Source organism: Streptomyces sp. CC208A (assembly GCF_030010625.1).
Classification (GTDB): domain Bacteria; phylum Actinomycetota; class Actinomycetes; order Streptomycetales; family Streptomycetaceae; genus Streptomyces.
Genome location: NZ_JASCXN010000030.1, coordinates 57,672 through 103,219 on the forward strand (window position 1 = coordinate 57,672; position 45,548 = coordinate 103,219).

Annotated in this window: 36 protein-coding genes and 2 tRNA genes (1 of these 38 only partly in view); 27 read left to right on the plus strand and 11 right to left on the minus strand. The window is 69.8% G+C overall.

The genetic code is table 11. The annotated features are described in order from the left end of the window. A protein-coding gene (locus QK442_RS27510) for a serine hydrolase domain-containing protein (protein ID WP_282696773.1) crosses the window boundary here: on the plus strand, positions 1–361 show its end. The gene continues 800 nt to the left of window position 1, outside the view; only the last 361 of its 1,161 coding nucleotides appear in the window; the start codon falls outside the window, past its left edge; its stop codon occupies positions 359–361. A 1-nt stretch (position 362) separates the two neighbouring features. Here QK442_RS27510 and QK442_RS27515 read toward each other — a convergent pair whose 3' ends face one another. From QK442_RS27515 to QK442_RS27530, 4 genes are all read right to left on the minus strand, one after another. Beyond that, positions 363–1,382, minus strand: a complete 1,020-nt coding sequence (locus QK442_RS27515; protein WP_282696774.1) for a hypothetical protein — start codon at positions 1,380–1,382, stop codon at positions 363–365. A 140-nt stretch (positions 1,383–1,522) separates the two neighbouring features. Next, entirely contained in the window at positions 1,523–4,069 is a 2,547-nt protein-coding gene (gene pepN / locus QK442_RS27520) for an aminopeptidase N (protein ID WP_282696775.1), read from the minus strand. Positions 4,070–4,274: 205 nt separating this feature from the next. After that, positions 4,275–4,922 carry a superoxide dismutase gene (locus QK442_RS27525; protein ID WP_282696776.1) on the minus strand — a complete coding sequence of 216 codons (648 nt, stop codon included), beginning with the start codon at positions 4,920–4,922 and terminating at the stop codon, positions 4,275–4,277. A gap of 183 nt (positions 4,923–5,105) precedes the next feature. Continuing rightward, entirely contained in the window at positions 5,106–6,524 is a 1,419-nt protein-coding gene (locus QK442_RS27530) for an amino acid permease (protein WP_282696777.1), read from the minus strand. Positions 6,525–6,963: 439 nt separating this feature from the next. Between QK442_RS27530 and QK442_RS27535 the strand changes: the two genes are divergently transcribed. The 5 genes from QK442_RS27535 (at position 6,964) to QK442_RS27555 (ending at position 10,684) form a co-directional block, all read left to right on the plus strand. After that, positions 6,964–7,596, plus strand: coding sequence for a biotin transporter BioY (locus QK442_RS27535; RefSeq protein ID WP_282696778.1), 633 nt, complete (start codon positions 6,964–6,966; stop codon positions 7,594–7,596). A 137-nt stretch (positions 7,597–7,733) separates the two neighbouring features. Beyond that, the gene (locus QK442_RS27540; protein WP_282696779.1) at positions 7,734–8,222 is read left to right on the plus strand and encodes a ribose-5-phosphate isomerase; all 489 of its coding nucleotides are present in this window, start codon (positions 7,734–7,736) and stop codon (positions 8,220–8,222) included. A gap of 79 nt (positions 8,223–8,301) precedes the next feature. Then, complete coding sequence (locus tag QK442_RS27545; RefSeq protein WP_282696780.1) at positions 8,302–9,111, plus strand: DNA-formamidopyrimidine glycosylase family protein; 810 nt, start codon at positions 8,302–8,304, stop codon at positions 9,109–9,111. Between the two features lie 93 nt (positions 9,112–9,204). Then, positions 9,205–10,350 carry a PP2C family protein-serine/threonine phosphatase gene (locus QK442_RS27550; protein ID WP_282696781.1) on the plus strand — a complete coding sequence of 382 codons (1,146 nt, stop codon included), beginning with the start codon at positions 9,205–9,207 and terminating at the stop codon, positions 10,348–10,350. 139 nt (positions 10,351–10,489) lie between these two features. Then, entirely contained in the window at positions 10,490–10,684 is a 195-nt protein-coding gene (locus tag QK442_RS27555) for a hypothetical protein (protein WP_282696782.1), read from the plus strand. A 113-nt stretch (positions 10,685–10,797) separates the two neighbouring features. On the opposite strand, the gene QK442_RS27560 is transcribed toward QK442_RS27555, so the two are convergent. Next, a tRNA-Gly gene (locus QK442_RS27560) sits at positions 10,798–10,868 on the minus strand. A gap of 143 nt (positions 10,869–11,011) precedes the next feature. Here QK442_RS27560 and QK442_RS27565 point away from each other — a divergent pair. The 5 genes from QK442_RS27565 (at position 11,012) to clpX (ending at position 15,703) form a co-directional block, all read left to right on the plus strand. After that, positions 11,012–11,088: transfer RNA gene (locus QK442_RS27565), tRNA-Pro, on the plus strand. 176 nt (positions 11,089–11,264) lie between these two features. Further along, positions 11,265–12,659 (plus strand): trigger factor, encoded by a 1,395-nt coding sequence (tig, locus tag QK442_RS27570; RefSeq protein WP_282696783.1) that lies wholly within the window; start codon positions 11,265–11,267, stop codon positions 12,657–12,659. Between the two features lie 262 nt (positions 12,660–12,921). Beyond that, complete coding sequence (locus QK442_RS27575) at positions 12,922–13,539, plus strand: ATP-dependent Clp protease proteolytic subunit (RefSeq protein WP_282696784.1); 618 nt, start codon at positions 12,922–12,924, stop codon at positions 13,537–13,539. A 61-nt stretch (positions 13,540–13,600) separates the two neighbouring features. Beyond that, on the plus strand, positions 13,601–14,263 hold the full coding sequence (locus QK442_RS27580; protein WP_282696785.1) for an ATP-dependent Clp protease proteolytic subunit: 663 nt from the start codon (positions 13,601–13,603) through the stop codon (positions 14,261–14,263). Positions 14,264–14,419: 156 nt separating this feature from the next. Continuing rightward, the gene (gene clpX / locus QK442_RS27585; protein ID WP_030494070.1) at positions 14,420–15,703 is read left to right on the plus strand and encodes an ATP-dependent Clp protease ATP-binding subunit ClpX; all 1,284 of its coding nucleotides are present in this window, start codon (positions 14,420–14,422) and stop codon (positions 15,701–15,703) included. Positions 15,704–15,773: 70 nt separating this feature from the next. On the opposite strand, the gene QK442_RS27590 is transcribed toward clpX, so the two are convergent. Further along, a complete protein-coding gene (locus QK442_RS27590) occupies positions 15,774–16,709 on the minus strand; it encodes a hypothetical protein (RefSeq protein ID WP_282696786.1) in 936 nt (311 codons plus the stop codon). A gap of 138 nt (positions 16,710–16,847) precedes the next feature. Here QK442_RS27590 and QK442_RS27595 point away from each other — a divergent pair, with 138 nt between their 5' ends. From QK442_RS27595 to QK442_RS27665, 15 genes are all read left to right on the plus strand, one after another. After that, entirely contained in the window at positions 16,848–19,469 is a 2,622-nt protein-coding gene (locus tag QK442_RS27595; RefSeq protein ID WP_282696787.1) for a valine--tRNA ligase, read from the plus strand. Positions 19,470–19,594: 125 nt separating this feature from the next. Next, on the plus strand, positions 19,595–21,115 hold the full coding sequence (locus QK442_RS27600; RefSeq protein ID WP_282696788.1) for a folylpolyglutamate synthase/dihydrofolate synthase family protein: 1,521 nt from the start codon (positions 19,595–19,597) through the stop codon (positions 21,113–21,115). A 6-nt stretch (positions 21,116–21,121) separates the two neighbouring features. Continuing rightward, entirely contained in the window at positions 21,122–21,487 is a 366-nt protein-coding gene (locus QK442_RS27605; RefSeq protein ID WP_282696789.1) for a DUF4233 domain-containing protein, read from the plus strand. A 64-nt stretch (positions 21,488–21,551) separates the two neighbouring features. Beyond that, positions 21,552–21,965 (plus strand): nucleoside-diphosphate kinase, encoded by a 414-nt coding sequence (gene ndk / locus QK442_RS27610; RefSeq protein ID WP_282696790.1) that lies wholly within the window; start codon positions 21,552–21,554, stop codon positions 21,963–21,965. A gap of 254 nt (positions 21,966–22,219) precedes the next feature. Beyond that, positions 22,220–23,239, plus strand: a complete 1,020-nt coding sequence (locus QK442_RS27615; RefSeq protein ID WP_019886273.1) for a rod shape-determining protein — start codon at positions 22,220–22,222, stop codon at positions 23,237–23,239. Between the two features lie 76 nt (positions 23,240–23,315). After that, positions 23,316–24,398 (plus strand): rod shape-determining protein MreC, encoded by a 1,083-nt coding sequence (gene mreC, locus QK442_RS27620; RefSeq protein ID WP_282696791.1) that lies wholly within the window; start codon positions 23,316–23,318, stop codon positions 24,396–24,398. Beyond that, positions 24,395–25,066, plus strand: coding sequence for a rod shape-determining protein MreD (mreD, locus tag QK442_RS27625; protein ID WP_282696792.1), 672 nt, complete (start codon positions 24,395–24,397; stop codon positions 25,064–25,066). Before mreC ends, mreD begins: the two co-directional genes overlap by 4 nt. A gap of 19 nt (positions 25,067–25,085) precedes the next feature. Beyond that, a complete protein-coding gene (gene mrdA / locus QK442_RS27630; RefSeq protein ID WP_282696793.1) occupies positions 25,086–27,287 on the plus strand; it encodes a penicillin-binding protein 2 in 2,202 nt (733 codons plus the stop codon). A 4-nt stretch (positions 27,288–27,291) separates the two neighbouring features. After that, positions 27,292–28,491 (plus strand): rod shape-determining protein RodA, encoded by a 1,200-nt coding sequence (gene rodA, locus QK442_RS27635; RefSeq protein WP_282696794.1) that lies wholly within the window; start codon positions 27,292–27,294, stop codon positions 28,489–28,491. A gap of 32 nt (positions 28,492–28,523) precedes the next feature. Then, on the plus strand, positions 28,524–30,065 hold the full coding sequence (locus QK442_RS27640) for a CYTH and CHAD domain-containing protein (RefSeq protein WP_282696795.1): 1,542 nt from the start codon (positions 28,524–28,526) through the stop codon (positions 30,063–30,065). A gap of 52 nt (positions 30,066–30,117) precedes the next feature. Beyond that, a complete protein-coding gene (locus QK442_RS27645; protein WP_282696796.1) occupies positions 30,118–32,046 on the plus strand; it encodes a TIGR03960 family B12-binding radical SAM protein in 1,929 nt (642 codons plus the stop codon). Positions 32,047–32,048: 2 nt separating this feature from the next. Next, positions 32,049–32,237 (plus strand): hypothetical protein, encoded by a 189-nt coding sequence (locus QK442_RS27650; protein WP_282696797.1) that lies wholly within the window; start codon positions 32,049–32,051, stop codon positions 32,235–32,237. Between the two features lie 167 nt (positions 32,238–32,404). Beyond that, on the plus strand, positions 32,405–32,614 hold the full coding sequence (locus QK442_RS27655; RefSeq protein ID WP_071274331.1) for a hypothetical protein: 210 nt from the start codon (positions 32,405–32,407) through the stop codon (positions 32,612–32,614). Further along, positions 32,598–33,095, plus strand: a complete 498-nt coding sequence (locus QK442_RS27660) for a DUF6879 family protein (RefSeq protein WP_282696798.1) — start codon at positions 32,598–32,600, stop codon at positions 33,093–33,095. The genes QK442_RS27655 and QK442_RS27660 overlap by 17 nt, the downstream gene beginning before the upstream one ends. Then, positions 33,092–33,925, plus strand: a complete 834-nt coding sequence (locus tag QK442_RS27665; protein ID WP_282696799.1) for a helix-turn-helix transcriptional regulator — start codon at positions 33,092–33,094, stop codon at positions 33,923–33,925. The genes QK442_RS27660 and QK442_RS27665 overlap by 4 nt, the downstream gene beginning before the upstream one ends. Positions 33,926–34,668: 743 nt before the next feature. On the opposite strand, the gene QK442_RS27670 is transcribed toward QK442_RS27665, so the two are convergent. The 5 genes from QK442_RS27670 to QK442_RS27690 all read right to left on the minus strand — a co-directional run bounded on the left by QK442_RS27670 (position 34,669) and on the right by QK442_RS27690 (position 41,573). Next, complete coding sequence (locus QK442_RS27670) at positions 34,669–35,253, minus strand: recombinase family protein (RefSeq protein ID WP_071274343.1); 585 nt, start codon at positions 35,251–35,253, stop codon at positions 34,669–34,671. A gap of 798 nt (positions 35,254–36,051) precedes the next feature. Beyond that, entirely contained in the window at positions 36,052–36,549 is a 498-nt protein-coding gene (locus QK442_RS27675; protein ID WP_282696800.1) for a hypothetical protein, read from the minus strand. Positions 36,550–36,744: 195 nt separating this feature from the next. Continuing rightward, the gene (locus QK442_RS27680; RefSeq protein ID WP_254792984.1) at positions 36,745–37,095 is read right to left on the minus strand and encodes a hypothetical protein; all 351 of its coding nucleotides are present in this window, start codon (positions 37,093–37,095) and stop codon (positions 36,745–36,747) included. A gap of 409 nt (positions 37,096–37,504) precedes the next feature. Beyond that, positions 37,505–39,079 (minus strand): recombinase family protein, encoded by a 1,575-nt coding sequence (locus tag QK442_RS27685; RefSeq protein ID WP_282696801.1) that lies wholly within the window; start codon positions 39,077–39,079, stop codon positions 37,505–37,507. 193 nt (positions 39,080–39,272) lie between these two features. Further along, a complete protein-coding gene (locus QK442_RS27690; protein ID WP_282696802.1) occupies positions 39,273–41,573 on the minus strand; it encodes a bifunctional glycosyltransferase family 2 protein/CDP-glycerol:glycerophosphate glycerophosphotransferase in 2,301 nt (766 codons plus the stop codon). A gap of 356 nt (positions 41,574–41,929) precedes the next feature. On the opposite strand from QK442_RS27690, the gene QK442_RS27695 reads away from it, so the two are divergent. Beyond that, complete coding sequence (locus QK442_RS27695; protein WP_282696803.1) at positions 41,930–45,517, plus strand: bifunctional glycosyltransferase/CDP-glycerol:glycerophosphate glycerophosphotransferase; 3,588 nt, start codon at positions 41,930–41,932, stop codon at positions 45,515–45,517. Positions 45,518–45,548: the final 31 nt, after the last annotated feature.

Here is a 45,548-nt window from a genome sequence, read left to right on the forward strand (position 1 = left end):
CCCCTCCCTGGCCGCCGCGGCCGGCGAGATGATCTCCGACTCCCGCGACCTCCAGACCTTCTACCGGGCCCTCCTCAAGGGCCGGCTCCTCCCCAGGGCCGAGATGCGCGAACTGACCGCCACCGTGGAGGTCTCGCCCGAATACCCCGACTACGGCTACGGACTCGGCCTGATGAAGCAGAAGCTGAGCTGCGGCAAGGAGGTCTGGGGCCACGGCGGCGGCATCCACGGCTCGGGCTCGGAGGCGTACACCACCCGCGACGGCCGCCACACCCTCGCCGCCAACCTCAACGCCGACTGGACCGGCGACACCCAGGCGATCGTCGAGGCCGAGTTCTGCGGCACCCTCCCGAAGGGATAGCTCACCGGGGCAGGACGACGACATAGGCGGCGGGCTGCCGTTCCGACGCGGCCATCAGCGCCGTACGGACCACGGTGGCCTGCTGCTCCATCGACTCCCGCAGCTTGCGCGGGGTCAGGTGGACCACCGTGATCCCCAGCCGCTCCAGGTGCTCCCGCTTGCGGGTGTACTCGGACCACAGCGCGTCCTCGTCCTGCCGGGGCGCCCGGGTGTCCAGCTCCACCGCCACCGCCTGGTCGGGCCAGTAGGCGTCCACCCCGCCCAGGTGCGGGCCGCCCGGCAGCCGCAGGTCCACGTTCCACAGCGGGTCCGGCAGCGCGAAGTCCCGCACCATCTCGTACAGCCGCTCCTCCGACAGGGCCCGCCCCTCCACCAGGAGCGAGTCCACCGCGTCCACCACGTGCGGCCGGGTGAGGAGCCGTGACCGGCTCAACTCGCGCACGAGGACCGGAGGTTCGCAGTGACCGCCGCGTACCGCCTCGGTCAGCAGCCGTCGTACCGTCTCGGCGTCGTGAAGCCCCGAGACGGCGTCGGCCAGCGCCCGGGCCACCGGCGCCACCGGCAGCCCGGTCAGCTCCACCGGCTCCGGCGACTCCGGGGCCCGCACCACCCGCACGAAACCGGTCGACCGCAGCCGCCGGGTCCGTCCCACCAGGACGTCGATCCGGTCCAGGGAGGTCAGCGGGGGAGCGGAGGAGAAACCGTGCAGGGTGAGCCCGGCGAGGCCGGTGATCATCGGGCCCGGGCCGTGCGGCGACCCTCCGCCGTCCCGGCGGGCGTAGAGCAGCGCGGCCCGCAGCCGGTCGTCGCCGGTCGGCGCACCGGGACGGAGCAGGAAGACGCCGGGCAGCAGCTGCTGCCAGTCGCCGCCGGCCGCCGACCGTCCGGCGACCTCGGCGGCGGGCACGCCCATGGCCCTCAACTGCTGGGTGGACGCGAGCCGTTGCGTGATGCCCGCCGTGATGCCCGAGGGGGCGGAGAGGTGACGGGGGCGGGGGGTGATGGGGGTGTTGTGGTTCATGCCGGGGGTCTTCCGCTCCCCGGCCCGGCCCTAACGGCCTGTTACAAGGTGGTTGCTCAAACCGGACAACACCGCACTAAAGTACGCGCGTTCGACTGCCGAGAGGGGCCCGCTCCCCGCGGGCCCCTCTCGGCGTGAGGTCAGCCCTCTAGCGCGTCGCACTCCTGCGCCCGCAGCGCCCGCGCCAGGTCGTCGCGGGACTCCAGGACGAGCCGGCGCAGGGCGGGCGCCGCGTCCGCGTGCTCCGCCAGCCAGGCGTCGGTCGCCGCCAGCGTCTCCGGACGGTCCTGGTACGCCGGGAAGAGACCGCGCACCACGTCCATGCCGATCTGGATCGACCGCTCGGCCCAGATCCGCTCGATCACCGCGAAGTACTTCTCCGCGTACGGCGCGGTCAGCTCCCGCTGCGAGGACGGGGCGAAACCGGCGATCGTGGCGCCGACCAGCGCGTTCGACAGCGCGTCCGACTCGACGACCTGCGCCCACGCCTGCGCCTTGACCGCGGCCGAGGGCCGCGAGGCGAGCAGCCGCACCTGGTGGCGCTTGCCGCTGGCGGTGTCGTCCCGGGCCAGCTCCTCGCCGATCCGCGCCTCGTCGGCCCGCCCGTACTCGGCGAGCGGCGAGAGCAGCGCCCAGCGCAGCTCCTGGTCGACGTCGAGGCCGTCGATCCGCGCGGTGCCGGCGAGCAGCCCCTCCAGGAGCTGGAGGTCGGCGTCGGAGGAGGCCGTCGCCGCGAAGAAGCGGGCCCAGGTCAGCTGGTGCTCGCTGCCCGGCGCGGCGAGCCGCAGCTCGCGCAGCCCGCCCTCGGCGAGCAGCCGCCCGCCCTCCTCGCGCCACGCCGGGGCCGCGTAGTGGGTGACCGCGGTCCGCGCCCAGGCGTGCACCATCTGGAGGACGCCGATGTCGGTCTCGCGGCCCGCGAAGGCGAGCACGGCGGAGACGAAGTCACGGGCCGGCATCAGCCCGTCCCGGGTCAGGTTCCACAGCGCCGACCAGCACAGCGCGCGGGCCAGGGGGTCGGTGATGTCGCCGAGGTGGGCGCGGAGGGTGTCGAGCGAGCCCTCGTCGAAGCGGACCTTGCAGTAGGTGAGGTCGTCGTCGTTGACAAGTACCAGCTCCGGCCTCTCGCTGCCGGCCAGCGCCTCGACGACGGTACGGACACCGGCGACGTCCGTCTCGGTGCGCGCGTACCGCGTCAGCTGCCCGTCGGTGAGCCGGTAGAGGCCCACGGCGATCCGGTGCGGGCGCAGCTCCTCGCCCTCCTGGAGGACGGCGAGCTCGGTGATCCGGCCCTCGGAGTCGTAGGTGACCTCGGGGGCGAGCACGTTGACGCCGGAGGTCTGCAGCCAGGACTTCGACCAGCTCTTCATGTCCCGGCCCGAGGTCTCCTCCAGGACGGACAGGAGGTCGCTCAGGCGGGTGTTGCCGTAGGCATGGCGCTGGAAGTAGCGGCGGGCGCCCTCCAGGAAGGCGTCCCGGCCCGCGTAGGCGACGAGCTGCTTGAGGACGGAGGCGCCCTTGGCGTACGTGATGCCGTCGAAGTTCAGCTTGGCGTCCTCCAGGTCACGGATGTCGGCCGTGACCGGGTGGGTGGAGGGCAGCTGGTCGGCGCGGTAGGCCCACGCCTTGCGGTTGTTGGCGAAGGTGACCCAGCTGTCGGTGAAGCGGGTGGCCTCGGCGAGCGAGAAGGAGCCCATGAAGTCGGCGAAGGACTCCTTCAGCCACAGGTCGTCCCACCAGACCATGGTGACCAGGTCGCCGAACCACATGTGGGCCATCTCGTGCAGGACCGTGTTGGCACGCCGCTCGTACGCCGCCCGGGTGACCTTGCCCCGGTAGATGTACTCCTCCGTGAAGGTGACCATGCCCGGGTTCTCCATGGCGCCGAGGTTGTACTCGGGCACGAACGCCTGGTCGTACTTGCCGAAGGGGTACGGGAAGCCGAAGTTGTCGTGGAAGAAGTCGAAGCCCTGCTTGGTGATCAGGAAGACGTCGTCCGCGTCGAAGTGCTTCGCGAGCCCCTTGCGGCACATCGCGCCGAGCGGGATCTCGACGTCCCCGCGCCGGTAGGTGTCGGTGACGTAGTGGTACGGACCGGCCACCACGCAGGTGATGTACGTGGAGATCGGCTTCGTCTCGGCGAACCGCCACACCCCGTCGGCGCCCTGCTCCCCGGCGCCGTTGCTCCACACCGTCCACCCCTCGGGCGCGGTCACCTCGAAGCGGTACGGGGCCTTGAGGTCGGGCTGCTCGAAGTTGGCGTAGACCCGGCGGGCGTCGGCCGGCTCGTACTGGGTGTACAGGTACACCTCGCCGTCCTCGGGGTCGACGAAGCGGTGCATGCCCTCGCCGGTGCGGCTGTACGCGCACTGCGCGTCGACGACCAGCACGTTCTCGTCGGCCAGGCCGTCCAGGGCGATCCGGGCGCCGTCGAAGACGGCCGCCGGGTCCAGGGCGCGCCCGTTGAGGGTGACGGAGGTGACCGACGGCGCGAGCAGGTCCACGAAGGTCGCGTCGCCCTCGCCCGTGCGGCGGAAGCGGATCGTCGTCACCGAGCGGAAGGTGCGTACCGCCTCCGCGGACTCCCCGACCGCCGAGCGCAGGTCGAGGGCGACCTCGTAGCCGTCGACGGACAGCAGCGCGGCCCGCTCGCGGGCCTCGTCGCGGGACAGGTTCTCACCGGGCACGGTCACTCCTTCGTGGCGTGTTCGAAACAGCACCGATCCTCCCATGCGGGGCCGGAGACCCCGCGCTTTGCCCCTCCGGCCGGACGGACCCACGGAAGAACCCCCGTGATTCGGGTCATCACGGGGGTTCTTCTTCTTTCCGCCTGCGGGTGAAGGTTGAGAAGACGATCACGAGCAGGACGACAGGGGGGAGGCGCGCAGGCCGTCAGAAGGAGATCAGCGGAACGCTCGCCTTCGCGGCCAGGTAGCGCTTGTTCACGTCCTGCCAGTTGACGACCTGCCACATGGCGTCGATGAAGTCGACCTTCTGGTTCTTGTACTGGAGGTAGAAGGCGTGCTCCCAGGCGTCGAAGACCAGGACCGGGATCGAGCCCTGGCCGACGTTGCCCTGGTGGTCGTAGACCTGCTCGACGATCAGCCGGCCGCTGACCGGCTCGTAGGCGAGGACGCCCCAGCCGGAGCCCTGGGTGGTCGCGGCGGCCTTGGTCAGCTGGGTCCTGAACCGGGCGAAGGAGCCGAAGGACTCGGTGATCGCGTCGGCGAGCTCGCCCACCCCGTCGGCCGCGAGCGGCTCACCGCCGCCCTCGCCGCCCTTCGGGGAGGCCATGTTGTTCCAGTAGATGGAGTGGAGGATGTGGCCGGAGAGATGGAACGCCAGGTTCTTCTCCAGGCCGTTGATGCTTCCCCACTGCTCCTTGTCGCGCGCCTCCTCCAGCTGCTCCAGGGTGTCGTTCGCGCCCTTGACGTAGGCGGCGTGGTGCTTGTCGTGGTGCAGCTCGATGATCTGCGGGTTGATCACCGGTTCCAGCGCCGCGTAGTCGTACGGCAGCTCCGGAAGTGTGTAGATCGCCATGTGTGCCGAGCCCTTCGAGCGACTGCTTATTGCAACCTCTATGCAGGTGCAGGCTAACAGCACTTGCGGTGAAAGTTGATCAGTCCTCGGACCTAGGACCCCGCGCCCCGGAAACGCCGATCGCCCCGCCGGGCGGACCCGGCGGGGCGATCGGGAGAGAAGAGGGGGAAAGGGAGAAGGGGCTCAGACCTTCGCGACCCGCTTCTCGCGCGCCCTCTGGAGGGCGAAGCCCGCCGCGGCGAGGGCCAGCGTCAGCGCGCCCGTCGCGTAGAGCTGCACCCGGGTGCCCTCCTCGCGGGCCATCAGGAAGAAGATCGCGCCCATGCCCAGCAGCGCCACCCACGTCAGGTACGGGAAGAACCACATCCGCACGACCAGCTTCTCCGGCGCCTCCCGCTGGATGCGGCGGCGCAGCACCAGCTGGGAGACGGCGATGAAGAACCAGACGACCAGGATGATCGCGCCGATCGTGTTGAGCAGCCAGACGAACGCCTTGTCCGGCGACCAGTAGCTCAGCAGCACGCAGCCGAAGCCGACCACCGAGGAGGCCAGGACGGCCGGGCGGGGCACGCCCCCGAAGGTGCGGCCGAGCGCCTTCGGGCCCTGCTCGCGGGCGACCAGCGAGCGGGCCATGCGGGAGGCGCCGTAGATGTTGGCGTTCATCGCGGAGAGCAGGGCGACCAGCACGACCACGTTCATGATCTGGCCGGCCCCCGGGATGCCCAGGTGGTTCAGGGCGGCGACGTACGGGCCCTTCTCGACGACCGCCGGGTCGTTCCACGGGACGAGGGTGACGATGACCGCCATCGAGCCGATGTAGAAGAGCGCGATCCGCCACATCGCCGTACGGACCGCCTTGGCGACCCCCTTCACGGGGTGCTCGGACTCGGCCGCGGCGATGGTGACCGTCTCCAGGCCGCCGTACGCGAAGACGGAGGCGAGCAGGCCGACGATCAGGCCCTCGGAGCCGTGCGGGAAGAAGCCGCCGTCGCCGGTGAGGTTCGCGGTGCCGGGGGCGGCGGTGCCGGGCAGGAGGCCGGCGATGGCGAGGGCGCCGATGCCGAGGAAGAGGACGATCGCGCCGACCTTGAGCGCGGCGAACCAGAATTCGAACTCGCCGAAGTTCTTCACCGCCGCCAGGTTGGTGCCGCAGAAGACCAGCATGAAGAGCGCCACCCAGGCCCACTCGGGGGTGCCCGGCAGCCAACCCGTCATGATCTTCGCCGCGCCGATGGCCTCCAGTCCGACGGCCACGCAGAGCAGGAGCCAGAAGGCCCAGCCCGCGGTGAAGCCGGCCCACGGGCCGAAGGCGCGCTCGGCGTGGACGGAGAAGGAACCGGAGGCCGGGTTCGCCGCCGACATCTCGCCGAGCATCCGCATCACCAGCATGACGAGCACGCCGGAGATCGCGTACGCGACGACGATCGAGGGCCCGGCCGCGGCGATGCCGGTACCGGAGCCGACGAAGAGACCGGCGCCGATGACGCCACCCAGGGCGATCATCGACAGGTGGCGCTGCTTGAGACCGGGGGAGAGACCCTCGCCGGGAGCGGCGGCGCCGCCTCGGCGGTCGGCCTGCGCGGGCGCGGTGGTCCGAGACATGGGCAACCCTGTTCATAGGCTGAGGCGGGGGAGGAAAGCCACAGTCTGGGCGGGCGCACCGCTCAGAAGGAACACGTGTCCGCTATGCGGTCACCCCCTTCACGCAAGGTGAAGTTTCCGCTCCGTTTCGTCGTGGCCGACCGGGCGCGATCCCGGGCGGGGGAGCGGGGCCCGCACTCCGACAGAAGCTGCCCTTGAGAGGCGGCGCTTTATGGGGACCCCACAGTCTCGCCACTGATGGCCTCCTGGTGCAAAAAGGGCGCCACGCGCACACTCCCAAGTGACAAGCGTCACGTGGCGCCTCGGAGCCGTATCCGCTCTTTGTCGGGATCCGATGAAGCTCCGGCCCGAGGCTTTGTCGGCGGCTGACGGTGAGCGCGCGTTCACTCCTGGCATAGCGTCAACCCGTCCCCGACACCCTCACCCCCGCGGAGTACCGATGAGCACCGCCGCCGCCCCCGCCCGCGCCCTCCGCCCGGGCCTCGTCCTGGCCGACCTCCTCCCCTCCCCCAAGCTCTCGGCTTCGCTCGAGCAGGGAGGTGCCCCCAGCCGCGCCCGCGACATCGCCCTCGTCGTCGGCGGCGCCGCCCTCACCGGCCTGGCCGCGCAGATCGCCGTCCCGGTCCCCGGCTCCCCGGTCCCGGTCTCCGGCCAGACCTTCGCCGCCCTGCTCGTCGGCACCGCCCTCGGCGCCCGCCGCGGCTTCCTCTCCCTCGGCCTGTACGCCGTCGCCGGCATGGCGGGCGTCCCGTGGTTCGCCCAGGGCTCCTCGGGCTGGGCGATGCCCTCCTTCGGCTACATCCTCGGCATGCTGCTCGCCGCCACCGTCGTCGGCGCCCTCGCCCGCCGTGGCGCCGACCGCTCGGTCCTGCGCACCGCCGGCACCATGGCGCTCGGCTCCGCGATCATCTACGCGGTCGGCGTCCCCTACCTGGCCCTCGCCACCGGCATGACCTTCGGCCAGGCGGTCGCCGCGGGCCTGACCCCCTTCCTCATCGGCGACGCCCTCAAGGCCGCCCTCGCCATGGGCGCCCTCCCCACCGCCTGGAAGCTCGTCGGCCGCAAGGGCTGACACCCCGGGACCCGTACGGCCGAGGGCCCGCCGCTCCGACAGGAACGGCGGGCCCTTCCCCGTACCGCCTCCGACGGGGGCGGCACACGGAGCCCCGCTGACACCCGCCCCGTCCCGGCCGTGCCACACTCAAGGCCATGCGCGTCTACATCGGTTCCGACCACGCCGGCTACGAACTCAAGACCCACCTCGTGGAGTGGCTCAAGGCCCACGGCCACGAGCCCGTCGACTGCGGCCCCCACATCTACGACGCCCTCGACGACTACCCGCCGTTCTGCCTGCGCGCCGCCGAGAAGACGGCCGCCGACGCGGACGCCCTGGGCATCGTCATCGGCGGCTCCGGCAACGGCGAGCAGATCGCCGCCAACAAGGTCAAGGGCGTCCGTGCCGCCCTCGCCTGGAGCGAGCAGACCGCCGCCCTCGGCCGCGAGCACAACAACGCCAACGTCGTCGCCGTCGGCGCCCGCATGCACAGCCAGGAAGAGGCGACCAAGTTCGTCGAGATCTTCCTCAACACCCCGTACTCCGGCGACGAGCGCCACACCCGCCGCATCGAGATGCTGAGCACGTACGAGACCACCGGCGAGCTCCCCCCGATCCCGGCCCACCACCCGCAGCAGGGCTGAGCCGACCCGCCCGCCCGACCGTGCCGCCGGCCGAGCCCGGCGGCACGGTCATGCCGTCCCTTCACCCAGGAGAACCGCCGTGCCCGAGGGGCATACGATCCATCGCCTCGCCCAGGACCACCTGGAGCGCTTCGGCGGCCGGCCCGTACGCGCGAGCAGCCCGCAGGGCAAGTTCTCCGACAGCGCGGCCCTCCTCGACGGCCGGGTCCTCGACGGGGCCGACGCCCACGGCAAGCACCTCTTCCTCGGCTTCCGGGACACCGGCTGGGTCCACATCCACCTCGGCCTCTTCGGCAAGCTCGGCTTCGGCACGACCCCGGCGCCGCCCCCGACGGACACCGTCCGCCTGCGCCTCGTCGGCGAGGACCACTACGCCGACCTCCGCGGCCCCACCACCTGCGCCCTCCTCACCGAACCCGAGAAGCAGGCGATACACGACCGCCTCGGCCCGGACCCGCTGCGCGCCGGGGACGACCCCGACCGGGCCTGGCGCCGGATCGCGAGGTCCCGCACGACGATCGCCGCCCTCCTCATGGACCAGAAGGTCATCGCCGGCGTCGGCAACGTCTACCGCGCCGAGGTCCTCTTCCGCCACGGCATCGACCCGTACCGCGCGGGCAGGGACCTGACGGCGGGGGAGTGGACCGCGCTCTGGGACGACCTGGTGGAACTGATGCGCGAGGGCGTCCGCCTCAACCGCATCGACACCGTCCGCCCCGAACACACCCCCGAGGCCATGGGCCGCCCGCCCCGCGTCGACGACCACGGCGGCGAGGTCTACGTCTACCGCCGCGCGAACCTGCCCTGCCACCTCTGCGGCACGGAGATCCGCACGGCCGACCTGGCGGCCCGCAACCTCTTCTGGTGCCCGACCTGCCAGCGGCGCTGACCACGGCACCGCACCCGCCCGGGGCGATTTCACGCACCTTGTCACCGGGGTACCCCTGCACGGACACAGCCGGGGTGGATAGGGTCCAGGCCAATGGGTGACCGCACGGGAGTGAACACGTACGCGGCCCGGCTGCGCAGGCGCGCCCACCGGGCCCGCGTCGCGCTGCGCAGGACCGGGGTCGACTACTTCCGCGGCGGCGCCTCCGACCGCCTCGCCCTCGCCGGGCTGCTCCTGACCGTCCCGGCCATCGTCGGCGGCACCGTCCTCGACTCCGTCTGGTGCTCGCCCGCCGCCCTCGTCCTGCCGATCGTGGCCGGCGGCCTGCTGCTGCGGCCCGCCAGCCTCCTCGGCCTGTACGCGGCGGCCGCCGGCGGCCTGATCGTCGAGTCCGTGGTCCTCGGCCCGTACGCCGAGGGGCCCGCGCGCGTCACCCCGGGCACCGTCCTGGTGGTCGCCGCCTGCGGCCTCTTCGGCCTGCTCATCGCCCAGTTCCGGGCCCGCGTCGGGGTGCCCTGGCGGCGCGGCGGCACCATGCTCTTCGACCTGCGGGAACGGCTCCGGGTGCAGAGCGCGCTGCCCCGGCTGCCGCGCGGCTGGCACCGCGAGATGGCGCTCCGCCCGGCCGGCGGCCAGTCCTTCTCCGGCGACTTCGTCGTCGCCGCCCGCACCCACGGCGGCCGCACCCTGGAGGTCGTCCTCACCGACGTCTCCGGCAAGGGCATGGACGCGGCCTCCCGCTCCCTGCTGCTCTCCGGTGCCTTCGGCGGCCTCCTCGGCTCCCTCCCGCCGCACGGCTTCCTGCCCGCCGCCAACGGCTACCTGCTCCGGCAGAACTGGGACGAGGGCTTCGCCACCTCCATCCACCTCGTCCTCGACCTGGACTCCGGCGACTACGAGCTCTTCTCCGCCGGCCACCTGCCCGCCCTCCAGCTCCACTCCGGCACCGGCCGCTGGGAGGAGAAGGACGGCGAAGGACCCCTCCTCGGCGTCTACGACGGCGCCGAGTTCCACCCGGTCAAGGGCACCCTGCACCCCGGCGACGTCCTGATGCTCTTCACCGACGGCCTCGTGGAGGCCGCCGACCGCGACCTCGCCGAAGGCATCGACCGCCTCACCGGCGAGGCCGACCGCTGTGTCGCCGGCGGCTTCGAGGGCGTCGCCTGGCACCTCATCGAGGCCGTCGCCAAGGACGTCAACGACGACCGGGCCCTCCTCCTCATCTCCCGCCCGTCCTGACCCTCCGCCGCTGTGCGGTACCCCACGATTCGTCACCCCCCGGCGGGGGCAGGGAGGTTGGTGGCACGATGGAGGCACGGGGGGTGTCCGGAAGCGCCCTCCGCCGGCTAGGCGGAACCGACCGAGGGTGTGATCAGTTGTGGCCATTTCGCTGTCTGTGGTGTTGCTGTTGGCGATCGTCCTGGTGGTGCTGATCCGCGGCGGCAGCCTCAAGGGCGGCCCCGCCGTCGTCGCCGTCCTCTTCGGCTTCTTTCTCGCCTCCACCGGCATGGCCGACGACATCCAGCGCTTCCTGGACTCGATAACCCAGACGATCGCGGCCATCAAGTTCTGAGGAATCCGGGGAACCGAGGGGAATCGAGGGGGGATCGGGGGGGATCGGGGGAGCCCGGAAACGGCTCCGGGCCCGGTCCCTCGACGAGGAACCGGGCCCGGAGCCGTACACAGAGCGGGCGACGGGAATCGAACCCGCGTAGCTAGTTTGGAAGACTAGGGCTCTACCATTGAGCTACGCCCGCACGGAACGCGCCGCGGGTCGGAGCGACCACGGCACGGACAGCATCGTAGCCGGTCCGGAGCCGTCCGTGCACACCCCGGAGCACGTCCCGGAAAGAGGGGGCGTCACAGCGTCCCCGTACATGTACCCTACGTGTCGCACCGACGGGGTGTGGCGCAGCTTGGTAGCGCGTCCGCTTTGGGAGCGGAAGGCCGTGGGTTCAAATCCCGCCACCCCGACCATCATGATCCTCCGCGGCTTCGGCCTGGCGGGTTCTTGATCACGTTGTGGGCGCCGTCCCACGTGCGGTTACTATGCAAGCTGCGTGCCCGTGTGTCTTTCTGACCGGGCCCATCGGCCGGAACCGCCCCGTGCGGCTCCGCCGGAATCCAGGAATCAGCCACAAGGAGACCGAACCGTGAAGAGCGCCGTGGAGACCCTGAACCCGACCCGGGTTCGGCTCACTGTCGAGGTGCCCTTCGAGGAGCTCAAGGACAGCCTCGACGCGGCGTACAAGAAGATCAACCAGCAGGTCACGGTCAAGGGCTTCCGCAAGGGCAAGATCCCCGCGCGCGTCATCGACCAGCGTTTCGGCCGCGGCGCGGTGCTGGAGGAGGCCGTCAACGACGCGCTCCCGAAGCTCTACACCGAGGCTGTGAACGAGGCCGAGGTCAACCCGCTGGGCCAGCCCGAGGTGGACATCACGGAGCTGAAGGACGGCGAGCTGCTGGCCTTCACCGCCGAGGTCGACGTCCGCCCGACGATCGAGATCCCGGACTACTCCGGCATCGAGGTCGAGGTCGACGCGGTCGAGGTCACCGACGAGGACGTCGAGAAGTCCGTGGAGCAGCTGCGCGAGCGCTTCGCCTCCACGAACCCGGTCGAGCGCGCCGCCGCCGAGGGTGACGTCGTCACCGTCGACCTGGAGGCCAAGGTCGACGGCGAGGTGCTGCCCGACGGCGTCGCCAAGGGCGTCTCGTACACCATCGGCTCCGGCGAGCTGCTCGACGGCATCGACGCCGCCGTCACCGGCCTGGAGGCCGGTGGCGAGGCCACCTTCACCTCCGAGCTGAAGGGCGGCTCCGCCGCGGGCAAGGAGGCCGAGGTCACCGTCAAGGTCACCGCCGTCGCCGCCCGTGAGCTCCCCGAGCTCGACGACGAGTTCGCGCAGATGGCGTCGGAGTTCGACACCCTCGACGAGCTCAAGGCCGACAGCCGCAAGCGCCTCGAGAACATGAAGCAGTTCGACCAGGCCACCCAGGCCCAGGAGCGCGTCCTGGAGAAGTTCCTGGAGCTGGCGGAGATCCCCGTCCCCGAGAAGCTCCTCGAGGACGAGATCAACACCCGCAAGCACAACCTGGAGCACCACCAGCTCGGCCAGATGGGCCTGACCCTGGAGAAGTACCTGGAGCTCCAGGGCAAGACGGTCGAGGAGTTCGAGGCCGAGACCAAGGAGCAGGCGGTCAAGGGCATCAAGACCCAGTTCCTCCTCGACGAGCTCGTCTCCAAGGAGCAGCTCAACGTCGAGCAGGACGAGCTCACCGAGCACCTGATGCGCCGTGCCGCCTCCTCCGGCATGTCCCCCGACCAGTTCGCCCAGGCCGTCGTCCAGGGCGGCCAGGTGCCGATGCTGGTCGGCGAGGTCGCCCGCGGCAAGGCCCTCGCGGTCGTCGTCGAGGCCGCCAAGGTCGTCGACACCAAGGGTGAGATCGTGGACCTCTCCGACGACGAGGACGAGGTCGAGGCCGCCGCCGAGACGGTCGAGGCCGTCACCGGCGAGGCCGAGGTCGCCGAGGGCTCCGAGCAGAAGTAAGCCCCACCCCGGCTGGCGCCGAGGCCCGCGCCTCGCGCCGCCCACCGAGCCACGGGCCCGGCCGCACCGCAGTGCGGCCGGGCCCGTGGACGTACGCGGACCTTTTCATGCGCCGCCAACTACCTTGCGCTCCCAGCGAACAGTTCGGGAACCGGGATGGCGTTGTCCCACCTGCGCGTTAGGGTCCATGGATACGGGGGCAGTGCCCTCAGAACGAGACGCTGAGACGGCCCGGGGCCGTCGGAGACGAGCAGGTGGATACGTGACGAATCTGAAGCCTTACGCCGCGGGTGAGCCGTCCATCGGTGGCGGCCTCGGCGACCATGTCTACAACCGGCTGCTCGGCGAGCGCATCATCTTCCTCGGCCAGCAGGTCGACGACGAGATCGCCAACAAGATCACCGCGCAGATGCTCCTCCTGGCCGCCGACCCGGAGAAGGACATCTACCTCTACATCAACAGCCCCGGCGGTTCGGTGACGGCCGGCATGGCGATCTACGACACCATGCAGTACATCCCGAACGACGTCGTCACCATCGGCATGGGCATGGCCGCCTCCATGGGCCAGTTCCTGCTCACCGGCGGCACCGCCGGCAAGCGCTTCGCCCTGCCGAACACCGACGTCCTGATGCACCAGGGCTCCGCCGGCATCGGCGGCACCGCCTCGGACATCAAGATCCAGGCCGAGTACCTCCTCCGGACGAAGAAGCGCATGGCCGAGATCACCGCGCACCACTCCGGCCAGACCGTCGAGACGATCATCCGCGACGGTGACCGCGACCGCTGGTTCACCGCGCAGGAGGCCAAGGAGTACGGCCTCATCGACGACATCATCACGCACGCCGCGGGCGTTCCCGGCGGCGGCGGCACGGGCGCCTGAGCCCGGCACCGCCGAAGAGCCCCAGCCCCCGCCGAACGCCACCAGGACGGTGAACACCCACATGCAGAACAACCTCTCCCCGAGCGGCCTGTACACCGGCGCGCCGATGGACAACCGCTACGTCGTCCCGCGCTTCGTCGAGCGCACCTCGCAGGGCGTGCGCGAGTACGACCCGTACGCGAAGCTCTTCGAGGAGCGCGTGATCTTCCTCGGCGTGCAGATCGACGACGCCTCCGCCAACGACGTCATGGCGCAGCTGCTGTGCCTGGAGTCGATGGACCCGGACCGCGACATCTCCATCTACATCAACAGCCCCGGCGGCTCCTTCACCGCCCTCACGGCCATCTACGACACGATGCAGTTCGTGAAGCCGGACATCCAGACGGTCTGCATGGGCCAGGCGGCCTCCGCCGCGGCCGTGCTGCTCGCCGCCGGCACCCCCGGCAAGCGGATGGCCCTGCCCAACGCCCGCGTGCTGATCCACCAGCCCTCCGGCGGCACCGGCCGCGAGCAGCTCTCCGACCTGGAGATCGCGGCCAACGAGATCCTGCGCATGCGCAGCCAGCTGGAGGAGATGCTGGCCAAGCACTCCTCGACGCCGATCGAGAAGATCCGCGACGACATCGAGCGCGACAAGATCCTGACGGCCGAGGACGCCCTCGCGTACGGCCTGATCGACCAGATCGTCTCGACCCGCAAGAGCACGACCGCCGCGGCACACTGACGCCCGACCTTCCCCTGGCACGGTACGCGTGGCCGAATCGCGACCATGTGAACCGTGCCAAGGGGGGCCCGAACGGGGGGCCCGGCAAGGTACCGTCGAATATGAGGCACCAGGAGTCGCTGAACCAAGCGCTCCCAGGCGAAGGGGAAGCACCTCGTGGCACGCATCGGTGATGGCGGCGATCTGCTCAAGTGCTCGTTCTGCGGAAAGAGCCAGAAGCAGGTGAAGAAGCTCATCGCGGGACCCGGTGTGTACATCTGCGACGAGTGCATCGACCTCTGCAACGAGATCATCGAAGAGGAACTCGCGGAGACGAGCGAGGTGCGCTGGGAGGAACTCCCCAAGCCCCGCGAGATCTACGAGTTCCTGGAGGGCTACGTCGTCGGCCAGGAGCCGGCGAAGAAGGCGCTCTCCGTCGCCGTGTACAACCACTACAAGCGCGTCCAGGCCGGCGAGAACGGCGGCGCGCAGGGCCGTGACGACGCCATCGAACTGGCCAAGTCCAACATCCTGCTGCTCGGCCCCACCGGCTCCGGCAAGACGCTCCTGGCCCAGACGCTGGCCCGGATGCTCAACGTCCCGTTCGCCATCGCCGACGCGACGGCGCTGACCGAGGCCGGCTACGTCGGCGAGGACGTCGAGAACATCCTGCTCAAGCTGATCCAGGCCGCGGACTACGACGTCAAGAAGGCCGAGACCGGCATCATCTACATCGACGAGATCGACAAGGTCGCCCGTAAGAGCGAAAACCCGTCGATCACCCGCGATGTGAGCGGCGAGGGCGTGCAGCAGGCCCTCCTGAAGATCCTGGAAGGCACCACGGCCTCCGTCCCGCCGCAGGGCGGCCGGAAGCACCCGCACCAGGAGTTCATCCAGATCGACACGACGAACGTGCTCTTCATCGTGGGCGGCGCCTTCGCCGGCCTGGAGAAGATCATCGAGTCGCGGGCGGGCGCCAAGGGCATCGGCTTCGGGGCGACCATCCGCTCCAAGCGCGAGATCGAGGCGAGCGACCAGTTCCAGGAGGTCATGCCGGAGGACCTGGTGAAGTTCGGGATGATCCCCGAGTTCATCGGCCGCCTCCCCGTCATCACCTCGGTCCACAACCTCGACCGCGAGGCCCTCCTCAAGATCCTCGTCGAGCCCCGCAACGCCCTGGTGAAGCAGTACCAGCGCCTCTTCGAACTCGACGGCGTCGAGCTGGACTTCGACCGCCCGGCCCTGGAGGCCATCGCTGACCAGGCCATCCTCCGCGGCACCGGCGCCCGCGGCCTGCGCGCCATCATGGAGGAGGTCCTCCAGTCGGTGATGTACGAGGTCCCCTCCCGCAAGGACGTGGCCCGCGTCGTCATCACGGCGGACGTCGTCCGCAACAACGTGAACCCGACCCTGGTCCCGAGGATCGTCAAGAACGACGGCCGCCACGAGAAGTCGGCGTAACCCGGAAGCACGACGAAGGGGCGCCCCCACCAGGCCGGTGGGGGCGCCCCTTCGTCGTGTTCCGTCCGCGTCAGAGCTTGACGCGGACCTCCTTGCGGAGCTTGGCGGCGATCGCGGCGACCTCGTCGACGGTGCCGCCCTTGCCGGTCATCATGTCGGCCAGGTTGAAGTGCATCACATAGGCGAGCGTGCTGTGGTCGGCCCAGAGGCAGATCGGCATGGTGACCTCCTTGGGGCCGAGGCCCCCGGACTCCTCACCCGTCTTGGACTTGAGCTCCTGGCACTTCATCACGGCACCGTCGAGCTCCGCCGGGGAGACGCTCTTGGGCTCACCGATGAGCTCGCCCTCGTTCTTGTCCTTCTCGGCTTCCACCTCGGCCTTCATGTCGGCGAAGGCGTTGTCGATGGTCTTCTCGGGGTCGTCGATCGTGCCGTACGCACCACCGAACATCAGCATCTTGCCCGCCAGCGGGTTGCTGGTGTCCTTCACCTGGTAAGAGCCGTTGGCCCGCTGGGGGTTCTTGACGCCGTACTTCTCCGCGTCCTTGATGAAGTCGTCCTCGTCCGACTTCTTGCTGCCGTCCGGAGACTTCTTGTACTCGCCCAGCACCGTCTCCGGCGTGACCAGCTTGTGCGGGCCGTCGTTCGCGACGGAGGCGCCACCGCCGCCGAACACGAAGTACGCGCCCACCGCGATCGCGGCCACGACCGCCGCCGCGCCGATCATCATCGGGGCCTTGCTCTTCTTCGGGGCCGGCGGGGGCGGCGGGTAGCCGCCGGGGCCCTGCGGGGCGCCGTACTGCGGCTGCTGGCCGTACGGGTTCGGCTGCTGCTGCGGGTAGCCGTACGGCGGCTGCTGCGGCGGCACGCCCTGCGGGGCCTGCTGGGGGTAGCCGTAACCGGGCTGCGGGGCCTGCGGCTGCCCGTACGGGCCGGGCTGCTGACCGTAGGGCCCGGGCTGCTGGGGCTGCTGCCCCCCGTACGGGCCCGGCTGGTTGTAACTCATCGACTGGTTCCCCTCACAGGATGTTTATGCGTAGCGAACATCCTGTCGGAAGCCGCCCGGCGGTGGGGCAGTGGGGGGTGCACCGTTACGGAACAATCGCGTTTCAGGACCGGCCCGTGACACCCCTAAACTGGGCCCGTGACCGAGAACACTCAGCAGCAGACAGCAGCCACCACCGAATTGCCGACCCAGTACACGCCGGCCGAGGTAGAGGGGCCGCTGTACGAGCGCTGGGTAGACCGGGGTTACTTCACGGCCGACGCGAAGAGCGAGAAGCCGCCGTACACCATCGTCATCCCGCCGCCGAACGTCACCGGCTCGCTCCACCTGGGCCACGCCTTCCAGCACACGCTGATGGACGCCCTGACCCGCCGCAAGCGCATGCAGGGCTTCGAGTCCCTCTGGCTGCCCGGCATGGACCACGCCGGCATCGCCACCCAGAACAAGGTCGAGCAGCAGCTCGCCGAGGAGGGCAAGTCCCGCCACGACCTGGGCCGCGAGGAGTTCGTCGAGCGCGTCTGGCAGTGGAAGGAGGAGTACGGCGGCAAGATCCTCGGCCAGATGCGCCGGCTCGGCGACGGCGTCGACTGGAGCCGCGAGCGCTTCACCATGGACGAGGGCCTGTCCCGTGCCGTCCAGACCATCTTCAAGAAGCTCTACGACGACGAGCTGATCTACCGCGCCGAGCGCATCATCAACTGGTGCCCGCGCTGCCTCACCGCGATCTCGGACATCGAGGTCGAGTACCAGGAAGACGCCGGCGAGCTGGTCTCCATCCGGTACGGCGAGGGCGAGGACTCCCTGGTCGTCGCCACCACCCGCGCCGAGACGATGCTCGGTGACACGGCCGTCGCCGTCCACCCGGACGACGAGCGGTACCGGCACCTCATCGGCAAGCAGATCAAGCTGCCGCTGACCGACCGCACCATCCCGGTCGTCGCCGACACCCACGTCGACCCCGAGTTCGGCACCGGAGCCGTCAAGGTGACCCCGGCGCACGACCCGAACGACTTCGCCATCGGCCAGCGCCACGGCCTGCCGTCGCTGACCGTCATGGACGAGCACGGCGTCATCACCGTCCACGGCCCCTTCCTCGGCCTGGACCGCTTCGAGGCCCGCTCCGCGGTCGTCGGCGCCCTGCGCGAGCAGGGCAGGATCGTCGCCGAGAAGCGTCCGTACATGCACTCCGTCGGCCACTGCTCGCGCTGCAGGACCACCGTCGAGCCGCGCCTGTCCATGCAGTGGTGGGTCAACGTCAAGCCGCTCGCCAAGGCCGCCGGCGACGCGGTCCGCGACGGCCGGGTCAAGATCCACCCCGAGGACATGTCGAAGCGCTACTTCGACTGGGTCGACAACATGAACGACTGGTGCATCTCGCGCCAGCTGTGGTGGGGTCACCGCATCCCGATCTGGTACGGCCCCGACGGCGAGATCGTCTGCGTCGGCCCCGACGAGCAGCCGCCGACGGGCGAGGGCTGGCACCAGGACACCGACGTCCTCGACACCTGGTTCTCCTCCGGCCTGTGGCCGTTCTCCACCCTCGGCTGGCCGGAGAAGACCCCGGACCTGGAGAAGTTCTACTCCACCGACGTCCTGCTCACCGGCCACGACATCATCTTCTTCTGGGTCGCCCGGATGATGATGTTCGGCCTGTACGCGATGGACGGCCAGGTCCCGTTCACCACGATCGCGCTGACCGGCCTGGTCCGCGACGAGCGCGGCAAGAAGATGTCGAAGTCCTTCGGCAACGTCGTGGACCCGCTGGACTGGATGGACAAGTACGGCTCCGACGCCGTCCGTTTCACCCTGGCCAAGGGCGCCAACCCGGGCACCGACGTCCCGATCGGCGAGGACTGGGTCCAGGCGTCCCGGAACTTCGCCAACAAGATCTGGAACGCGACCCGGTTCGCGATGATGAACGGCGCCACGACCGAGGGCGAACTGCCCCCGGCCGAGAAGCTGTCGGCGACCGACCGCTGGATCCTGTCCCGCCTCAACACCACGGTCGCGCAGGTCGACGCGTACTACGACGACTTCCAGTTCGCCAAGCTGAGCGAGGCGCTCTACCACTTCGCGTGGGACGAGGTCTTCGACTGGTACGTCGAGCTGTCGAAGACGACCTTCTTCGCGGGCGGCGAGGGCGCGAAGGTCTCCGGCCGCGTCCTCGGCGAGGTCCTCGACGTCCTGATGCGCCTGCTGCACCCGGTGATGCCGTTCGTCACCGAGACGCTGTGGACCACGCTCACCGGCCGCGAGTCCATCGTGGTCGCCGAGTGGCCGGCCGACAGCGGCTTCCGCGACGAGGCCGCCGAGCGCGAGATCGAGCTGGTCCAGCAGGTCGTCACCGAGGTCCGCCGCTTCCGCTCGGACCAGGGCCTCCAGCCCGGCCAGAAGGTTCCCGCCCGCCTCGACCTGGCCGGCACCGCGCTCGCCCCGCACGAGGCCGCCATCCGCCAGCTGCTGCGCCTCCAGCCGGAGGGCGAGGGCTTCGCCGCCACCGCCTCCCTGCCGGTCGCCGGCGCCACCGTCGCGCTCGACCTGTCGGGCACCATCGACGTGGCCGCCGAGCGCAAGCGCCTCGCGAAGGACCTGGCCGCCGCCGAGAAGGAGAAGGCCCAGGCCGAGGGCAAGCTCGGCAACGAGGCCTTCCTCGCCAAGGCCCCGGACAACGTGGTCGACAAGATCCGCACCCGCCTCGCCAAGGCGGACGAGGACATCGCCCGCGTCCAGGCCCAGCTGGACCGCCTGCCGCAGGCGTAACGCGTACGGGGGAGGGGCCCGGGACCGGTCGGTCCCGGGCCCCTCCTGCGTCCCCGGCCGCCCCGCCCACTCCGGAAAGGGGAGGGTCGGCCGTCCTGTCGGTGGGTCTCCGTAGACTTGGGGGCGTGAGTGACCCGAGCGATCCGCGCGACTTTGCCGACGAGCCCGCCGACGCCTTCGACGACATCGTCGACGAAGAGACGACGAGAGACCCCGACCTGGCGGTGATCGAGGCCGGCAGCCGCACCCTGCGTGCCCTGGCCGGTCCGCCGCAGGGCGACCCCGTGCCCACCCGCCCCGAGGACCCGGAGCTGGACAAGGCGCTGCGCGAGGTCGAGACCGAGCTGGCCACCCGGTGGGGCGAGACCAAGCTGGAGCCCTCGGTCAAGCGGATCGCGGCGCTCATGGACGTGCTGGGCGAGCCGCAGCGCGCGTATCCCTCGATCCACATCACGGGCACCAACGGCAAGACGTCCACCGCCCGCATGATCGAGTCCCTGCTCGGCGCCTTCGAGCTGCGCACCGGCCGCTACACCTCGCCGCACGTGCAGACGATCACCGAGCGGATCAGCCTGGACGGCGCCCCGATCTCCGCCGAGCGGTTCATCGAGACGTACCAGGACGTCAAGCCGTACGTGGAGCTGGTCGACGCCCGCGAGGAGTACCGGCTCTCCTTCTTCGAGGTCCTCACCGGCATGGCGTACGCGGCCTTCGCCGACGCGCCGGTCGACGCGGCCGTCGTCGAGGTCGGCATGGGCGGCACCTGGGACGCGACCAACGTGATCGACGGCTCCGTCGCCGTCGTCACCCCGATCGACCTGGACCACACCGACCGGCTCGGCGAGACCACCGCCGAGATCGCCGGTGAGAAGTCCGGGGTGATCAAGCAGGGCGCGACCGTCATCCTGGCCCAGCAGCCGGTGGACGCCGCCCAGGTGCTCCTGAAGAAGGCCGTCGACGTCGACGCGACCGTGGCCCGCGAGGGCATGGAGTTCGGCGTCGTCTCCCGCGAGGTGGCCGTCGGCGGCCAGCTGCTGACCCTGCGCGGCCTCGGCGGCGAGTACGACGAGATCTTCCTGCCGCTGTACGGCGCCCACCAGGCGCACAACGCGGCCGTGGCGCTCGCCGCCGTCGAGGCGTTCTTCGGCATCGGCGCCGAGCACGCCCGCACCCTCGACATCGACACCGTCCGGCGCGCCTTCGCCCAGACCTCCTCGCCGGGCCGGCTCGAAGTCGTCCGCTCCTCCCCGACGGTCATCCTCGACGCCGCGCACAACCCGCACGGGGCCCGCGCCACCGCCGAGGCCGTCTCCGAGTCCTTCGGCTTCTCCCGGCTCATCGGCGTCGTCTCCACCAGCGGCGACAAGGACGCCCGGGGGCTCCTGGAGGCCTTCGAGCCGATCTTCGCCGAGATCGTCGTCACCCAGAACTCCACCTCCCGCGCCACCGACGTCGACGCGCTCGCCGCGGCCGCCGTCGAGGTCTTCGGCGAGGACCGGGTCGTCGTCGAGCCCCGGCTGCCCGACGCCCTGGAGACGGCGATCACGCTCGCCGAGGAGGAGGCCGAGTACGGCGGCGCCGGTGTCCTGGTGACCGGTTCGATCTTCACGGTCGGCGACGCCCGGCTGCTGCTCAAGAGGGGCTGACCCGGCATGCGTACGCTCTGCTCCTCCACGCTCATCGGCGAGTTCTTCGTGATCGGCTTCGCCGGTCTCGTCGCCATGAAGGACCCCTCCCTCACCACCTCCACCGTCTGGTGGGTGTGCGGCGTCGCCATGGTCCTGTCGGTGCTGCTCTGCGGGATGATCACCCGTCCCGGTGGTGTCCAGCTCGGCTGGGCGCTCCAGATCGGGCTGGTCGTCAGCGGTTTCTTCGTCCCCGTCATGTACTTCCTCGGGGCGGTCTTCGCCGTCCTGTGGTGGTGCTCGGTGCACTACGGGCGCAAGGTGGACGAGATCAAGGCCCGCTGGGCCGCGTCGAACGCCGCCCAGGGCTCCGCAGGGCCTGACGCTGCGTGACGGCAATCGGTGCGGGCCCTGTAGATTCATAGGCCCGCACGTCTTTTCCGAAGGAGTTCCCCCCGTGAGCCAGCGCACGCTCGTCCTGCTCAAGCCCGACGCGGTCCGCCGCGGTCTGATCGGCGAGATCATCGGCCGCATCGAGCGCAAGGCCGGCTGGACCATCACGGCCCTGGAACTGCGCGAGCTGGACCAGGAGACGCTGGAGCAGCACTACGGCGAGCACAAGGGCAAGCCCTTCTACGAGCCGCTGATGGGCTTCATGGCCTCCGGTCCGGTCGTCGCGCTCGTCGTCGAGGGCGAGCGGGTCATCGAAGGCGTCCGCCAGCTGGCCGGCCCGACCGACCCGATCGCCGCCGCGCCGGGCTCCATCCGCGGCGACTACGGCACCATCGTCCGCGAGAACCTCATCCACGCCTCGGACTCCGAGGAGTCCGCCGCGCGCGAGCTGAAGATCTTCTTCCCCGGTCTCGCGTGACTCCCGGTCTCGCGTGACTCCCGGTCCCGTGTGACCCCGGCTGACCCCGCGTCAGCCGAACAGTTGCCACGTGTGGGGCGACCGAAGGAATTCGGCCGCCCCCAGGCATATGAACGCCAATCCCGGGAACGGATCGCCGCGTCCTACCGTCACCTAGTACAGAGGTGGACCAGCGCGCGCCATCCGCGTGAGCGGCACTACGATGAAAACTCTTCGCCGCACCACCCTCAGCCATGGGAAACAAGGGGAACTTCATGTCGTTCATCGGCCGTGACATGGCTGTCGACCTCGGGACCGCCAACACGCTGGTGTACGTCAGGGGTCGAGGCATCGTCCTCAACGAGCCGTCCGTCGTCGCGATCAACACCAACACCGGCGGAATCCTCGCGGTGGGTGCCGAGGCGAAGAAGATGATCGGCAGGACCCCCGGCAACATCGTCGCCGTCCGCCCGCTGAAGGACGGCGTCATCGCCGACTTCGAGATCACCGAGCGGATGCTCCGCTACTTCATCCTCAAGATCCACAAGCGGCGCTACCTCGCCCGCCCCCGGGTCGTGGTCTGCGTGCCCTCCGGCATCACCGGCGTCGAGCGCCGCGCCGTCATCGAGGCATCCACCCAGGCCGGCGCCCGCCAGGTGCACATCATCGAGGAGCCCATGGCGGCGGCCATCGGCTCCGGCCTCCCCGTCCACGAGGCCACCGGCAACATGGTCGTCGACATCGGCGGCGGCACCACGGAGGTCGCCGTGATCTCCCTCGGAGGAATCGTCACGGCACAGTCCATCCGGGTCGCCGGCGACGAGCTGGACAACGCGATCATCCAGCACATCAAGAAGGAGTACTCGCTCCTCCTCGGTGAGCGCACCGCCGAACAGATCAAGATCACCATCGGTTCGGCCTACGACCTGGAGCAGGACGAGCACACCGAGATCCGCGGCCGCGACCTCGTCTCGGGCCTCCCCAAGACGGTCGTCATCTCGGCCGCCGAGGTCCGCAAGGCCATCGAGGAGCCGGTCAACGCGATCGTCGACGCCGTGAAGACCACCCTCGACAAGTGCCCGCCGGAGCTCTCCGGTGACGTGATGGACCGCGGCATCGTTCTCACGGGTGGCGGCGCCCTGCTGCGCGGCCTCGACGAGCGGCTGCGCCGCGAGACCGGCATGCCGATCCACATCGCCGAGGACCCGCTGGACTCGGTCGCCCTCGGATCAGGCAAGTGCGTCGAGGAGTTCGAGGCGCTCCAGCAGGTCCTGGACGCCCAGCCGCGCCGCTGACCCGCCGGCCGGGCGCGAGCCCGTACGGTACGGACATCTGCACAACGAACCACGAGGAAGGGCACGGCCGCCGCACGTGAGGGACACACGAGAGAGCCGGCTGCTCCTGGTGCTGCTGGTCGTGATCGCGTTCGCGCTGATCACGGTGGACATCCGCGGCGGTCAGGAGTCGCCGGTCGACGGCGCCCGGCAGGCCGCCGCCGCCGTCTTCGGACCCGTCGAGAACGGCGTCGCGGCGGCGGTCGACCCCATCGGCAACGCCATAGGCGCCGTACGGGACTCCGGCGAGCGGCACACCAGGATCGCCGCCCTGGAGAAGGAGAACGCCGAGCTCAAGGCGAAGCTCGGCAGCGACGACCGCAACCGCAGCCGGCTGCGCGAACTCGACACCCTGCTCAGGACCGCCGGAGCCGGCCAGTACGGCATCAAGGGCGCCCAGGTCATCGCCATAGGAGCGGCCCAGGGCTTCTCCTGGACCGTCACCGTCGACGTCGGCGCCCGCGACGGCATCCAGCGCGACATGACCGTGCTCAACGGCGCCGGACTCGTCGGCCGGGTCACCACCGTCGGCCCGACCACCTCCACGGTCCTGCTCGCCAACGACCCCGACTTCACCGTCGGCACCCGCATGGAGAAGACCGACGAACTCGGCTTCGCCACCGGCCAGGGCGACCGCCCGCTGCTCGTCCAGCTCCTCAACGGCAAGGCCAAGGTGAAGAAGGGCGACCGCCTCGTCACCTTCGGCTCGTCCGGGAACAAGCCCTTCGTGCCCGGCGTGCCCGTCGGCGAGATCGTCCGAGTCGACCCCTCGAGCGGCGGCCTCACCCGTAACGTCTACGTCCGCCCGTACGTCGCCTTCAGCAAGCTCGACATCGTCGGCGTCGTCGTCCAGGCCCCCCGCTCCGACCCGCGCGACACGGTGCTGCCGCCGAAGCCGAAGCCCGCGCCGACCGTCACCGTCACGGTCACCGCGAAGCCGCCCGCCGACGGCGAGCAGGCGAACGAGCGGCCCCAGGGCGAGGCGGCCGAGCAGCCCCTCAAGAACCAGGACCAGGCGCAGAACCAGGCCGACACCCCGCAGGACCAGGCGCAGCAGAACCCGAACCAGGACCAGAACCAGGCCCAGGACCCGAACGACCAGGGGGACGCGACACCGTGAAGTTCAACCGCATCCTCCTCTCCGCGACCCTGATCGCGGTCGCCCTCGTCGTCCAGGTCTCCGTCCTCGCCCGGCTCCAGCTCCCCGGTGCCGTCCCCGACCTCGTCCTCCTCACGGTCGTCGCCCTCGCCCTCGTCCACGGCCCGGTCACCGGCTCCCTCGTAGGCTTCTCCGCCGGCCTCCTCGCCGACCTGGCCCCGCCCGCCGACCACGCCGCCGGCCGCTACGCCCTCGTGCTCTGCGTGGTCGGCTACCTCGTCGGCCTCGTCCGGCCCGAGAACGGCCGGTTCACCTCCGCCGTCGGCCCGATGGCCGCCGTCGTCGGCGCGGCCGTCGGCTCCACCCTGCTCTACGCGGGCGTCGGCGCCCTCGTCGGCGACACCGCCGCCCGCCACGTCGGCCTCACCTCCCTGCTCCTCACCGCCGTCGTCTACGACCTGCTGCTCGCCCCCTTCACGGTGCCGCTCGTCATGGCCCTGGCCCGGCGGGCCGAGAACGACCCGGTCGCCGACGCCACCGGGGCGGGCGGCGGCGCCGACGTCTCCTCCGGCTGGCTCTCCTCCGGCACCGGCCTGAGGATCGGCACCCAGCGCGGCGGCCTGCGCGTCAAGGCGGCCCGCACCCGCGCCACCCGCGCCGGACGCATCAAGGGAGTCAAGCGACTGTGACCGAGGGGGCCCCGGCGGCATGACCAACATCCCCGAGACCGGACGGACCCCCCGGGTCCAGACCCGGCTCGTCGTCATCCAGATCCTCGTCGTCTCGCTGCTGCTCACCCTGGGCGGCCGGCTCTGGTACCTCCAGATCCGCAACGGCAAGGAGTACACGGACGAGGCCAGGAACAACCACATCCAGCAGGTCGTCCAGCCCGCCGTCCGCGGCTCCATCCTCGACGCCCGGGGCGTCCCGCTCGCCGACAACGAGACCCGGCTGGTGGTCTCCGCCTCGCGCACCGAGCTGATGAAGATGAAGGACCGCGGCAAGGCCGTCCTCACCCGGCTCGCCGGCGTCCTGGAGATGAAGCCCGAGGACGTCATCAACAAGATCCGGCTGTGCGACTCCCAGACGCCCAAGCCCTGCTGGAACGGCTCCCCGTACCAGCCGATCCCGGTCACCGACGAGGCCACCACCCAGCAGGCCCTGACGATCCGTGAGAGCGCCGAGGACTTCCCCGGCATCACCGCGGAGCCCACCGCCGTCCGCCGCTACCCCGCGCTCGGCGGAGCCCGTACCGCACAGGTCCTCGGCTACCTCTCGCCCGTCACCGACGAGGAGATCGCGAAGGCCAAGGACACCGACTCGCCGTTCCTCCGCTCCGACCAGGTCGGCCGCTCCGGCATCGAGCGCACCTACGACAAGGAGCTGCGCGGCAAGGCCGGCGTGACCCGCTACGAGGTCGACAAGCTCGGCCGCGTCATGGGCCAGACCAAGGCCGACCCCGGCGTGGCCGGCTCCACCCTCGTCACCAGCATCGACGCCCGGGTCCAGGCCGTCGCCGAGTACGAGCTCGCGCAGGCGATGAAGACCGTCCGCGGCGAGACCGACAAGATCACCGGCCGGAAGTACGAGGCCGACTCCGGAGCGGTCGTCGTCATGGAGACGAAGACCGGCCGGGTCGTCGCCATGGCCTCCCAGCCCGACTACGACCCCAACGTCTGGATCGGCGGCATCTCCGCCAAGGACTACGCCTCCCTCACCAGCAAGGGCTCCAACTACCCGCTGCTCAACCGCGCCATCCAGGGCCAGGCCCCGGCCGGCTCCATCTTCAAGGTGGTCTCCGCGAGCGCCGCCGTCCGCGCCGGCTACGACTTCAACGACAGGTACAACTGCAGCGCCTCCTACAGCCTCGGCAACCGCAGCTTCGCCAACTTCGAGTCCCAGGGCCACGGCCCCATCACCCTCGGCGAGGCCCTCAAGTACTCCTGCAACACCGTCTTCTACGCCCTCGGCCACAAGGAGTGGCAGAAGGACGGCGGCATCACCCCGAACAAGGACGCGCACGACTGGTTCTACGTGACCGCCCGCGACTTCGGCCTCGGCTCGGAGACCGGCGTCGACCTCCCCAACGAGGTCACGGGCCGCATCCCGGACCGCCAGTGGAAGCAGAAGTTCTGGGAGGCCAACAAGGACGCCTGGTGCAAGCAGGGCAAGAAGGGCGGCAGCTACGTCGAGCAGATCGCGTACGAGAGCTGCCTCGAAGGCAACCAGCTGAAGGCGTACGACAGCATCAACTTCGCGATCGGACAGGGCGACGTCCTCGTCACCCCCATCCAGATGGCGACCATCTACGCCGCCATCAGCAACGGCGGCACGCTCTACGACCCCCACGTCGGCAAGGCCGTCATCAGCCCCGACGGCAAGCAGGTCCGGGAGATCAAGCCCAAGGCCCACGGCAGGCTGCCGGTCGACGCCCGGACCATCCGCGACCTCGACAAGGGCCTGCGCTCCGTCGTCGAGCCCGGCGGCACCGCCGCCTGGCGGTTCGGCGGCTGGCCCCAGGACAAGATCCCGATGCGCGCCAAGACCGGCACCGCCCAGGTCTACGGCAAGCAGACCACCTCGTGGCTCGCGACCTACACCGACGACTTCACCATCGTCATGACCATCTCCCAGGCCGGCACCGGCTCCGGCGCCTCCGGCCCCGCCGTGCGCAACATCTACGACGCCCTCTACGGCCTCGACGACGCCGGCAACCAGGACCTCAAGCGCGCCCTGCTGCCCCGGCCGCAGACGGCGCTGCCGAAGATCGACGCCGACGGCACCATCGCCGCCCCCGCCATCAAGGCGTACGACCCCACGTCCCAGCTGGTCGCCCCGGACGGGAAGAACGGCGCGAACGGCGCCGGGGGACCGCAGCACGCGGGCACGCCCCCGAACAGGAGGGACTGACGCGATGCCCGCCCGGACGAACTTCTCCGTCTCCCGCTACGCCCCCGACCGCGGCCCCGTCGCCCGGCTGACCGCCCGCGACTCGGTGCTGCGCCGGCTCGACTGGCCGATACTGCTCTCCGCGCTCGCGCTCTCGCTGATCGGCTCGCTGCTCGTCTGGTCGGCGACCCGGGGCCGTACCGAGCTCACCAACGGCGACCCGCAGTACTTCCTCTTCCGGCACCTGCTGAACACCGGCATCGGGGTCGTCCTGATGATAGGGACGGTCTGGCTGGGACACCGCACCCTGCGCGGCGCCGTCCCGGTCCTCTACGGCCTGTCGATCGTGCTGATCCTCGCCGTCCTCACCCCGCTCGGCGCCACCATCAACGGCGCCCACGCGTGGATCGTGATCGGCGGCGGCTTCTCGCTCCAGCCCAGCGAGTTCGTGAAGGTCACCATCATCCTGGTGATGGCGGTGCTGCTCGCGGCGAAGGTGGACGCGGGCGACCAGCTCCATCCGGACCACGGGACCGTCGCCAAGTCCCTGGTCTTCGCCGCCCTCCCCATGGGCATCATCATGCTCATGCCGGACCTCGGCTCGGTCATGGTGATGATCGTGATCGTGCTCGGCGTGCTGCTCGCCTCCGGCGCCTCCAACCGCTGGGTCCTCGGCCTGATCGGCTCGGGCATCGCCGGAGCGGTCCTCGTCACCGCCCTCGGCATGCTCGACGAGTACCAGATCAACCGCTTCGCCGCCTTCGCCAACCCCGACCTCGACCCCTCCGGCGTCGGCTACAACACCAACCAGGCCCGCATCGCCATCGGCTCCGGCGGCCTCAAGGGCGCCGGGCTCTTCAACGGCCACCAGACCAGCGGCCAGTTCGTCCCCGAACAGCAGACCGACTTCGTCTTCACCGTCGCCGGCGAGGAACTCGGCTTCATCGGCTCTGGCTTCATCCTGCTGCTGCTCGGCGTCGTGCTCTGGCGGGCCTGCCGGATCGCCCGCGAGACCACCGAGCTGTACGGCACGATCGTCGCCGCCGGCATCATCGCCTGGTTCGCCTTCCAGTCCTTCGAGAACATCGGCATGAACCTCGGCATCATGCCCGTCGCCGGTCTGCCGCTGCCCTTCGTCTCCTACGGCGGCTCCTCGATGTTCGCCGTCTGGGTGGCGATCGGACTGCTCCAGTCGATCCGCGTACAACGGCCGATGACCGCCTGACGCCCGGCCGCCCCGGCGACTAGATTCGACCTATGGCGGAGACCAAGCGCGAGATCGAGCGGAAGTACGAAGCCACCGCGGAGACCCGGCTGCCGGACCTCACCCGAGCGGCCGGGGTCGCGTCGGTGACGGGCGAGGGCGTCACCGAGCTCGACGCGGTCTACTACGACACGCCCGATCTGCGGCTCGCCGCCGACTCCCTCACCCTGCGGCGCCGCACCGGCGGCAAGGACGCCGGCTGGCACCTCAAGTTCCCCGTCGCCGTCGGCGTCCGCGACGAGATCAGGGCCCCGCTCTCGGACACGCTCCCGCGCCCCCTGGCGGGACTCCTGCGCTCCCGGCTCCGCGGCGCCGACGTCGTCCCCGTCGTCCGGCTCCGCTCCGCCCGCGACGTGCGGCACCTCCGGGACGAGGACGGCACCGTCCTGGCGGAGCTCTCCGTCGACACCGTCCACGCCGACCGACTCCTTCCCGAAGACGCCGAGGATGCCGAAGGCTCCGGCGCCACTGCCACCGCCTGGACCGAGATCGAGGTCGAGCTCGCCGACGACGCCGACCCCGCCGTCCTCGACGCCGTCGAGAAACGCCTGCGGAAGGCCGGCATCCACCCCTCCGACGCCCCCTCCAAACTGGCCCGCGCCCTCGACGAGACCGGCCTGGCGCCCGAACGGGCGGAGCCGCGCGGCGACGGTTCGGCGGGCGCGGCGGTCCTCGCGTACATACGGGAGCAGATCGAGGCCCTCGTCCGGCTCGACCCCGCCGTCCGCCGCGACCTGCCCGACGCCGTCCACCGGATGCGGGTCGCCTGCCGCCGCCTCCGCAGCGCCTTCAAGACCTACCGCACGGTCCTCGACCGGGAGGTCACCGACCCGATCGGCGCCGAGCTGAAGTGGCTCGCCGGCGAGCTCGGCCATGCCCGCGACCAGGAGGTCCTGGACGCCCGGCTGCGCGCCGCCCTCGACGACCTGCCCCGCGAACAGCTCCACGGCCCGGTCCGCGGCCGGCTCCGCGCCTGGGACCGGGCCCGCTCCGCCGGCTCCCGGCGCCGCGCCCTCGACGCCCTCGACTCGTCCCGCCACCTCGCTCTCCTCGACGCCCTCGACCGGCTCCTCGCCGACCCGCCGCTGAAGCCCGCCGCCCGCAAGAAGGCCGCGAAGGTGCTGCCGAAGGCGGTCCTGCGCGACCACGCCCGGCTCGCCGACCGGATCGCCCCCGCCCTCGCCCTCGACCCCGGCCACGAGCGCGACCTCGCCCTCCACGAGGCCCGCAAGGCCGCCAAACGGGCCCGGTACGCCGCCGAGGCCGCCGCCCCCACCCTCGGCAAGCCCGCCGAACGCCTCGCCAAGAAGGTCAAGGCCGTCCAGACCCTCCTCGGCGACCACCAGGACGCGGTCGTCGCCCGCGCCGCCCTGCGCGACCTCGCCGCCCAGGCCGAAGCGGCCGGCGAACCCTCCTTCACCTGGGGCGTTCTCCACGCCAAGCAGGAAGAGGCCGCGGCGGCGGGCGAGCGGGAACTGCCGGAGGTGTGGGAGCGGGCGGCGGCCCCGGAGCTCCGGGCGGCACTGAGCCGCTGAGCACCGGGGTACGCTTGAGAGTCGCCCCCCTGCCAGCTCACGAAGGTTCGAGATGTCTGCTGCCGAGTCTGTCTTCCCGCAGCTCGAAGCTCTGCTCCCGCACGTGCAGAAGCCGATTCAGTACGTCGGTGGAGAGCTGAACTCCACGGTCAAGCCCTGGGAGTCCGCCGACGTCCGCTGGGCGCTGATGTACCCGGACGCGTACGAGGTCGGCCTGCCCAACCAGGGCGTCATGATCCTCTACGAGGTGCTGAACGAGCGCGAGGGCGTCCTCGCCGAGCGCACCTACAGCGTCTGGCCGGACCTCGAAGAGCTGATGCGCGAGCACGGGGTGCCGCAGTTCACGGTCGACAGCCACCGCCCGGTCGGCGCCTTCGACGTCTTCGGCCTGTCCTTCTCCACGGAGCTGGGCTACACCAACATGCTCACCGCCCTCGACCTGGCGGGCATCCCGCTGGAGTCGAAGGACCGCACCGTCGACCACCCGATCGTGCTCGCCGGCGGCCACGCCGCCTTCAACCCCGAGCCGATCGCGGACTTCATCGACGCGGCGATCATCGGCGACGGCGAGCAGGCCGTCCTCGACATGACCGAGATCATCCGCGCCTGGAAGGCCGAGGGCCGCCCCGGCGGCCGCGAGGAGGTCCTCCTCCGCCTCGCCAAGACCGGCAGCGTCTACATCCCGGCCTTCTACGACGTCGAGTACCTGCCGGACGGCCGCATCGGCCGCGTCGTCCCCAACCGCTCGGGCGTGCCGTGGCGCGTGTCCAAGCACACCGTCATGGACCTCGACGAGTGGCCGTACCCCAAGCAGCCCCTCGTCCCGCTCGCGGAGACCGTCCACGAGCGCATGTCCGTCGAGATCTTCCGCGGCTGCACCCGCGGCTGCCGCTTCTGCCAGGCCGGCATGATCACGCGCCCCGTGCGGGAGCGAAGCATCACCGGCATCGGCGAGATGGTGGACCGCGGTCTGAAGGCCACGGGCTTCGAGGAGGTCGGCCTCCTCTCCCTCTCCTCCGCGGACCACTCGGAGATCGGCGACATCGCCAAGGGCCTGGCCGACCGGTACGAGGACGACAAGATCGGCCTCTCCCTCCCCTCGACCCGCGTCGACGCCTTCAACGTCGACCTGGCCAACGAGCTGACCCGCAACGGCCGCCGCTCCGGCCTCACCTTCGCCCCCGAGGGCGGCTCCGAGCGCATGCGCAAGGTCATCAACAAGATGGTCTCGGAGGAGGACCTCATCCGGACCGTCTCCACCGCGTACGGCAACGGCTGGCGCCAGGTGAAGCTGTACTTCATGTGCGGCCTGCCGACGGAGACCGACGAGGACGTCCTCCAGATCGCCGACATGGCGATCAACGTGATCGCCGAGGGCCGCAAGGTCTCCGGTCAGAACGACATCCGCTGCACCGTCTCCATCGGCGGCTTCGTCCCCAAGCCGCACACCCCCTTCCAGTGGGCCCCGCAGCTGTCGGCCGAGGAGACGGACGCCCGCCTGCTCAAGCTCCGCGACAAGATCCGCGGCGACAAGAAGTACGGCCGCTCGATCGGCTTCCGCTACCACGACGGCAAGCCCGGCATCGTCGAGGGCCTCCTCTCCCGCGGCGACCGCCGCGTCGGCGCCGTCATCCGCGCCGTCTACGAGGACGGCGGCCGCTTCGACGGCTGGCGCGAGCACTTCTCGTACGACCGCTGGATGGAGTGCGCCGAGAAGACGCTCCCCGAGTACGGCGTGGACGTCGCCTGGTACACCACCCGCGAGCGCTCCTACGAGGAGGTCCTGCCCTGGGACCACCTGGACTCCGGCCTCGACAAGGACTGGCTCTGGGAGGACTGGCAGGACGCCCTCGACGAGACCGAGGTCGAGGACTGCCGCTGGACCCCGTGCTTCGACTGCGGCGTCTGCCCTCAGATGGATACGGCTATACAAATTGGCCCCACCGGCAAGAAGCTGCTCCCGCTCACGGTCAAGAAGTAGCCTTGACCAGCGGCGATGCCATCCAGCGGATGGCCGAGGCGCTTGCCGACATCTCCGAGGCGGACCGCGCCGAAGCCCTGCGAGGGCTCGGCGCGAAGGAGCGCGAGCAGGCTCCCCGCCCCACGCGGCGCACGCCGCTCCCCGCCCCTCGGCGGGACCCGGGCATCGTCTCGGCGGTCGAGTGGGTGTAGACGACGAGAGGCGTTCGGACGATCTGGTCCGGGCGCCTTTCGGCGTTCCTGGGGTCCTGTTTATGCGACAACGCGCATAGTCGCGTTTCCGCATAGACGGCGTGTCCACCCCGCTCGTACGGTCGTGGCGACCGGGCCCGCAGAGGGCTCGCAAGAGGGGGTTCAGCATGGCGCGCGAAGAACTCACACGGCTCACCGGCAACACCGAGGGTGGCAACTGCGGGCAGGGCGACTGCCCGAACGTCTACCGCACCGCCTCTGGCTCGTTCGTGGTCCAGGGCGACGTGTCCACCGCCTTCACCCCGCCCGCCGGCGAAGGGCTCGTGGAGATCCCCGAGGAAGTTCTGAGGGAGGCCGTCCGTGCTCTTGGATGGTGAAGACTGGGCGGACAAGTTCAAGACGTTCCAGACCGAAGCCTGGCGGCTTGAGACCCTGCCGCAGTACCTCGTACCGCAGGAAGCGGAGGAGCTCGCCGCCTTCAAGGCGGGGGCCCGTTTCCCCGGACCGTACGAGGACGCGTGGATGGCCCTGGTCCGCACCCGCAACGTGGGGCGCGTCCACATCGTCACCCGGCCGCTCACGGACTACCTGCGGTTCGAGTTCGAGCGCTACTACCGGCACCAGGCCCCGGCGGGGGAAGACATCCGCATCCTCGACATCACCGACCGGCCGAACCCGCTCCCCGACGTCCAGGACTTCTGGATGTTCGACCGCTCGACGGTCGTCCTCATGAAGTACGAGGCCGACGGTACGCAGATCGAGCGGGAGCTGTACGAGGGTGACCCCGCCCCGTTCCTCGAATACCAGCGCATCGCCATCGCGGAATCGGTCCCGTTCCTGGAGTACGTGACCGAGTGACGTTCGAGCCCGAGCAACTCGGCCAGTCCTCCCAGGAACTCGCCGCGACACTGCGCAAGCTGCGGAAGCAGGCCGGTCTCTCCGGGGACCGGCTTGCCGCGCGCTGCAACATGTCGCAGTCGAAGGTGAGCCGGATCGAGAGCGGGAAGGTGCGCCCGTCCCTGGTGGACATAGAGCGCATCCTCAGAGCTTTGGACGCCCCGCCGGCCTTGGTCGCGGAGGTGTCAGCGCTTGCCCGCATCGCCGCTACGGAGTGGCAGGACGCACGGTCGATGCGGCGGAAGGGTCTGGACAAGAAGCAGCTTGAGCTTGCCGGGCTCGAAGCGTCCTCGACGGAGTTCCGGTTCTTCCTGCTCTCGATGCTCACGGCCCTGCTCTCCACCCCGGAGTACATCAGGGCCAGCCTCGCTCACATCCCCGGAGACCACAGCAAGGCCGTGGCGAGGAAGCTGGAGCGGCAGGAGGTCCTGTACGACCGCCGGAAGAAGTTCACCTTCATCGTCACCGAGCAGGCGGCCCGCTCCCCGTTTGTCTCCCCGGACGCCATGGCCGTGCAGCTCGACCGGCTGGCTTCACTGACCCACCTGCCGAACGTGCGTCTCGGCGTGCTCCCGATCGAGACGCGCCTGCCAGGGTGTCCGCTGAACACGTTCACCGTGTACGACGAGCGGCTGGCCACGGTGGAGACGACGACGGGGGTGTTGGTGTTCCGCGACCCGAGAGACGTCCGGATGTACCTCGATGAATTCGCCGGTTATGACGGGCGCGCCCTCTTCGGCGAAGACGCGCGGGAACGGCTGGCTGAGTGGGCGATGGCGTTCCGGTCCTGATCTTTAGTCCAGTACGCGACTGAACCTCGAATCGCCCCCGGTCAGCGGGCAAGGATGCCGTGCCATCGGAGAACGCACGGGAGGCGTACGAGATGAGCAGCGAGCAGACCACCATGTCGGGACCCGTACACCTGTCCCTTCCGTCTCAACCTCCGGACCCTGTGTCGGGTTGCCGTGAGTGCCTCGGCTTCGCGGTGAACAGGGCGAACGCCACCTCTGTGGGCGACTACTCGAAGGCTTCGGATGTGAACGTGGCCTTCCGTGCCCACCTGCGGCGCAAGCACGGGGGACGCTGATGGCGCGTGCCACCCTTCGGTTCGTGGCTCACCGGATCACACAGCATCCGGACACGGATGTGACCTTTGAGGCGGAGTGCCTGCACTGCAAGTGGAAGGCGGAGCCGTCGACGGACAGTGCGGCGGTCGACGTCGAGTGCATGAGTCACACCGGCCTGAGCAACCATCGGGGCTTCCGGCGGATTTGTACGTCGTTCGCCATGGTGGTGCGGGCCGAGTAAGACAGACCCTCGGTGCACTGAGGGACGGCAAGCAACATAGACCAGCGGTGCGCTGGAAGGGGCGCGGTGTGAGCGACGTGCGCCCCTGTGCTGGCCCCTGTCGACCGCCCCCACGGGGTCGCAGGGGGCCAGTATCGTTGCAGGCGTCGGACAGTGTTGTACGTCCATGTCTGACAACGACCCCGGCGTAGAGCCGAGGGCCTGTCTGCGCTGCTGTGCGCCTGCCTCAGGCGCTCTCTCCCAGGTGTCGGTACAGCGTGGCGCGGGAGACGCCGAGGGCCTTGGCGATGGCGCTGACACTCTCGCCCTTGGCCTTCCTGGCGCGGGCCACGGTGAGTACGTCCTCGTCCACCACGGATGGCCGGCCGCCGGTACGGCCCTGCGCCTTGGCCGCTTCCAGTCCGGCCCGCGTGCGGTCCTTGATGAGCGACCGCTCGAACTCCGCCATGGCCGCAATGATCTGGAAGAACAGGCGTCCGTCGGCCGACGTGGTGTCGACAGAGGAGAGCGCACCGTCGAGCACGCGGAAACCTATGCCGCGCTCGCGCAGGCCGTCGACGATGGACACAAGGTCGATGAGCGACCGGCCGAGCCGGTCAAGCTTCCACACGCACAGGACGTCGCCCGGTCGGGCGTAGTCCAGTACGGCCGTCAGTTCCGGCCGGTCGGTGTTCTTCCCACTGGCCTTGTCCTCGAAGATGCGGGCGCACCCTGCGGCCGTCAGCGCGTCGCGCTGCAACTGCGCTTGCTGGTCGTCGGTGGAGACGCGTGCGTAACCGATGAGCTGGCCAGTGATCGTGTTCGGCGTCATGGCACGGAATGTCTCAGAACTCGTCTCAAAAAATCAAGTCCGAGACGGAGGTTTCGAGACGGGTTTTGAATAGGATGGCGCCCCCTTCTGGAGTGCCTGCTGTCTCGTCTCGCAAAACTTGGTTTTCGAGACGGCCCAGCTCGGTCGCGCTGAGCCATGCACGACGGCCAGCGGCGCGGGAGAGAGGCAACGGCAAGGGGGTGGGGTATGACCCCCTGAAGGGTCCTTGCTCAACCGCCATGTCTTGGCAGCCAAGATCCCGCCACGGATTCAGGGTCCGTCTGCCCTGTCCTCAGACTGTCACGGTAGGAGCGTATGGCCTGGTCACGGCCTTGCCCTGCCCTTGCTGGCAGCGGCGGAAGGCTGCAAGGAACAGGGCCTTATGGCTGAGCCAGGAGGGCGCGGCAGCGCCCCCCTGGCTCTTGCTGGCTTGCTCCTGTCGGTCCCTTCCGGGGCCGCGCCGTCGTAGACCGCCTGCGACTGTGGCGGCCAGTAGGTCGCCCCTTGCCACTTCTCTCTTCGCCGTTGTCCTGCCCTTGTGGGGCGCTACGCGCCCCCGCTCCCCTTGCTGATCTATCCCGCTTGCCTTAGTCGGTAACCACGGAGGGCACTGCACTGGCGCCAAATAGATATGAGAGGACGCGAACGTTCGCGCAGGTCGGAGCGGTGCCGGTACATGCCGGACGTGCTTCGACCACACGCCCAGCACGTAGCTACTGAGGGCGCTACCTGCTCACGATTCCCCAGCTGCGGAACGAGACCGCAGGGCACGGTGCCGGTTTGTTCTTCGGCCGGTAATCAGAGCTGGTTCGCGATCCGCCGGCCGAGCTGTTCGAGGAACTCCTGCATGCTGGACGCGGCAACCTCGAAGTCGTCGGACCATGAAGCCGTGGCGGACTTCCAGACTTGTCCGCTGTCTCCGATCGCGATCAGATGGCCCCCGCCGTCGCTGGCGAAGACCAGCGCGATCGATTCGTCCTTGATCGGAGCAAGGCCGTACTCACGGAAGTGTTCCGCCGCCGTCGCAGGTGAGTGGATGAAGTACCCGCTGTCGACGTCGGGCAGGGAAGCCTCGCTGATCACCCAGTAAAGCGTGGTCAGGTCGGAGGGGATCGGCGTCAGGTCCACGAGTGCGCCCGTTGCCTGATGGCTGTCGTCGGTCGCGAGCATCACGGCGTTGTGGCCGGGCGGGAAGCCGTGCGTCGGGAGGAAGGACTGCATCAGCTTCGTCAGCGCCGTGTCGGCCTGCTTCCACCAGGACCGGACCCACTCCGCGTCAAGCCGCTCACCATGCATGTTTCCCCCTCGAAACGCGAGGGACCCGCCGACGCGAGCCCGGAAGAACATATCGGAGAGCCCAGCATGGGCGCGGGTGACCTTCGGTCGCCGGGCCCTCACATGCGCTCTTCGCTCCCCCGACTCCCCACTCGCTTCAAACTGCGACGAAGTGGAGGGAAGAGCATCCCTGACCGGTTTCAGAGATCCTCTTCACTACCGGTCTTGATGGAGACGGCAGGGGACCGGCGCACCCTTGCCCTTCTGGAACAGGTGAGACGGCAGCACAAGGCAGGCGGCCCCCGATCGGGGCGATACAAGGTCCAGTTCCTTGGCGCGGGCCACCGCGTTGCGGGTGCTCTGGCCGGACAGAGGCTTTCCCTCCTTGCCCAGCAGCGCGGCTAGCCGGCCGGGAGCGAAGGCTGCGTGCCCTTGCCGGTCCGCCCACCCGATGGCGGCGAAGTGGACGCGGTAGGCGAGCGGGTGTCCGGGGTGCTGCGCCATGCGCCGGTACTCGTGCTGGGAGACTGCGCCCCACGAGCGGTCACGGCCGAAGCTGATAGCCACCGGTCGCACCCCCTTCCTGCGGGGCACGGCCGCAGGCGTGCGTCTCTCCCTCGACGAGGGGTGAGGTGCAGACCTCACAGGTCCAGACGACTTCGATCGTGATGTTCAAGGGCTGGCGACTCCTGGCGGTGGCTGAGGGCAGCACGGAGCCGCGCCTCAGCGTTGGGTGGAAGTCGCGCAGTACCGTCCTGCGCTTCGGGATGTCCTCGACGTCCCTGCGAGCCCCTCGGGATCGCGGCCCCTCACGGAGTGGCCAGCTCTACCGCCGCTGAACGGCGGGAGCTACGGTGTCCGCTCCCAGAAGGAGCGGGAGAGTCTTCCTATCCGGAGCCCGGGCAGGCCGTCAAGCCGGAACACCTCCGGGCGTGGCTGGCCGAGCCGCCCGGAGACGTCCGTCCCTACTCCCTCCTCAGAGCCTTGCGGCGAAGTCGTCGCCCTTGATGACCAGGCGTTCGCGTACGTCGCGCGGGATCTTGAGCCGCAGGTGTACGGACGGGGCGCGCACCCCCTTGACCTTCGTGCGGGTCACCTCGCATGTGACGCGCACACGGCGCAGGTCCTCGGCCATGGCCTCCATGCCGCCCGCTTCCCACATCTCCCGAAAGGTCTTGCCGTTGTGCACGAGGACCCAACGGTCTTGCGTGGTCTCGGGATCGATGGCGTTCAACTCTTCCGTGAGCTTGTCGAGCGTCTTCTCCGCTCGCTCGCGAGTGAACCGCGTCTTCGAGAAACGGCCTTCTGGTTCGAGCTCCGCCATGTAGTAGGAGATGGCGTCTTCGAGCCGTTTCACTTCGGCGCGTGCCTCGGCTCCCTTCGCGTACTCCCGGACCTGGACGGGGAAGTCACCGAGGACGCGGAGCACGTCGCTCACGAGGACGTCGTACACGTCCTGCGGGTTGGGTGCTCCGAGGCCGCCACCCTTGCACTTGCCGCAGCGCAGGTAGGTGTAGCTCCGGCCGTTGCTCATGTTCTTTTGCACGGTCATGTTGGTCGAGCAGTCGACACAGATCAGGACTCCCAGGAACTGTGTCGCTCCGCCCGTCTGCCGGGTGGGCTGGTTCTTGCCCCGGCGGTCGAGTGCCGCTTGAAGGGTCTCGAACTCCTCCTCGGTGAAGATCGGAGGGCCGACTCGTATCGGCTTCCCGTCGTTGCCGAGGACGAGTCTGCTCCGTCGCTTCCCGCCCTGCTTGTTCTCCTCGACCCGGTAGCCCATGAGCGCGGGGTTACGAAGACGTCGGAGAAGAGTCGACGTGGTGAGTCCTGCCGACATGAGTCCGGAGCGGACGAGGCAGAGGGCCATGCGCCGGGCGGAGACGCCCCGGAGCGCCATGCGCCGGGCCCAGAGCAGTGCCTTGTGTGCGCTCGGCTCGATGGTGAGCGCCGGCTTGCCGTCCACCTTCGTCGTGACGTAGCCGTAGGTCGGCTTGCCGACGAGCCATGAGTCCTGAGTGCGTGCGTAGTCCCACAACGACGTCACGCGAGTCGACGTATTCGCCGCCTCGATCTCCGCGATGCCGCCGATGAGCGTGACCATGATCCGGCCCACGGTCGTGCTGAGGTCGATCGCGTCGTTCTTCGACACGAGGTTCTTCCCGTACCGCTCGCACCACTCGATCATCGTGGACAGGTCCGTCATACGACGGATGAAGCGGTCCAGCTTCCAGAAGAGCAGAGCATCGAACTCAGGGGCCCGGTTGTTGAGCCATTCCCCGAGCTCCTTCCGCTTCCACGGCGGAACCTTCGTCGCCGACACGTTGAGATCGGAAGCGACGCCGACGACGCGGTACCCCTTCTCTCTGGCCAGGAGACGTAGGTCGAGTTCCTGTCGCACCGGCGATGTCGTGTCTTCCGTAAGTACGGACAGGCGGACGGAGAGAAGTGCGCGCGGAGCGTCCTCGGGGAGCAGAGCCTCCGCCCGCTTCAGGTCCTCCAAGAGGGCCAGGTCCGAGGCGGTCCACTCGCTCTCGATGTCGTACGTCTTCATGCTCGCGCAGCGTACAGTCTAGATATTGGGATGTCTCCCTATGGCCGCAGATGGACACCCACATCCAGATCGGCCCCACCGGCAAGAAGCTGCTGCCGCTGACCGTGGTCAAGTAGTCCCCGTACGCGAGAGGGGCGCCCGGACGGATCTCCGTCCGGGCGCCCCTCTCGTCGTCTCTCGCGGTCTCCCGGGGTCAGCCGGCGACGTGCTCCGGCCGCGTGGCGGCGGACGCCTCGGCCGCCTCCGGGGTGGGGGCCGGGGTGCGCTCGTCCAGCGGGACGACCGGCGGGTTCAGGCCCTCCTCCGCCAGGAAGACGGCGCGGACCACGCGCTCGGCGGCGTGGCCGTCGTCCCACATGCAGAAGCGCTCGCGGAAGGCCCGGCGGAGGGCGGCGGCGGACTCGCCCTGCCAGGCGCCGCTGCGGAAGGCGTCGATCAGCTCGTCCTCGGTGGTGGCGATCACGCCGGGGGTGTCGCCCGGCCGGCCGGAGAGCAGGTCGAAGGTCACGCCGCGGAGGGTGCGGTACATCTCCCAGTCGTCGGCGTAGGTGACGATCGGCCGGTCGAGGTTGGCGTAGTCGAACATGATCGACGAGTAGTCCGTGATCAGCACGTCCGCCGCCAGGCACAGCTCCTCCACCGACGGGTGGCGGGAGACGTCGACCAGCGCGCCGCTCTCGGCGAGGGCGTTCAGCTCGGGGTCGGCGCCGTAGAAGTAGTGGGCGCGGACCAGGAGGACGTACTCGGGGCCGAGCTCGCGGGCGAAGCGGGCCAGGTCCAGGCGGGCGACGAACGCGTCCCTCTGGTGGTCGCGGACGGTCGGCGCGTACAGGATCGCCTTCTTGCCGGGGGCGATGCCCAGCGCCCCGCGGATCCGGCGGACGTCCGCGGCGGTGGCCCGGTAGTAGACGTCGTTGCGCGGGTAGCCGGCGTCGAGGGTGCGGAAGGAGGCCGGGTAGACCCGCTCCCACTGCTCGGTGGAGTGCTGGTTGGAGGAGACGCTCCAGTCCCAGCGGTCGACCCGCTCCATCAGCTTGCCGAAGTCCATGCTCCTGGCGACGGCCGGGTAGTTCTGCTGGTCGAGGCCCATCCGCTTGAGCGGGGTGCCGTGGTGGGTCTGGAGGTGGACCTGGCCGGGGCGCTTGACCACCGCGTCCGGGAAGTTCACGTTGTTGACCAGGTACTTCGCCCGGGCCATGGCCTTCCAGTAGCCGAAGGTCGCCGGGGCCACCCGGGTGATGCCGGCGGGCAACCGGTCGGCGTGCGCCCGGTTCACCACCCAGACCCCGCGCAGGTGGGGCGCGAGCTTCTTGGCGGCCTCGTGGACGGCGAGCGGGTTGCAGCCGGGGGTGCGGCCCCAGTAGGCGGAGTAGACGGCGAGGTTCTCGTCGACGGGGAGTCGGCGCTGCACCGCGTAGTAGGTCTTCAGGGCCTTGCGGCCGCCCCAGCGCTTGGACCGGCCGAGCGCGCGGAAGGCGGACTCGCGGGTGTTGTTGGCCGCCTTGAGCGATTCGAAGGCGGTGTACGAGCCGGTCCGCAGCACCTTGAACTTCACTCCGGCGATGCCGGGCGGCGGGGTGAAGCCCTTGGGCTCGTTCTTCCGGTAGACCCGGCCGGCCTGGCGGACGTAGGCGCGGCGGTGGCTGCGCGGGATGCGGAAGCCGCGGGCCAGGGTGTAGAGGAAGTGGCTGATCATCCGCTCGAAGACGACCTTGCGGTACTCGTCGAGACCGGGGCGGCCGTCGAGGTAGTCGAAGATCCGCTGGTACTGGTCGAAGATCACGAAGTGCTTGCGCGGCGAGCTGCTCCGCATCGAGCTGCCCTGGCGGCGCTGGCGGTACTCGACGACCACGTACTCCAGGCCGGCGACGCGCTCGGCGGCGGCCATGGTCGTGTAGACCATGAGCGCGTCCTCGTAGAGGCCGTCGGTGAAGCGGAAGCCGTCGCCGGTGAAGCCGCCTGCGGTGAAGAAGTCGCGGCGGTAGACGCGGTTCCAGACGACGGCGAAGATCCGCAGCAGTTCGAGGTGGTCGGCCGGGCGGACCACCTGGTCGCCGAGGGCGGCGATGTGCTTGCCGGACTTGCTTTCCTCGACGGTGCCGTCCGTGTAGGTGCGGACGTAGTCGAAGAGGAGGATCTCGGGGTCGCCGGTCTCGGCGAGCCGGTCGGCCATGGCCTGCAGCGAGCCGGGGCGTATGGAGTCGTCGCCGTCGAGGAAGAGCAGGTAGTCGCCGCGGGCCTGGGCGATGCCGGTGTTGCGGGCGGCGCCGATGCCGCCGTTCTGCTCGCGGTGGACGGCGCGGACCCGCGGGTCGCGGGCGGCGAACTCGTCGATGATGGCGCCGCTGCCGTCCTGGGAGCAGTCGTCGACCGCGATGATCTCGAAGTCCGGGCAGCTCTGCGAGATGACCGATTCGAGGCATTCGCGGATGTAGCCCTCGACCCCGTAGACAGGGATGATCACGCTGAAACGGGGGGTAGCTGCAGACGGCATGCCGTGTGTCTCTCTCCTCTGTCGAACCGCTCAAGCGCAGTATGACAGGAGTACCGGCGCGGATCCCGGACCGTGGGCGGCCGGACGGGCCGGGGCGAGGGTGAACGGCGTGTTCCCGGGAGGTGTGGCGGGGGCGAATCGGGTTCGAACGGCCGAGGAGCCCATCGTCTATTCTGAAGAGCTGTGGCGGTGCTGCGCTCCGGCACCGGGGCGGACGGGCCGGCAGGCGGGTCTTTCTCGGCGGGGAGACACCCCCCCCATCGGTCCGCTGGAACAACCGAAAGCACGCCCCGTCGCCCCCCTCAGACGCTCGAGCCTGTCGAGCGAGTCTGAAATGGAAAGGAACGCAGAACTTCATGGCACCCCGGCTCAGCGTCATCGTCCCGATCTACAACGTGGCGGAGTACCTACCCGCTTGCCTCAACTCGCTCGCTGCCCAGACCTTCCAGGGCCTGGAAGTGCTGATGATCGACGACGGGTCGACGGATGAGTCGAACGCCATAGCCACGGAGTTCGCGGAGCGGGACAAGCGCTTCCGGCTGATCCGCAAGGAGAACGCCGGTCTGGGTGCCGCGCGGAACACGGGTCTCGATGCCCTGGCTCCGGAGAGCGAGTACCTCACCTTCGTCGACAGTGACGACGTCATCCCGCCGGACGCCTACCGGATCATGATCGAGACCCTCGACGAGACCCGGTCCTCCTTCGCGGCGGGCAACGTCGAGCACATCAACTCGACCCGGGTGTGGCAGTCGCCGATGCACCGCTTCATCTCCCAGGGCACGGTCCACAAGACGCACGTCCGCAAGAAGCGGATCCTGCTCAACGACCGCATCGCCTGCAACAAGGTCTTCCGCCGCTCCTTCTGGGACCAGCACGCGTTCCGCTTCCCCGAGGGCGTGCTGTACGAGGACATCCCGGTCACCATCCCGGCCCTGTACCTCGCCGAGTCCGTCGACATCATCAGCCAGACCACGTACTACTGGAGGCTGCGCGACGGCGTCTCCAACCCGTCGATCACCCAGCGCCGCAACGTGCCGAAGGCCGTCCGCGACCGCGCGTCCGCCGTGGAGGGCGTCAGCCGCTTCCTCGCCGAGCAGCCGGACGCCAAGGCGCTGAAGCGCGACTACGACCGCACGGTGCTCACCGGCGACCTGCGCATCTTCCTCAACGTCATGCCCGACGGCGACGCGGATTACCACGCCGAGTTCATGCGCACGGCCAACAAGTTCCTCGACGGCATCGACTTCAGCCTGATCGAAACGCTTCCCACCCCGCTGCGCGTCAAGTGGCTGCTCACCCGCAAGCACGCGGTCAAGGAGCTCATCGCGTTCATCCAGGACGAGCGCATCGGCGAGCCGGTCCCCATCGAGGGCACCCTGCGCAAGTACGCCAAGTACCCCTCGCTGGAGACCCTGCCGAACCTGGTCCCCAAGAAGCTCCTCCGGGTCGACAAGGACCTCCAGCTGCGCTCCCCGCTCACCGAGCTGTGCTGGGAGAACGGCAAGCTGAAGCTGGCCGGCCACGCCTGGATCGACCGCGTCGACCACAGCGGCAAGCACAGCATCGTCAAGGTGCTCCAGCTGAAGAAGGACGGCACCCAGCGCCGTACGCTCATCCCGCTCGGCAACACCTTCGCCCCCAAGGCCACCACCGACTCCGGGCACAAGGGCCGCGGCCACAACTTCGACTGGGCCGGCTGGGAGACCGTCATCGACCCGGCGCGTCTGCGCAAGGGCGACCAGTGGCAGGAGGGCCTCTGGCACGTCGGCATGCGCGTCATGTCCGGTGGCCTCGTGCGCTCCCGCTCCGTGCACTCGTACGGCTCCGACCGCCTCTCCTACCCGCCCTACCAGTGGCTCGACGAGGACTACCGCCTGCTCCCCGAGCTGCGGAAGGCCGCGCTCAAGCTGCGCGTCGAGAAGGTCCCGGCCCTCATCACGGGCTTCCGTCCCGAGGGTGACGACCTCGTCGTCGACGGCACCTTCCGCGAGGCCCTCGCCGAGGGTACCGAGCTCTTCCTGCGGGTCATCAACCAGAGCAGCGGCGAGATCCTCCTCTACCCGGCCGAGGTCCTCGACCACTCCGGCAAGCACAAGCCGCTCAGCGTCCGCGTCCCGCTCCGTGACATCGCCCTGCTCCCCGAGCACCTGGATGGCCTCACCCCCGACGCCGCGAAGGCCATGCGCCGTAACTGGAGCACCCAGCTCCGCATCGAGGAGCCCGGCAAGCCCCCGCGGAACGTCAAGACCGTGATCAAGGACGGTCTCGCCGACCTCCAGGTCCGCCTGCCCAAGTCCTTCGGCGAGGGCGCCGACCGCAACGAGGTCGCGGTCCTCGGCGGCACCAACGGCTACTTCAAGTTTTCGGGCCGTCCGCTGCGTGGCAAGATCACCGGCATCTCGGAGTCCGACGGCACGTTCACGATCCGCGGTACGGCCCCGGCGGACCTGACGGGCTACCACCTGGTCGTCAGCGCGAAGAGCCGCTTCGACGAGCGGAAGGTCCCGCTGACCCTGCACGCGGACGGCACCTTCGAGGCCTCCTTCCGCCCCTCCCGGATGTCGGGCGCCTCCGGCAACCTGCCGCTGAAGACCGGCCGCTGGGTCTTCCGCCTGGACGGCCCGGAGGAGACCGACCCGCGGCTGACGCTCGTCGCGGACCGGCTCGCCGTGCCGCAGTTCCCGATGGAGGGAGCCGCCGACGGCCGCGACTACCGCCTGGAGATCCTCTGGCAGGACCATCCGCAGCTCCACTGCCTGCCGGACCTCAATGACCGGGAGTACGGCGCCAACCGCCAGTACCAGCTCCGTCAGGAGGTCTACGAGGCCGCCCGCGAGCTGCCGCTGCGCGACCAGGTCCTCTACATCAGCTACAACGGCAAGCAGTTCTCGGACAGCCCGCGCGCGCTCTACGAGGAGCTGCTGCGCCGGGGCTCGGACGTCGAGCACCTGTGGGCGGTCCGCGACGGCCAGGTCGAGCTGCCCGACACGCTCAAGGCCGTCCGTTTCCAGGGCACCGACTGGTACGAGGCGCTGGCCCGCGCCCGGTACATCGTCACCAACGCCCACCTGCCGCACTGGATCAAGCGGCGCGAGGGCCAGGTCATCGTCCAGGCCTGGCACGGCACGATGCTGAAGAAGATCGGCCTCGACATCGACGCGCCGAAGTTCGACCCGAACTACCACGCGCGTCTGGTCCAGGAGGCGGCGAACTGGAACATCCTCGTCTCGTCGAACCGCTTCAGCACGCCCATCCTCAAGCGCGCCATGGGCTACGACGGTCTGATCGCCGAGATCGGCTACCCGCGCAACGACTACCTCTACGCCGAGGACCGCGACGAGCGGGCCGAGGCCGTGAAGGAGAAGCTCGGCCTGCCGAAGGGCAAGAAGGTCGTGCTGTACGCGCCGACCTGGCGTGACGACCTGTCGCACAGCCGCGGCCAGTTCAAGTTCGACCTCCGCGTCGACCTCGAGGACGCCCGCCGCCGTCTCGGCGACGACCACGTCTTCCTCGTGCGCCGCCACTCGAACATCGTGGACCTCGTCCCCGGTGCCGGGAACGGCTTCGTCTTCGACGTCTCGGAGTACCCGGACATCGCGGACCTGTACCTGGCGGCCGACATCATGATCACGGACTACTCGTCGGTCATGTTCGACTACGCCCACCTGCGTCGTCCGATGTTGTTCTTCACGTACGACCTGGAGCACTACCGGGACCGCCTGCGCGGCTTCTACTTCGACTTCGAGCAGGACGCCCCCGGTCCGCTCATCAGCACCTCCGACGAGCTCATCCAGGCCATCCTCGACGTCGACAAGGTGGCGGCCGAATACCAGGAGAAGTACGACGAGTTCCACCACAACTTCTGCGACCTCGACGACGGTCACGCGTCGGAGCGTCTGGCCGATCTGATGTTCAAGACGGCCCAGGACGGCGCGCCGCTGTAACCCCGGCACGGAAGAGGGCCCCGGCCCGCAG

Coding starts and splice junctions, on each gene's coding strand:
- QK442_RS27515 (WP_282696774.1), bottom strand. CDS start 1,382: ATGAACCACAACACCCCCATCACCCCCCGCCCCCGTCACCTCTCCGCC.
- QK442_RS27590 (WP_282696786.1), bottom strand. CDS start 16,709: ATGAGTTACAACCAGCCGGGCCCGTACGGGGGGCAGCAGCCCCAGCAG.
- QK442_RS27690 (WP_282696802.1), bottom strand. CDS start 41,573: ATGCCGTCTGCAGCTACCCCCCGTTTCAGCGTGATCATCCCTGTCTAC.
- QK442_RS27580 (WP_282696785.1), top strand. CDS start 13,601: ATGCAGAACAACCTCTCCCCGAGCGGCCTGTACACCGGCGCGCCGATG.
- rodA (WP_282696794.1), top strand. CDS start 27,292: ATGCCCGCCCGGACGAACTTCTCCGTCTCCCGCTACGCCCCCGACCGC.
- QK442_RS27655 (WP_071274331.1), top strand. CDS start 32,405: ATGGCGCGCGAAGAACTCACACGGCTCACCGGCAACACCGAGGGTGGC.
- QK442_RS27645 (WP_282696796.1), top strand. CDS start 30,118: ATGTCTGCTGCCGAGTCTGTCTTCCCGCAGCTCGAAGCTCTGCTCCCG.
- QK442_RS27675 (WP_282696800.1), bottom strand. CDS start 36,549: ATGCATGGTGAGCGGCTTGACGCGGAGTGGGTCCGGTCCTGGTGGAAG.
- QK442_RS27550 (WP_282696781.1), top strand. CDS start 9,205: ATGGGTGACCGCACGGGAGTGAACACGTACGCGGCCCGGCTGCGCAGG.
- QK442_RS27695 (WP_282696803.1), top strand. CDS start 41,930: ATGGCACCCCGGCTCAGCGTCATCGTCCCGATCTACAACGTGGCGGAG.
- QK442_RS27525 (WP_282696776.1), bottom strand. CDS start 4,922: ATGGCGATCTACACACTTCCGGAGCTGCCGTACGACTACGCGGCGCTG.
- mrdA (WP_282696793.1), top strand. CDS start 25,086: ATGACCAACATCCCCGAGACCGGACGGACCCCCCGGGTCCAGACCCGG.
- QK442_RS27540 (WP_282696779.1), top strand. CDS start 7,734: ATGCGCGTCTACATCGGTTCCGACCACGCCGGCTACGAACTCAAGACC.
- QK442_RS27640 (WP_282696795.1), top strand. CDS start 28,524: ATGGCGGAGACCAAGCGCGAGATCGAGCGGAAGTACGAAGCCACCGCG.
- QK442_RS27605 (WP_282696789.1), top strand. CDS start 21,122: ATGCGTACGCTCTGCTCCTCCACGCTCATCGGCGAGTTCTTCGTGATC.
- QK442_RS27530 (WP_282696777.1), bottom strand. CDS start 6,524: ATGTCTCGGACCACCGCGCCCGCGCAGGCCGACCGCCGAGGCGGCGCC.
- QK442_RS27670 (WP_071274343.1), bottom strand. CDS start 35,253: ATGACGCCGAACACGATCACTGGCCAGCTCATCGGTTACGCACGCGTC.
- QK442_RS27535 (WP_282696778.1), top strand. CDS start 6,964: ATGAGCACCGCCGCCGCCCCCGCCCGCGCCCTCCGCCCGGGCCTCGTC.
- QK442_RS27615 (WP_019886273.1), top strand. CDS start 22,220: ATGTCGTTCATCGGCCGTGACATGGCTGTCGACCTCGGGACCGCCAAC.
- QK442_RS27685 (WP_282696801.1), bottom strand. CDS start 39,079: ATGAAGACGTACGACATCGAGAGCGAGTGGACCGCCTCGGACCTGGCC.